Raw genomic sequence first — 57,528 nt, 5'->3', positions numbered from 1 at the left:
AGCTCCTCTTGAAAGGGGTTGCGGCCGTCTGGCGACCCCGGTCGCTTACCGGATCGGCCCGCGTCGGCGGGTCCAGTCCTCTTCAACGGGTCCCAACGTCGGAGGCCGGTGTGGCATTCCGTCGCGTGGCCGCTGTGTTCGTGCTGGCACCCCGGCCGCACGGTGCACGTGTGGCTCAGGCGACGCACGGGTGTGCTCGTACCTCCAAGGGTAATTTGTCCGGGCCGAGGATGCCATCTCCGGACGGCCCCGCCTCACAGGCCCGGGGCGCCGTAGACCGGGAACCAGCGGGAGCGGTCCTTCTCCATCGGCAGGTCGTCCCCCACAGACGCCTCCACCTGGAGCTCCAGCGCGTTGTCGCGGCGCTGACCGCCCTCGGGGGCGAAGGGGTAGAAGGTGCCCCGCTTGTACAGGTAGACCAGGCCCACGGAACGGCCCCGCGTGTCGGTGAAGCCGACCAGCGAACACAGCAGGGAGGGTCCGTAGCCGTTGGCCTCCAGCGTCGAGTTGACCGCGTGCAGGTCGGTGACCAGGCCGGTGATGTCGGTGTCCACGAGCTCCCCGCCCGAGGGCTCGCCGCCGGTGGTGGCCCCCTGCGCGGCGCCCGGGCGCAGGACCAGCCAGGTGTAGCCGTAGTCGTCGGTGCTCTGCTCCACCGACGGCCCCTCCCCCGCGTTGAGCAGCTCGGTGACGTCGCGTTCGATGTCGGCGAAGGCGGCGCCCTCGGCGGCGCGGAAGGCCACCGACCCCGAACCCGTGGGGGTCAGGCCCACCCCGGCCCGCAGGGTGAACGCGGCCGAGGGCAGGCCGAAGAGCGCGTCCAGGTCGGGCTTGGCCGGTTCCGAGCGGCCGAGCAGGGTGCGCCAGAAGCTCATGGTGGTGGGTTCCCCTCGTGGGTGGTTCGGTGGGGTCAGGCTCCGCGACCGAGCTGGCGGGAGATGTCGCCGAGCTGGGCCAGGCGCTGCTCGACCGGGGGGTGGGTGGCGATGAGCTGGTTCATGCTGAAGCCCTTCTTCGCGAAGGCCGGGGCGAAGAAGAACGCGTTGAACGGCTCGGCCTGGCGCAGGTCCCGGGTGGGGATCCGGGCCATGTCGCCGGTGATCTTGGACAGGGCGCTGCCCAGTACGGACGGCCGACCGGTCAGGTAGGCGGCGGCGCGGTCCGCGGCGAGCTCACGGTAGCGGGACAGTGCGCGGGTGAGCAGGAAGCTCAGGACCCAGGCGATGGCGCTGACCAGGACGACCAGGAGCGCGACGACCGCCGGGGCGGGGCCGTTGTTGTTGCCGCGTCCGCCGCCCGCTCCGGCGAACATGGCGAAGCGCAGACCGGCCTGGGTGAGGAATCCGGCGACGATGCCGAGAAACCCGGCGATCGTCATCACCATCACGTCGCGGTGGGCGATGTGCGAGAGCTCGTGGGCGACCACCGCCTCCAGCTCCGGGCCGTCCAGGCGGCGCGTCAGCCCGGTGGTGACGCAGATGACGGCCGACTTCTCGTTGTGGCCGGTGGCGAAGGCGTTGGGCACGTCGGTGTCGGCGATGCCCACGCGCGGCTTGGTCATGTCGGCCATGGCGCACAGGCGGTCGACGATGGCGTGCAGGTCGGGGGCTTGCTCGGGGGTGACCTCCTTGGCGCCCATCGCGAACATCGCGATCCTGTCGGAGGAGAAGTAGGAGAACAGGGCGAACGCCGCGACGAGGACCAGCACCAGCCAGACGTTGAGCCCAGCGAGGACCAACCCCACCACGAAGGCGACGTAGACCAGGAACAGCAGAACCATGGTCATGACCATCCGGGCCGTCAGCCCCCGGTCCGGACGGAACTTCGAACCAGCCACGCCGACTCCCTCCCCTGCGGATGTGTCGGAGTGTAGTTCGGGCAGGTGAGAAACGGGTTAAAGCGGGGCACCGCGTGTCCCCACAGCCGCATGACCCCGGACACACTCCGGCCGCCGTGACGAATCACAGCGGCCGGGGTGGAAGAACGCGCACGCGGGAACCGAGACGGGGAGGTCCCTAGCCCGGGATGAGCCCGTCGTCCTGGAGCATCTCCCGTACCTCGTCCATGCTGGCGTCGGCGGGGGGAAGGATGAACTGCGAGGGCTCCAGGGAGTCGGGAGGCAGCGGCTTGCTGTCCTCCCTGACCTTCGCCAGGAGGTCGTGCAGGGCCTTGCGGAACGTGGCCTCGTCACCGGACTCGATCGCTGCCTCCAGGGCGGCGTCGAAGTCGTTGAGCAGGCCCAGGTCTGCGTCGGTGAGGTCGAGCTGACCCTCACCCATGATGCGAACGATCACGAGCCCTCCCGGTTCCCGGCCCCGTTGCCGCCCTCGATCTGGGGGGTGGCGCCGCCACTGCCGCCGCCGAGTTCGAGCTTCATACGCTCCAGCTCGGCCTCGACACCGGTGGTGCTCGCCATCTGGTCGAGCTCGTACTGGATGTCGTCCTTCGGGCCGCTGCCCGTGACGTCGTCCAGCGCGCCGGAGGCGAGGAGCTCGTCCACCGCGCCCGCACGGGCCTGCATCTCGGCGGTCTTGTCCTCCGCCCGCTGCACGGCCATGCCGACGTCGCCCATCTCCTCGGAGATACCGGAGAAGGCCTCGCTGATCTGCGTCTGGGCCTGGGCGGCGGTGTAGGTCGCCTTGATGGTCTCCTTGCGCGTGCGGAAGGCGTCCACCTTCGCCTGCAGGCGCTGGGCGGCCATCGTGAGCTTCTGCTCTTCGTTCTGGAGGTTGGAGTGCTGCTCGCGCAGGCCCTCCATCTGGCTGGTGAGGCCGGAACGGCGGGTGAGCGCCTCGCGGGCGAGGTCCTCACGGCCCTGGGTCAGAGCGGCGCGGCTCTGGGTCTCCAGCTTGCCGGACTGCTGTTCGAGCTGCTGGATCTGGAGCTCGACCCGCTTGCGGGAGGTCGCGACGTCAGCGACACCGCGACGAACCTTCTGAAGCAGTTCGAGCTGTTTCTGGTACGAGTAGTCGAGGGTTTCCCTTGGGTCCTCGACAGAGTCCAGGGCCTTGTTGGCCTTGGACTTGAAGATCATCGAAAGTCGCTGAAACACGCTCATTGGCGTGGCCGTCCCCTTCTCGGTGCGTACATCGGCTGTTCCCAGCGGGCGCTTTGCCCAACCCTACGCGGTCTGGCCCGCGGTCGCCATAAAGCTATGACCGGCTACCCTGAGGGTGTGTTCCGACGTCGCTCCGCTTCCGCAGCCCCGGATTCGACCTCCGCCGAATCCGCCAGCCCTGAGGCCACTGAGGCCACCCAACCTAAGGGATATACGCCCAAGAAGGGTGTGCCCACCCCTAAGCGCAGGGAATCCGTAGGCACCCCGCGCCGACCGGTGAAGGCCCCTGAGACCCGCAAGGAGGCCTACCGCGCCTACCGGGACCGTCTCGAACGTCAACGCGGCACGACCGCCCGGCGTTCCGGTGCTCCCAAGGGAGACGAGAAGTACTTCCGGCAGCAGGACCTCGGCAAGGCCCGCGCGTACGCCCGGGACTTCATCGACTCGCGCCGCAGCGCGAGCGAGTTCTTCCTGCCGTTCTCGATCCTGATCATCGCGCTGCTGTTCATCAACAACCCGGTCTTCCAGGTGGGCGTCGCCTACGTGCTGTGGCCGCTGATGATGGTGACGATCATCGCCGAGGGCGTCATGATCGGCCGCACGGTCAAGCGCCGCGCCACCGAGTACTTCCCGGAAGACCCGGCGATCAAGGGCATCGGCATGTACGCCGCGATGCGCCAGCTCCAGTTCCGGCGCCTGCGTCTGCCCAAGCCCCGTCTGAAGGTCGGCGACGACCCCACACCGAGCGGCGTCCGCTGAACCACCGGACGTCCCACATCCCCATCCCCGACGACGTGAGCGGGGCCGGTGACCGCACCGGCCCTTCACTTCGCTCCGAGCCCCGTAGCGCCGGCCGAGGCACCGCCAACTAGAGTGCTCGGCATGGAATTTCGGCATCTTGGCAACAGCGGTCTGATCATCAGCGAGATCGCCTACGGGAACTGGATCACCCACGGCTCCCAGGTCGAGGAGGACACGGCGGCCTCCTGCGTCCGCGCGGCGCTCGACGCGGGCATCACCACGTTCGACACCGCGGACGCCTACGCCCAGGGCAGGGCGGAGGAGGTGCTGGGCCGCGCGCTCAAGGGTCAGCGCCGAGACGGCCTGGAGATCTTCTCCAAGGTCTTCTGGCCGGTGGGCGAGGGCAGGAACGACCGGGGGCTGAACCGCAAGCACGTCATCCGTGGCTGCGAGGACTCCCTGCGCCGTCTGGGCACCGACTACCTGGACCTGTTCCAGGCGCACCGTTACGACCACAGCACACCGCTCGAAGAGACCATGCGGGCCTTCGAGGACCTGGTCCGCCAGGGCAAGGCCCTGTACATCGGAGTCTCCGAGTGGCGCGCCGACCAGATCGAGCGGGCGCTGAAGATCGCCGACGAGATGGGCTTCGACCGGATCGTCTCCAGCCAGCCGCAGTACAACATGATCTGGCGGGTCATCGAGTCCGAGGTCGTCCCGCTCTCCGAGCGCGAGGGCATCGGCCAGCTCGTCTGGTCGCCCATCGCGGGCGGTGTCCTCACCGGCAAGTACAAGCCGGGCCAGGAGCTCCCCAGCGGTTCGCGGGCCAGCGACCCCAAGAGCGAGCGCTTCCTGGCCGACAAGGTCGCGGACCAGGCCCTGCTGGAGCGGGTGCAGCGGCTGGAGCCGCTGGCGGCCGAGGCCGGGCTCACCCTGTCGCAGCTGGCCGTGGCCTGGGTCCTCCAGAACCCCAACGTGTCGGCCGCGATCATCGGCGCCTCCCGTCCCGAGCAGGTCGAGAGCAACGTGAAGGCAGCCGGGGTCAGGCTCGACGCCGCGCTGATGGCCCGGATCGACGAGGTCCTGGGCGACAGCGTGGAGCGCGACCCGGAGCTCACCAAGAGCCCGGACAACATCCGCGGCTAGTACCGCGTCACCGAGGGGCCCGGCGGCCGTGCGGACCGCCGGGCCCCTCGGCCGTCCCACGAACCGGACGCGGTCAGGCGGGTTGGCGCCGCGCGCGGCCGACCTACTCGGTGCCGAGGGGCATCGTGTAGACCTCGTGGTCCTCCTCCAGCAGGGCGACACTGGCCACGCCGCCCTCCGCGAGCTCCGCCCAGTTCTCACCGAGCCAGCTCTCGGCGTCGCCACGCGACGTGAACGACTCGGCCGGTAGTTCCTCCGCCCCCGTCCGGTCACCGTCGACCCCGATGTACCGCCACGTCCACGCCATCTTCGACCACCCTTCGTCGCCGTTCCACGGTGGGTTCACCGCGATCCTGGGCCGAGCTTAACCAAGCCTTGGTCCACGATGCTGTTTACTTTTCTGGGTGCGTATCCGATTTCTGGGGACAGCGGGTCACACGGGCTGGCCAGCCCCGCAGTGCACCTGCTCGTCCTGCAACAAGGCCCATGCGGAACGCCGCCTACCGCTGCGGGTGACCGTCGACGACCGCTTCCGCCTACGTGAGGAGGGAGCGGTCGGACCGGTCCCGCCCGACTACACGGTGACGACCACACCGGACGGAGCCCTGGTGGAGGGAGCGGACGGCGGCCGTCTGCTGTTCGCCCGCTCCGGACCGGGTCCACTGCCGGGTGGACCGCCCGGCGACGGCCGTCCCTCGGGTTCGTCCGCGTACTCGTCGGCGCCGGCCCAACAGGTGGACATGGTGATCGTGGACGCCGCGCTGCGTCCGGAGGTCGTCGGTGAGCTGCGCCGGTCCGGGGTGATCGGGGTGACCACCGCCGTCGTGGCGGTCGGTGGCGACCACCGGATCCGGTCCCCCGAGGAGTTCGCCCGGCGGGCCCACCTGTGGGGCGTCATGGCCCCCGGGGACGGCACGGTCATGTCGTGTCCGCCCGCGGTCTGGCCGGAGTCCCGCCCGCACGGGCCGTACCGGACCCTGGTCACCGGCGGCGCCCGATCGGGCAAGTCCACCGAGGCCGAACTCCGTCTGCTGACCGAACCCCGGGTGGTCTACGCGGCCACGGGCCCCGTCCCCGACGAAGGGGACCCGGAGTGGGCCGAGCGGGTCGAGCGACACGCGCGTCGGCGCCCCTGGTGGTGGCGGACCGAGGAGACCACCGACCTCGCGTTGCTGCTCAGGCAGGCCAGGGGCGCGGTGCTGATCGACTGCCTCGGGACCTGGCTGACCTGGGTGATGGGCGAGTGCGGGCTCTGGGAGGACCAGCCGCCCGAGGACGCCGAGGAGCGACTGGAGACCGCGATCCACGAGCTGTTGGAGGCCTGGCGTTCGACGCGGGCCTACGTGGTGGCGGTGACCAACGAGGTGGGCTCGGGTGTGGTTCCGCCGACCCGCTCGGGCCGGATCTTCCGCGACCGGCTGGGCCTGTTGAACCAGTGGGTGGGCGCCGAGTCCGAAGCCGTGGTGCTGGCGACGGCGGGGCGCGTGGTGGAGCTCGGGTGAGCGGGGCCGACGCACTGGCCGGGGCGCGGATGGCCGTGGGCACCTTCACGGTGTGGCCGGTGCGTGTGGCGCGTGTGGACCGCGTGGTGGCCGGGTGGGCGATGGTCTGGGCACCCCTGTTGGGAGGGCTGCTCGGCGGGGTCGTCGGCGTCGTCGCGGTGGCGGGCGCGTTGTGGGGCTGGTCCGGGCCGTTGGCGGCGCTGCTCGCGGTGGGGCTGGGGGCACTGCTCACGCGGGGCCTGCACCTGGACGGGCTGGCCGACCTCGCCGACGGCCTGGGCAGCGGGCGCCCGGCGGAGGGCGCGCTGGAGGTGATGCGCCGTTCCGACATCGGCCCGTTCGGGGTGATCACCCTGCTGGTGGCGGTGGGCGCACAGGTCCTGGCGCTCGCGCAGCTGGTCGGGGCCTCGCCCTGGGCGGCCGTGGCCGGGGCCGTGGTCGCGGGCGCGACCGGACGGTTGGCGGTGACCCTGGCGTGCACGAGGACGCCCTCCGCGCGTCCCGACGGGCTGGGTGCGCTCGTGGCCGGGACGGTGCGTCCCCTGGGCGCGTCGGTGTGCGCGGCCGGGGTGCTGGCCGCGTGCCTGCTCGGGCTGGCGCACTCCCCCGGGTTCGCCGTGGCCTGCGCGGTGGGCGCGGTGGCCGGATTGGCGGCCGCCGGGGCTCTTCTGTTCCGGGCCGTCCGCCGGTTGGGCGGGGTGACCGGGGACGTCCTGGGCGCCCTGGTGGAGTCGGCCGTGACGGTGGTCCTGCTGGTGACGGCGGCGGCCGCGCGGGGCTGAGCCCTCGGTCAGAGTCCGCGCTGGCGGCGGTTCCACCGTTCCAGGCGGTCGCGCGCCTGTTCCGTGCGGTGGGCGGACGGAGAGGACGCCGTCGATGTCGTCCGCGCGTTGGTGGTCCTCCTTGAGCCGCTCGTACTCCCTCAGGTGGGTCTCGAACTCCGCCACGGGGTCGGTGACGGGCGCCTCGGCTTGGTGGTGACGCTCCCCGTGGCGGCGCGTTCCTCGGTGGCCACCACGTACAGGCCGGGTTCGCCGACGTCCAGCGCGGGTGTGCACGGCCCGCGGGGGCCACGCCTTCGAGGAGGGCGGCCGGGGCCGGGGTCGTGACGGAGACGGCGAACAGGGCCAACTCGACGGTGGCCAGACGGAAGGTCGAAGCGGCGGCGGGACGGAGGCGCCGGAATCCGGCATGTGTTCCTCCCGTGCAGGTCAAGGGCGAGTGAGGGCTCGCGGAAGCGGTCCTGGGACGGCACGGTCCCGCAGCGGCGGCCGGGGTGTCGGGCACTGGGTGGAGGGGCGGCGGCGCACCACTGTGAAGGGGCATGGGCTGCTTCACCTGCCGATTCGCGCGGTCTGGTAGTTTTCCGCGACGGCCGGATGTCGCCATCATCACATTTTTTCACACCGGGTTTCACGCGGTCAGGGCCGGGGAGAGCGCGTTCGGGCGCCGCCGACCGCGTGCGACACCTCCCACGAGGGACCAGAGCCCCCACATGGCGCGGACGGAGGCGCACCCACCCGGGGCCACCGGCGACACCGCGCGACGGCGGGGAGCGCCGCGTCAGGACCCCTGGGGCGTGGGACGCCGCGTCACCGTCGGGGGCGCGGGAGGACTAGCATCGAGGACGTGAGCACGACGTTGTCAGTAAACACGGAGTCCCCCAGTTCGCTCGACGCCGACGCGGTTGTCGTCGGTTACCACTCCGGAGGCGACGCCCCGGAGCCCGCATCGGGCGCTCATAGCGTCGAAGCCGCCTTCTCCGGCGGCCTCGGCTCGACCCTGTCGCTCCTGGGAGCGAGCGGCGCCCCTGAGGAGGTGCACACCATTGCCTCCCTCGGAGCCGTCAGCGCCCCGGTCGTCGTCGCGGTCGGGCTCGGCCCGGCGCCCGCCGACGGTGCCGTCGACCCCGACGTCCTCTCCCGCTCCGCCGGTGCCGCGCTGCGTGCGCTGAGCGCGCGCCCCGAGGGTGCGGGCCGCGTCGTCCTGGCCCTGCCCGCGACCACCGCCGAGCAGGCGGGTGCCGTCGCCCTGGGCGCCGAACTCGGCTGCTACAGCTTCGACCGCTACCGCACCGGCGAGAAGGCGCAGAAGAAGGCCGCGCGCGGCGCCGCCACCCTCACCGTGGTCAGCGAGGCCGACGGTGCCGCCGACGCCGTCGAGCGCGCCGCCGTCCTGGCCGAGGCCGTCTCCTTCACCCGCGACCTCGTCAACACCGCCCCCGCCGACCTCGTCCCCGAGGACCTGGCGTCGGCGGCCCAGGAGATCGCCCAGCAGGCCGAGCTGGAGATCGAGGTCCTGGACGAGCGCGCCCTGTCCGAGGGCGGCTACGGCGGCCTGACCGGCGTCGGTCAGGGCTCGGCCAACCCGCCCCGCCTGGTCCGTCTGGCCTACAGCCACCCCGAGGCCACCAGGAAGGTCGCCTTCGTCGGCAAGGGCATCACGTTCGACTCCGGCGGCCTCTCCCTCAAGCCCGCGGGCTCGATGGACTGGATGAAGTCCGACATGAGCGGCGCCGCCTCCGTGCTCGCCGCCATGCGCGCCATCTCCACCCTGGGCCTGAAGGTCAACGCGGTCGCCTACCTGACCGTGGCCGAGAACATGCCCAGCGGAACGGCCCAGCGCCCCTCCGACGTCCTGAGCATCTACGGCGGCCGGACCGTCGAGGTCCTCAACACCGACGCCGAGGGCCGCCTGGTCATGGCCGACGGCCTGGTCCGCGCCCACGAGGACGAGCCCGACCTCATCGTGGACATCGCCACGCTGACCGGCGCCCAGCTGGTCGCGCTCGGCACCCGCGTGTTCGCGGTCATGTCCAACGACGACGCCGTGCGTGACGAGATCGTCGCCGCCGCCACCGCCGAGGGCGAGGCCTCCTGGCCGATGCCGCTCCCGGCGGAGCTGCGCGCTGGGCTCGACTCCTCGGTGGCCGACATCGCCAACGTGGCGAGCGAGCGCTGGGGCGGCATGCTCTCCGCGGGCGTCTTCCTCCAGGAGTTCATCGAGGAGGGCACTAAGTGGGCCCACCTCGACATCGCCGGGCCCTCCTTCAACCAGGGCGGCCCGCACGGATACACCCCCAAGGGCGGCACGGGTGCGGGTACCCGCACCCTCGTCCGCATCGCCGAGGACTACGCCCGCAAGCAGTAGTCCGGAAGGGCGGGGTGGCGCTCCCGAGCCGGAGCGCCCCCGTCCCCGGCAGCCGGGGGTCCCCGATCGACACACCGCCAGCGGCGGCGGTGGGCCCACGGTCTTCCACCACCCATCACCAGCCACCACAACTAGGAGTTCGTTCCCGTGAGTGAGAGCGGCGGCACCTTCGACCTCGTCGTCCTTGGCGGCGGCAGCGGCGGCTACGCGGCGGCACTGCGCGCCGCGGAGCTGGACATGAGCGTCGTCCTGATCGAGAAGGACAAGCTCGGCGGCACCTGCCTGCACCGCGGCTGCATCCCCACCAAGGCCCTCCTGCACTCGGCCGAGGTGGCCGACACCGCCAAGGAGAGCGAGAACTTCGGTGTCCAGGCCACGTTCGAGGGCATCGACATCGACGCGGTGCACAAGTACAAGGACAAGGTGATCAACGGCCTGCACAAGGGCCTGAGCGGGCTGATCAAGTCCCGCAAGATCACCGTCGTCGAGGGTGAGGGCAAGCTCACCGGCAAGGACGAGGTCACGGTCGACGGCAAGGTCTACAAGGGGAAGAACATCCTCCTGGCGACCGGCTCCAAGCCCAAGACCCTGGGCCTGGAGATCGACGGCGACAAGGTCATGACCAGCGACCAGGCCCTGGGTCTGAACCGCGTCCCCGAGTCCGTCATCGTCCTGGGCGGCGGCGTGATCGGCGTGGAGTTCGCCAGCGTGTGGCGTTCCTACGGCGCCGACGTCACCATCGTCGAGGCCCTCAAGAACCTGGTCCCCGTCGAGGAGGAGTCCAGCTCCAAGCTGCTGGAGCGCGCCTTCCGCAAGCGGAAGATCAAGTCCGAGCTGGGCACCCCGTTCGAGTCGGTCAAGACCACCGACTCCGGCGTGGTCGTCACCCTCCAGGGCGGCAAGACCCTCGAGGCCGAGGTCCTGCTGGTCGCCATCGGCCGCGGCCCGGTCTCCGAGGGCCTGGGCTACGAGGAGCAGGGCGTCACCCTGGACCGCGGCTTCGTCAAGGTCGACGAGAACCTGCACACCGGCGTGGGCAACGTCTACGCGGTGGGCGACCTCATCCCGACCCTCCAGCTCGCGCACGTCGGGTTCGCCGAGGGCATCTTCGTCGCCGAGCACATCGCCGGGCAGAACCCGCCCGCGATCGACTACGACGGTGTTCCCCGTGTCACGTACTGTGAGCCTGAGGTCGCCTCCGTGGGTCTGACCACCAAGGTGGCCAAGGAGCGCGGTCACGACGTCGTCGAGATGAACTACAACCTGGCGGGCAACGGCAAGAGCCAGATCCTCCAGACCCAGGGCGCGGTCAAGGTCATCGCCGAGAAGGACGGCCCCGTGCTGGGCGTCCACATGGTCGGCAGCCGCGTCGGCGAGCTCATCGCCGAGGGCCAGCTGATCTACAACTGGGAGGCCCTGCCCTCCGAGGTGGCGCAGCTGATCCACCCGCACCCGAGCCAGTCGGAGGCGCTGGGCGAGGCGCACCTCGCGCTGGCGGGCAAGCCGCTGCACGTCCACGACTGACCGCTTCACCCCCGGGGGCGGGCCCTCACCGGCCCGCCCCCGCACACATCCGCGCTGCCCATCAAGGCCTGGGCAGGTACCGCGTCCAGATCCAACGAGGAATCCATGCCGACTTCCGTTTCCATGCCCGCCCTGGGTGAGAGCGTCACCGAGGGGACCGTCACCCAGTGGCTGAAGAACGTGGGCGACACCGTCGAGGTAGACGAGCCGCTCCTTGAGGTCTCCACCGACAAGGTGGACACCGAGATCCCGTCCCCGGTGGCCGGAGTGCTCACCAAGATCCTCGTCGACGAGGACGAGACCGTGGAGATCGGCGCGGAGATCGCGATCATCGGCGGCGACGGTGACGGCGCCGACGACGCGGCACCCGCGCCCGAGGCCGCTCAGCCCGAGGCCACCGAGCCCGAGCCTGAGCCCGAGCCCGCCGCCGAGGAGCCCGCCCCGGCTCCCGCCGCCGAGCCCGAGCCCGCCGCGCCGGCCGCCGACTCCGACGGCCCCGGCACCCCCGTGACCATCCCCGCCCTGGGTGAGAGCGTCACCGAGGGCACCATCACCCAGTGGCTGAAGAGCGTCGGCGACACCGTCGAGGAGGACGAGCCGCTCCTCGAGGTCTCCACCGACAAGGTGGACACCGAGATCCCGTCCCCGGTGGCCGGAGTGCTCACCAAGATCCTCGTCGACGAGGACGAGACGGTCGAGATCGGCACGGAGATCGCGATCATCGGCGGCGGCTCCGGTGCCGCCCCCGCTGCCGCCGCCCCGGCCGAGCCCGAGCCCGCCCCCAAGAGCGAGCCCGCCCCCGCCCCGGCCGCCCAGTCCGCGCCTGCTCCCGCCGCACGTGAGCAGGACGCTGGCAGCCCGTCGGTGGACGTCGAGACGCTCAGCGGAACCGGTCAGGCCTCCGGTACCGACGCCGTGGCCGAGGGCTACGTGACCCCGCTGGTCCGCAAGCTCGCCAGCGAGCACCGCGTCGACCTGGCCCGGGTCACCGGCACCGGTGTGGGCGGTCGCATCCGCAAGCAGGACGTCCTCAAGGCTGCCGAGACCCAGCGTTCGGCCGCCGCCGCACCCGCCGCCGCTCGCAAGGTCACCTCGGACACCTCGGTGCGCGGTCGCACGGAGAAGCTGAGCCGTCTGCGCAAGTCCATCGCCGACCGCATGGTCGAGTCGCTGCGCGTCTCCGCCACGACCACCCAGGTCATCGAGGTCGACGTCAGCAAGATCGCGCGCCTGCGCGACCACTCCTCCGCCGACTTCGCCAAGCGCGAGGGCGTGGAGCTGGGCTTCTTCCCCTTCATCGCGCTGGCCGCCGTGGAGGCCCTCAGGGCCCACCCGAAGGTCAACGCGGTGATCAACGCCGCCGACCAGACGGTGACCTACCACGACGTCGAGAACCTGGCCGTCTCCGTGGACACCGAGCGCGGTCTGCTCGCCCCGGTGGTCAAGGACGCCGGTTCGCTGAACCTCGGTGGTCTGGCCCGCGGCCTCACCGACCTGACCGAGCGCGCCCACACCGGCAAGCTCGGCCCGGACGAGCTGGGTGGCGGCACGTTCTCGATCTCCGAGACCGGCCACACCGGTGCGCTCTTCGGCACCCCGATCATCAACCAGCCGCAGGTCGCGATCCTGGAGACCGGCGCGGTCGTCAAGCGTCCCGTGGTCGTCGAGGACGAGGCCATGGGCGGCGAGGTCATCGCGGTCCGCTCGATGGTCTACCTGTCGATGGCGCACGACCACCGCCTGATCGACAGCGCCGACGCCGGACGCTTCCTCCAGACCGTGAAGGAGCGCCTGGAGGAGGGCGCCTTCGAGGGCGACCTCGGTCTGTCCTGAGCCACGCCTCCCCGCTCGGGGAGGCCGCTCCCGGCCCGGGCCGGGCACCCAGCGCGGGTGTCCGGCCCGGGCCTTTCGTGCGTCGGCGACACCTCCCACCACCCCCGACTTGACCTCAACCTGACTTGACGTCCTATCGTGGTCGCGCCTCCCCGAACCCCCTCCCCAGGCCCAGTCGAAGACGAGGAACCCCATGCAACAGCCGGACCTGCGGATCGCCGTCATCCTGGGTGGAAACCTCAACGGCCGTACCGGCACCGTGGTCTCCGGATGGTTCCTGGACCGGGCCGCGTCCCGGGAGGGCGTCACCCTCGACGTCCTGGACGTGGCCGAGCTGGACCTCGGCGACGGCCACGGGGCCGCCCTGGAGGCGTTCTCGCCCCGCGTCGACGCCGCGGACGGCTTCGTGGTGGTCACCCCGGAGTACAACCACGGCTACCCCGGCCCTCTGAAGAGCGCCATCGACTCCGCGCGCAAGGAGTGGTTCGCCAAACCGGTCGCCTTCGTCTCCTACGGCGGCATGTCCGGTGGCCTGCGCGCCGTGGAGCAGCTGCGCGCGGTCTTCGCCGAGTTGCACGTCACGTCGGTGCGCACCTCCGTGAGCCTGCACAACGCACAGCGCACGTTCGGCGCCCAGGGAGGCCCCGTCGCGGAGCTGAGGGGCGCGGAGGACGCCGTGGAGGAGATGCTGGACCAGCTGGTGTGGTGGGCGCTGTCGCTGCGTGAGGCCCGCGCACGGCGCCCCTTCCCGGGCTGAGGGACCGCGCGGGTGAAAAGGTGGACGGGGCGGCGCCTGAACGGCACCGCCCCGTCTTTCTACCCCACCAATCACCATCCCCTGATGATCCCCATCATCAAAGGTCTGCGGGTTCAGCGAGCGCATGCCAGCCCGACAGCGCGTCGCCCACGGTAGCCCCGCGCTGACGCGGAGTTCCATGTCCCACTCACAACCTAGAAGACACAGCAGCCGCCCGCAGTCCTTTCGCGGAAAAACCCCGAGAAAGTTCGGCGGGAACGCGCGGACGGGTTCCCCTATTCCCCCGGACCGCCCGGCGACAGTAGTGCGCTATCCGACATCCTGCCCTGACCCGCCCCTCTCGCCGGGGCGTAAGGTGGAGGTGTGAGTGATCTCGTTTACGCATGGCTGGGCGACACCCCCGTCCCGTTCCACCAGGGCTGGGATCTCCAGAGACGGCTCCACCAGAGCCGCGTCGCCGATGAGGTGGCCGACACGGTCCTGTTCCTGGAACACGAGCCCGTCTACACGGCGGGCAAGCGCACTGGGAGGTCGGATCGTCCCATGACCGACCCCGGCGCTCCCGTGGTGGACATCGACCGGGGTGGGAAGATCACCTGGCACGGGCCGGGCCAGCTGACGGTGTACCCGATCGTCAGGCTGTCGGACCCGATCGACGTGATCGCCTACGTCCGCATGCTGGAGGAGGCCATCATCCGCACCCTCGCCGACTACGGCCTCACGGGTCTGCGGGTCGAGGGCCGTACCGGGGTCTGGCTGGACGCCGACCCCGAGCGCGGACTGATCGAACGCAAGGTCGCCGCGATCGGCTGTCGAATCGCCCGCGGGGTCGGGATGCACGGTCTGGCGTTGAACTGCGACAATGACATGTCGTGGTTCGACCGGATCGTCCCCTGCGGGATCACCGACGCGGGGGTCACCTCGCTCACCAACGAACTGGGGCGCTCCGTCACCGTCGCCGACGCGCGACCGCGCCTCGAACGGCACCTGGCCGACGTCCTCGGCGCGGCGGAGTACAGCCACACCGACGGCTCCGGAATGCTCTCCGGCGCCACCGCCCGCGGATGACTGACCACAGCCCCCACGAGGGGCGCGAGGGTCCCCGTCAAGGGGTACAGAAGGGAACGGGTTCGCGTTGACCATCGCTCCTGAGGGCCGCAAGCTGCTGCGCGTGGAGGCGCGCAACAGCGAGACCCCGATCGAGAGAAAGCCGCCGTGGATCAAGATCAAGGCGCACATGGGGCCGGAGTACACCGAGCTCCAGTCCCTGGTCAAGGGCGAGGGCCTGCACACCGTCTGTCAGGAGGCGGGCTGCCCCAACATCTACGAGTGCTGGGAGGACCGGGAGGCCACGTTCCTCATCGGTGGTGACCAGTGCACCCGCCGCTGCGACTTCTGCCAGATCGCCACCGGCAAGCCGTCGGCGCTGGACAGGATGGAGCCGACCAAGGTCGCCACCTCCGTCAAGAAGATGGAGCTGCGCTACGCCACCGTCACCGGTGTGGCCCGCGACGACCTGGAGGACGGCGGCGCCTGGCTCTACGCCGAGACGGTGCGCAAGATCCACGAGCTCAACCCGGACACCGGCGTCGAGCTGCTCATCCCGGACTTCAACGCGGACCCCGACCAGCTGGCCGAGGTCTTCGGCTCGCGCCCCGAGGTCCTGGCGCACAACGTGGAGACCGTGCCGCGGATCTTCAAGCGCATCCGCCCGGGCTTCCGCTACGAGCGTTCGCTGAGGGTCATCACCGAGGCGCGCGAGGACGGTCTGGTCACCAAGTCCAACCTGATCCTGGGCATGGGCGAGACCCGCGAGGAGATCAGCGAGGCCATGCGCGACCTCCGCGAGGCCGGATGCGACCTGCTGACCATCACCCAGTACCTGCGTCCCTCCAAGCTGCACCACCCGATCGACCGCTGGGTGAAGCCGCAGGAGTTCGTGGAACTGGGCAAGGAGGCCGAGGAGATCGGTTTCGCCGGAGTCATGTCCGGTCCGCTCGTGCGTTCGTCGTACCGCGCCGGAACCCTGTACAAGCAGGCCCGCGAGAAGCGTGACGCCGAGGCCACCACGGCCACGAGCAACGCATAACGGCTGATACACCCGAGTCGTGACCAAGCTGGAACGGTGGCCCACGGGCCACCGTTCCGCATCTCGGGAGCCGGACACATATCCTGGTGTTCCAAGGCGCCCAGCTGGCGGCGCCGGAAGGCGCCGCACCATAGGTCGACCGCGAAGAGGAGGCAAGGCAGCACAGGGATCTCCTTCCCCACCGACGAGGTCGGTGTGCGCTGCCTGAAGCACGATGGCGAAGAAGTCCGAGAAAACGACCGCCGGTCAGGGTGGCGAGAAGCAGCCGGGCCGGTTGAAGCAGATCGGCATGGTCGCCAAGGTCGTGCACAAGCAGAGCCCGCGGACGATCCCGATCGCGATCGCCGTCGCGGTCGTGATCCTCGCGGTCTTCGTCGGCATCGGCATCTGGACCGGCTCCTGGATCATCTGGCCGCTGACCGGTCTGCCGATCGCCTTCCTGGTCGGGTTCATCATGTTCACCCGCTCCGCCCAGCGGGTGCAGTACCAGATGCTGGACGGCCGCCTGGGCGCGGGCATGGCGATCCTGGAGAACATGCGCGGCAACTGGGTGGTCGAGCCCGGAGTGGCCGCGAACAAGCAGATGGACGTCGTCCACCGCGTGGTCGGCCGCCCCGGTGTGGTCCTGGTCGGCGAGGGCGACCCCGGTCGGCTCAAGGGTCTGATCGCCGGTGAGAAGAAGCGCGTCGCCCGCGTGGCCCACGACACGCCCATCTACGACTTCAAGGTCGGCAACGGCGAGGACCAGGTCCCGGTCTCCAAGCTCCAGCGCGCGCTGGTCAAGCTGCCGCGCAACCTGGACAAGGGCGACACCGCCGAGCTGAACTACCGCCTCAAGGCGCTGCCGCCCGCGATGCGGATGCCCAAGGGCCCCATGCCCAAGGGCGCGAAGCTGCCCAAGGGCATGCGCGGCAACACGGCCGGGGGCTGATCCGCTCCCTCCCGAGCACACGAGAACGGGGCCCGTCACACCTGGTGTGACGGGCCCCGTTCTCGTTCGGTGGGCGTGGGTTCGGCTGCTAGGAGCAGCTCACCTCGTCCTCGGCGGCGGAGGTGGTCTCGATGCCGTCGGTGGCGGATCCGCCGCCCGACCCCCCGCTGGCGGCCAGGCCGTCCCAGTCTGCCGAGCCCATGACCAGTTCCAGGTCGTCGCCGAGCGTGGGCTCCTCGACCACCTCGGCGACCGACAGGGAGGAGGCCAGGAGCTCGGCATGCTCGGCCCGGTCCGGCCCGTGGTAGACCGTGGTCGTGTCGGGCGCGCGGAGGTCGGGGTTGGTGGACTCGGTGACCACGAAGCCCTCGGCCTCCAGCAGCCCCTGGACCTGGCTGCCCAGACCGTCGATGCCGGTGTTGTTGAGCACCCGAAGGGACACGTCGGAGGGAGCGGCCCCGCCGGAGTCCTCCGCGTCTCCCGCGTCGTCCCCGGAGTCCTCGCCCTCGGCCAGCTCACCCGAGGCCGCCGCCGCGAACAGCTCCTGGGCGGCGGGCTCCTCCAGCGCGACCTTGTTGGGGTCGACGGGGTAGTCGGTGACGGGGGCGGTGACCATGTTCATCCGGCCCAGGTCGACCTCGCGCATGGCGACGGCGAGCTCGGTCATCTTGTCCGTGCTGAAGCCGTCGTCCGTGGTGAGGCTGTCGGTGATGGAGTCGAGGAATCCGTAGAGGGTACTGGGGCTGGACAGGATCTCACCCTCGGTGACCTCGCGCAGGATGGCGCCGATCATCCGTTGCTGGTTGTCGATCCGGCCGAGGTCGCTGCCGTTCTCGGCGCTGTCGCGGGAGCGCGCCAGGCCCAGGGCCTGCTCACCGTCGAGCCGCTGGAGTCCGGCGTCCAGCACCAGGTGCGCCTTGGGGTCGTCGATCGGTTCGGGGACGCACATCTCGATGCCGCCGATCGAGTCCACGATGTTCTCGAACCCGGCGAAGTCCACCAGGACCATGTGGTCGAGGTGGATGCCGGTGATGGTCTCCACCGTGTTGCCCTGGCAGTCCATGCCGCCGTAGGTCATGGCGTGGTTGAGCTGGTCGACGCCGCCGTTCCAGCCCTGGCCGTCCTCGCCCGCGTCGCACGGCGGGATCTCGACCATCGTGTCGCGGGGCATGTTGACCATGGTCACCCCGCCGTTGTCGGTGTCGATGCTGACGACCACCAGGACGTCGGGGCGGATGCCGTTGAGCTCGTTGTAGCTGGCGTCGTCCCCCGCGCGCTCGTCCGTGCCCAGGAGCAGAATGTTGTGCACCCCGTCCACCTGCGCGGGCCGGTCCCCCCAGCCGTCGGGGTCGATCTCGGCGGTGTCGATGGCGAGGACGTCCTGGTAGACGCCGTAGCCAGTCAGACTCCCGGCGATGACCACCCCGGTCATCCCGCACGCCAACCACTTGCCGGGCGTCATCCCGGCAGCGGCCTTCGACACGTTTCTTGGGGCCAAGAGGGCACCTGCGATCCGATCTGGGACATGAGAGGAGAAATCGCCCGAAGAGGGAAACCAGTCACGGAGGTCCCCATGACTACTCGGACGTAACCCCCCGGATGGTACCGGAACGGTCTCGTTGTGTCAGACCCCGCGCACGGAAACGGGGGCGCCCCCGATGAGGCACCCCCGTAGGACTGCCACCTAGCAGGCGCTCTCCTGCTTCTCGGCGGTGACGCCGCCGAGGTCGTCGGTGATGGACAGGTCGGACTCGGAGGAGGAACCCCCGAAGCCCTCCCAGTCGGACCCCGCGACCAGTTCGAGGGTCTGCTCCAGGCCCTCGGCCTCCTCCGTCTGGGCGTTGGTGAGACTGTCCGCGAGCAGCTTGGCCGCGGCCTCGTCGCCCGGCCCGTGGTAGACGGTGGTGAGCTCGGGCGCGCGGACCTCGGGGTTGCCGACGCCGGTGACCACGAAACCCTCCTGGACCAGCACTGCCTGGATCTCCAGGGCCAGTCCCCCGATCCCGGTGTTGTTCACCACCTCGACGGCGACGTCCCCGGGCTCCACCGAGACGTCCTCGGACGTGTCGTCGCTGTCGCTGTCGCCGTCGTCGCCGCCACCCAGGTCCTCGCCGTTGTTGATCGCCTCGAACAGGGCCGGGGCGGCGTCGCTCATGATGATGCGGTTCTCGTCGGCCGGGTGGGCGCCGTTGGGAACCGTGACGAACTGGACCCGGTCCAGGTCGACCTCGCGCATGGAGATCGCGATGTCGGCCATGGTGTCGACCGTCAGCTCCTCGTCGGTGGTGATGGACTCGGTGACGGCTCCGAGGAAGCGGGTGATGGTGACGGGGCTGGTCATCACCTCGCTGCTGAGGACCTCGCGGAGCATGGCGCCCATGAACTCCTGCTGGCGGTCGATCCGCGACAGGTCGCTGCCGTCGCCCTGCGAGTAGCGGGAGCGCACGAAGCCGAGCGAGTCCTCGCCGTCCAGGCTCTGGAGTCCGGCGTCCAGCACCAGGTGCGCCTTGGGGTCGTCGATCGGTTCGGGGATGCACATCTCCACCCCGCCGATGGCGTCGACCATGTCCTTGAAGCCGACGAAGTCCATCATCAGGAAGTGGTCCAGGTGCACGCCGGTGACCTGCTCGACCGCGTTCCACTGGCAGCCCACCCCGCCGAAGGTCATGGCCGAGTTGATCATGCCCTGCTGGGGCTGCATGCCCTCGTAGCCCTCAACGGCCTCGCAGCCGGGCAGGTCGACCATGAGGTCGCGGGGCAGGTTGACCAGGGTGGCGGCGCCGTTGTCCACGTTGATGCTCGCGATGAGCATCGTGTCCGGCCGCGCGCCCTCGACCTCGCCGTACTCGGCGTTCTCGCCGGAGCGCACGTCCGAGCCGATGATGAGGATGTTCATGACACCCTCGACGCTCGTGGGCCGGTCCCACTCGTCGGTGTCGACCTGGGCGGTCGTGATGTTGCCGATCAGGCCCTGGTACCAGCCGTAACTTCCGAGGCTGGCGATGATCGCCAGCGCGGTCACGACGCACGCGACCCACTGTGCGGCGGACAGCCGGGAGGTGCCCAGGGCACCGGAGCTGCGAGGGGCGGAGCGTCTTCCAGCCATGCGAACCTTCGAGGGTGCGAGGAGACCTAGAGGGGGGCGGGGTCAGGGCAGCCAGGGCGTGTCCGGGCGGCGCGCCCGCCGGAGCGGCGGGCGTCGAGAGGCGGTACACGGCCCGAGGTCGCGGGGGTCCCTGCGGAAACGCCGTGAACGGATGCTAACAGCAGCTCGGCACGGGTGCGCACGCGCGTGCGCACAGCGCGCGCAGGGGTGCGTACGGCCCGTGTTCGCTCAGTAGCGGGTCGCGACGGTTCCGGCGGCGCGGTCGTGCAGGCCCCGCGTGTCGCGGTCGTACACCACGGCCGGGATCACCAGGCACAACAGCAGGGTGCGCACCGCCATGGAGGCGAACCAGGGCCAGGAGCGCTCGCCGGTTCCACTGATGCCGACCCCGACGAGTCGTCGCCCGATCGTGGTACCGAACAGCGTGAGCAGGACGAGGTTCATCGCCGCGAACACCACCAGAGTGGACAGGGTGGTGAAGTTGGTCAGGGCGATGGCCTCGGGGTCTCCCCCGGCGGCAGCGGCGGCGGCCAGCTCCTGGCCGACCAGCCCGAGGCTGATGGCGACCCACACCAGCATCGCGGAGATGCCCCAGTCCAGGGCGAGGCCGACCAGGCGGCGCATGACGCCGGGCACCGAACCGCTCCCGCTCTCGGGCAGACCCAACCGGTTGCCGCGGTAACGGAAGTCGTCTTCGGAGACCGTGGGGGCGCCGCTCCGGCTCTTGTCGCTCATGTTTTTCACGTTATCCGCCCCACGTCACCCTCCGCGCGCGGGCCCGCGCGAGCGCTGTGACGTGCCACGGGAGAGGGTGTGTCCCCGGTCACTCCGAAAGATTCGGGTGTCCAGGTTTCGCCCTGAAACAGGCGGAATCACCGTTACGGGACCACTGGCCAATGCGCGCGACCGGCTCCGTAACATGCAGGAAACAATCGAGACACGGCGTGGAAATCACGCGCTCCTAGCTTCGATGACGAGGCCGGGAGACGGCGCGTGGTTCGACATGGCCGCGATGGTGCGGCCCGCGAACCCGCCGTCTCAGCTATCTGCACGGAGGTTCCGTTTTGTTCAGCAGCGTCGAAGAGGTTCTCGCCTACATCCGAGACGAGGACGTCAGGTTCCTCGATGTCCGGTTCACGGACCTGTTCGGAGGCGTGAACCACGTTACCCTCCCGGTCGAGAACGTTGACGAGTCCACGTTCACCGACGGCCAGATGTTCGACGGTTCCTCGATCCGCGGCTTCCAGGCCATCCACGAGTCCGACATGCTGCTCCTGCCCGACCTGAGCACCGGCGTCCTGGACCCGTTCCGCAAGCACAAGACGCTGAACATGACGTTCTTCGTCCACGACCCGCTCACGCTGGAGTCGTACAGCCGCGACCCGCGCAACGTCGCCCGCAAGGCCGAGGCCTACCTCAAGGGCTCGGGCGTGGCCGACACCGCCTTCTTCGGCCCCGAGGCCGAGTTCTACATCTTCGACGACGTCAAGTTCGAGACGCGCGCGAACACCGGTTACTACGAGATCGACTCGATCGAGGGCGCCTGGAACACCGGCTCCGCGATCGAGGGCGGCAACCGGGGCTACCGTCCGCGCTTCAAGGGCGGCTACTTCCCCGTCGAGCCCGTCGACCACTACAGCGACCTGCGCTCCGACATGGTGCGGACCCTGATCGACTCCGGTATCGAGGTCGAACTCCAGCACCACGAGGTCGGCACCGCCGGGCAGGCCGAGATCGGCATCAGGTTCGGCACGCTGCTCGAGCAGGCCGACAAGGTCCAGCTGTACAAGTACATCGTGAAGAACGTCGCGAACGAGGCCGGCAAGACCGCCACGTTCATGCCCAAGCCGCTCTTCGGCGACAACGGTTCGGGCATGCACTGCCACCAGAGCCTGTGGAAGGACGGCGCCCCGCTGTTCTTCGACGAGGCCGGCTACGGTCAGCTCTCGGACACGGCCCGCTACTACATCGGCGGTCTGCTCAAGCACGCCTCGGCGCTGCTGGCCTTCACCAACCCGACGGTGAACTCCTTCCACCGCCTGGTGCCGGGCTACGAGGCCCCGATCAACCTGGTCTACAGCCAGCGGAACCGCTCGGCCTGCATCCGCCTGCCGCTCACCGGGTCCAACCCGAAGGCCAAGCGCATCGAGTTCCGGGTGCCGGACCCCTCGGCCAACCCGTACCTGGCCTTCTCGGCCATGCTGATGGCGGGCATGGACGGAATCCGGAACAAGATCGAGCCGCCGGAGCCGGTCGACAAGGACCTGTACGAGCTGCCCCCGGCCGAGGCCGCCGCGATCGAGACCGTCCCGGCGTCCCTCGACGCCGCTCTGGAGGCCCTGGAGGCCGACCACGAGTTCCTCCTGGAGGGCGGGGTCTTCACCAAGGACCTGATCGAGACCTACATCGACTTCAAGCGCACCGAGGAGATCGACTCCCTGCGCCTGCGTCCGCACCCGCGCGAGTTCGAGTTGTACTACGACATCTAGCGACACCCTTCGGGGCCGGTATCCAGTTCGGGTACCGGCCCCGACCCGGTTCCGGGGCATGGTTCCCCGATGCGGCTACCGTTGACGCGTGGCAAGGGACGGAAGAACCAACATGACAGCGGGCGCGCTCGCTCGACGCGGTTTCAGTGACAGCACCCGGGCCGTGCGGCTGGTGGAGGAGGCGGGGCTGGACACCCTGGCCGACACCGAGGTGATCGGCGCCCTCGCGGCCGCGGCCGACCCGGACCAGGCGCTGCTGGGGTTGCTCCGACTGCTGGAGGCCGCCCCGGACCCGGAGGAGGTGCGCGCGGCCCTGCGGGAGGAGCGGGACCTGCGCACCCGCCTGTGCGGTGTCCTCGGGGTCAGCCCGGCGCTCACCGACCACCTGGTGCGCCACCCCGGCGACTGGCGTGAGCTGCGCGGGGCCGACGCCGCCCGGACCCCGGACCGGGAGGAGCTGCGCCGGGGGCTGATGCACACCGTCGGCGCGCGGCCCGACGATCCCTCCCCGGTGGCCGACCTCTCCTTGGGGCTGGGCGGGGACGACGAACCCTCGGCGGTGCTGCGGCACACGCTGCGTGTGGCCTACCGGCGCCGTGTGCTGCGGCTGGCCGGGCGCGACCTGACCGGGGTGAACACCGTGGACGAGGTCGCCGCCGAGCTGGCCGACCTCGCGGCGGCGACCCTGGACGCGGCGCTGGCGGTGGCCCGTGCGGAGTCCCCCGAGGACGCAGCGCTGTGCCGTCTGAGCGTGATCGGCATGGGCAAGTGCGGCGGGCGCGAACTGAACTACGTCAGCGACGTGGACGTGGTGTTCGTGGCCGAACCCGCCCTGGACGAGGACGGCGTGCCCGCCGACGAGCAGGAGGCCCAGAGGGCCGCCACGCGGCTGGCCACGGCGATGATGCGCGTCCCGTCGGAGACCGACGCGGAGGGCACCCTGTGGGAGGTGGACCCGGCGCTGCGTCCGGAGGGCCGCAACGGTCCGCTGGTTCGGCCGTTGGCCGGACACCTGGCGTACTACGACCGCTGGGCCAAGACCTGGGAGTTCCAGGCGCTGCTCAAGGCCCGGCCGATCGCCGGGGACGAGGGGCTGGGCCGCCAGTACGCAGAGGCGATCGCGCCGCTGGTGTGGGAGGCCTCCGGGCGCAAGGACTTCGTGGAGGACGTGCAGGCCATGCGCCGCCGGGTGGTGGCGCACATCCCCGCGGGCCAGGCCGAGCACGAACTGAAGCTGGGCCCGGGAGGCCTGCGCGACATCGAGTTCTCCGTGCAGCTGCTCCAGCTGGTGCACGGGCGTTCGGACGAGCGCCTGCGGTCGGGCAACACCCTCCAGGCGCTGGCGGCGCTGTCGGAGTACGGATACGTGGGGCGGCGGGACGCGGCGGGACTTTCCGACGCCTACCGGTTCCTGCGTCGGGTGGAGCACCTGCTGCAGTTGGAGCGGCTGCGCCGGACCCACCTGATGCCCGACCCCCAGGCCCCGGACGGCCCATCGCGGCTGCGGCAGCTGGGTCGGGCCCTGGGGTTCACCGCCGATTCGGTACGGGAGCTGACCGGCGCCCGCAAGCGGGTGTCAGCGGAGGTGCGCCGCCTGCACGAGAAGCTCTTCTACCGTCCGCTGCTGAACGCGGTGGCCGCCCTGCCCGAGGACGAGATCCGGCTCTCCGCCGACCAGGCCGTGGAGCGGTTGGGAGCGCTGGGGTTCGTGGATCCGCGCGGGGCGCTGCGCCACCTGGAGTCGTTGACGTCGGGGCTGTCCCGTCGGGCGGCCATCCAGCGCACGCTGTTGCCGGTGATGCTGGGGTGGTTCGCGGACTCCCCCGACCCGGACGCCGGGCTGCTCGGGTTCCGGCAGGTCAGCGACGCCCTGGGCACCACTCCCTGGTACCTGCGGCTGCTGCGGGACGACGTCCGGGTGGCCGAGCGGATGGCGTGGCTGCTGGGCACGAGCCGGTACGTGACCGAGCTGTTGCTGCGCGCCCCCGAGGCGGTGGCCATGCTGGGCGACGACGCCGACCTCCGGCGCAGGGAGACGCGGTCGCTGATGGCCGAGGCCGACGCGGCCCTGCGCCGCTACGACACCCCGGAGGAGAAGGTGTCCGCGGTGCGGGCGCTGCGCCGCCGGGAACTGCTGCGCACGGCCGCCGCCGACCTGCTGGGGGTGTGCTCGGTCGAGGAGGTGGGCCGGGCCCTCACGGGGATCGCGGCGGTCACCATCGACGCCGCACTGCGCGCGGCCTACACCAAGGTGGTGGCCGAGTCCGGCGGCGAGGAGCTCACCCGGGTCTGCGTCGTGGCGATGGGTCGGTTCGGCGGCGGGGAGCTGACCTACGCCAGCGACGCCGACGTGATGTACGTGCACGACCCGATGCCGGGCGCCGACAAGGGCGCCGCCACCAAGCAGGCCATGGCGATCGTGCGGGAGCTGGCCCGACTGCTGGAGATGCCGCAGGCCGAGCCCCCGCTGAAGATCGACACGGACCTGCGCCCCGAGGGCAGGAGCGGGCCCGTGGTGCGCACCCTGGACTCCTACGCCGCCTACTACGGGCGCTGGTCCCAGGTGTGGGAGAGCCAGGCGCTGCTGCGGGCACGGCCGATCGCCGGGGACGAGGGGCTGCGTTCGGCGTTCGTCGCGCTGATCGATCCGATCCGCTACCCGGAGGGTGGCGTGTCCCGCGCCTCCGTGCTGGAGATCCGCAAGCTCAAGGCGCGGATGGAGGCTGAGCGGCTGCCGCGCGGGGCGGATCCGACCCTGCACACGAAGCTGGGCCGGGGCGGGTTGTCCGACGTGGAGTGGGTGGCGCAGCTGGTGCAGCTGCGGCACGCGCACGAGTACCCGGACCTACGTACCCCGCAGACCCTGCCCGCCCTGGCGGTGGCGGTGGCGCACGGGTTCCTGGCCGCCGACGACGGCGTGGTGCTGGAGCGGTCGTGGCGGCTCGCCTCGCGGGTGCGCGGCATGGTGATGCTGGTGCGCGGCCGGGGCGGCGACTCGATCCCGCACGACCTGCGGGTACGTGCGGCGCTGGCCCAGGCCATGGGGTTCGGCGACGAGGACGGGGCCGACGCGGACGGCGAGAGTGCCGAGGAGGACGACACGGTGGCGGAGGGTCCCGAGCCGGAGGGCCCGGCGGAACAGCTGACCGAGGCCTACCTGCGGACCACGCGCCGGGCTCGCGCGGTGATGGAACGGGCCTTCTACGACGACTGACGGGCGTCGCGGGCGGGGAGGGTGACCGTGACGGTGAGCCCTCCCCCCTGGTCGGCCCCACGTGGGAGCAGGTCCAGGGTGCCGCCGTGCACGCGCACGACCCGCGCCACCAGGGCCAGGCCCAGGCCGTGTCCCGGTCCGGACCCGATGCGTCCCGCGCCACGGAGGAAGGGTTCGTGCAGGCGGGACGCGGTCTCCGGTGTGTACACGGGCCCGGTGTTCTCCACCCTCAGGACGGTGTCACCGGTGCTCTGGTCGCGGCCGGTGGTGACCCGGGCGGTGGTTGTGGTCCCCTCCACCGGGGTGTTGTGGCACAGGGCGTTGCGCACCAGGTTCTCGGTGAGCTGGGTGAGCAGCGCGGTGTCGCCGACCGTCGGGGCCGGGGTGAGCCCGTGCTCCAACCGGACGCCGCGACGCCGTGCCTCCTCCTCGCCCTCGACCAGGACCCCGCGTGCGATCTCGGCGAGGTCGGCGGGTTCGGACACCGCGGTGACGGCGTTGGCGTCGGCCAGCCGCAGCAGCGCCTCGGTGAGGCCGATGGCCCGGGCGTTGGTGAGGTCGAGCCGTTCGAGCAGGCGCGGGTAGTGCTGCCCCTCCGGGTCGCGCCGGGCCACGTCCAGGAGGGTCGCGTTGACCGCCAGCGGGGTGCGGAGTTCGTGCGAGGCGTTGGCGGCGAACCGCTCCTGGGCCTCGAAGGCGTCCTGGAGGCGGTCCAGCATGTGGTCGAAGGCGTCGGCGAGCTGCCGGAACTCGTCGTTGCGGCCGGAGAGGGCGACCCGGTGACCCAGTCTGCCGGTCGCGGCGATCAGGACGGCGTCGTTGATCCGGTTCAGGGGGCGCAGGACCCACCCGGCCAGGATCCAGCCGCCGACCAGCCCGATCACCGCCAGCACCAGCAGGACGCCCGCGGACATCCGGACGACGGCCTCCAGGATCTGCCCGCGAGCCGCGATGGGTTGCCCCAGGTCGCCGGGGTTGGCGGCGGTGAGCGGATAGTCGGGCACGTACCGCAGGACCGCGTACACCCCGACCAGTACCGCCAGACCCGCCACGACAAGGAACCCGGCGTAGCCCAGGGTCAGGCGCAGGCGGGCGCTGACCCGCACCCCGCCGTCGCTCACTTCCCCTCCCCGGTGTCGACCAGGCGGTAACCCACTCCGGGCACGGTCACAATGGGGTCCGGCTCCCCCAGGGCGCGGCGCAGCTGGGACACCGTGACCCGGGGCGCGCTGGTGAAGGGGTCGGCGTATTCGTCCCAGACCTTCTCCAGGAGGGTCTCCGCGCTCACCACTCCCCCGTCCGCCCGCATGAGCAGTTCGAGGACGGCGAACTGCTTGCGGGGCAGCCGGACGTAACGGCCGCTACGGTGGGCCTCCTGGCGGTAGGGGTCCAGGCGCAGGTCGGCCCGTTCCAGCACCGGCTGGACCGTGGCCGCTGGTCTGCGGGCCAGCGCGCGCAGGCGCATGACCAGCTCCTCGACCGCGAACGGTTTGGTGAGGTAGTCGTCGGCGCCCAGGGAGAAGCCGTCCACCTTGTCCCGCAGTCGGGCGGCGGCGGTGAGCATGAGGACCCGGGTGCCGGGGTGGTCGCGGGCGATGACGGCACACACCTCGTCCCCGTGGGTGCCCGGGAGGTCCCGGTCCAGGACGACCGCGTCGTAGTCGTTGACCCCGATCCGTTCCAGCGCGGCGTCGCCGTCCAGGGCGACGTCGGCGGCGATGGCCTCCTGGCGCAGCCCCGCTTGGAGGGCCTCGGCCATGAAGACCTCGTCCTCGACCACCAGCACGCGCATGCGGTTCCCCCGTCCCTAGGTCGGCGACCCAGTCTAGGCAGGCGGGGTGTTGCGAAAGTGTTGGCCCGGCGGCACACATCCGCGCAACACCCGCCCTGGTGACCTGGGCTCTTCGGTGCCGAGCACGGGGTTCGGCCCACGGAGGAGGGACGTGCCATGCGCTTTCGAACGACCGTTCTGACGACCGCGGCCGCCCTGGCGGTGGTGGCCCTGGCGGGTTGCGCGGCCTCCGGTGCGAACGGGGCGGGCCCCGGGAAGTCGTGGGCGCGGGACCTGCCGGTGACACGGCTGACCCCGCTGGGCCACGAGGACGGATTCGTTCCCGAGGGCGGCGGCCTGGATCCCACTGACGACGTGCCCGCGCTGTCCGAGCTGGAGCCCGACCTGCTGGCGGCGGTGCGCGCGGCCGCCGAAGCGGCGCTGGAGGAGGCCGGGATCGAGGTGTTGGTGACCAGCGGGTGGCGCAGCGAGCGCTACCAGCGGTACCTGCTGGAGTCCGCGGTGCAGGTGTACGGGACCGAGGAGGAGGCGGCCCGGTGGGTGGCCTCCCCCGAGGACTCCTCGCACGTGACGGGGTCGGCGGTGGACGTGGGGCGCACGGACGCGGCGTACTGGTTCGTCGAGCACGGTGCGAGGTTCGGGCTCTGCCAGACCTACGCCAACGAGGTGTGGCACTACGAACTCACGGTGGAGCCCGGCGGGACCTGCCCAGCGCCGCTGGAGGACGCGTCGGCGGGCTGAACCGGGCCGGGCACCCCCGCGAGCACGGGGGTGCCCGGTGGTCTCAGCGCTGACCCCAGGTGACGGCGGCGGCCGGGCCGACCCGGTTGTCACCGGGCTCCCAGTCCGCGCCGCCGCCCGGGGAGACCCGGACCAGCTTCCACTCCGTGTCGGGACCGATGGTGACGCTCCCGGACCACTGCGGGTAGGTGGACGCGTCGGTGCTCAGCGGAGCGCCGTTCGCCGGGTTCCAGGAACCGAGCTCGGGGGTGGAGCCGACCACGTACACCTCCTGGCCGAACTGGGTCTCGACGGTCGCGGTCAGGGTGTCGGGGGAACCGGGCTCGCCCGGATCGCCCGGATCGCCGCCGCCGCAGTCCTGCTCGCACTCGCCGCCCACGTGCAGCGCCAGGGCGCCGTCAGCGGGGACCGTCGCGGTGACCTGGCCCCCGGACACCGTGGCGGTTCCGGAGCCGGAGGCGTTCTCGTACTCGCCGTCCGGAAGCGAGGTCGGAGCCGTCAGCGACCAGGACCCGCCCGAGGCGTTGAAGGCGGCGAACCCGGCCGCACCGCGGTCGAAGGCCACGCGGGAGGAGCCCTCCCGGGCCCGTTCGGTCAGGCCGGCGCCGTCCACAGCCGCGCGGAAGGCCACCATGCCGCTGACGGCCTCGTTCCGGTGTTCGCAGACCCACGCGGAGTCGGAGCAGTCGCTGTCATCGGTGATCCACCCGGCGGGGTTGCCGTCCTGCTCGCCCACGCTGGGCGGGCCCTCGGTCACGTTGCCCTCGAAGTCGTAGCTGGACATCACCACGGGGGTGCCGTAGGGGTGCGCCAGCATGAAGGCGGTGGCGAGGTGATAGCGGTCGCCGTCCACGTACGTGAGGGTGGGCTCGTAGCGCTGGGTGTCGTGGTTGTCGACGAAGACCACGGCCTCCTCGGAGGTGAGGCCGCCGTGGTCGGGCATGTCGGTGAGCCCGGCGATGTCGCCGTTGGCGAAGGCCGAGGCGACGGAGCGCTTGTAGTCGAAGTTGGTGACCTGCCCGTAGGGCGTGTAGGCGGTGTAGGGGACCGTCTGGTCCCCGTAGACCTCGTGGAACACCCGGGGGGCGCCGCCGAATCCGGGGACCTCGTCCAGGGCTCCGACGATGGCGCCCATGTCGTCCTCGGGGACGTGCTTGGAGGCGTCCACCCGGAAGCCGCCGACTCCCATGGCGACGAGGCCGTTCAGGTACCGGACGATCTGGTCACGGACGTGCGGGGAGCCGGTGTCCAGGTCGGCCAGGTCGAGGAGCTGGCAGTTCTGCACCTCGTCCTTGTCGTTCCAGTTCTCGATGGTGTCGTAGCAGGGGCCGAAGTCGTCGTAGGAGTAGGCGGCGGTGCCGTCCCCGAACAGGTCGGGGTACTCGTAGCGCTGCCACTCCGTCCCGGCGCTGCCGGTGCTGGTGCCCTCGGCCGGGCCGGTCATGTGGTTGATGACGGCGTCCACGTAGATCCGGACGCCGTTGTCGGCACAGGTGGAGACCATCTCCTGGAAGTCCTCGGCGGTGCCGCGCCGGGTGTTGTCGATCCGGTAGGAGACCGGCTGGTAGTCCTGCCACCAGGGGTGGTTGCCGCCCTCGGAGAAGGGGACGACCACGTGTTCCTGGGGCGGGGAGACCTGGACGCCGCTGTATCCGGCGGGGCCGAGGAAGTCGGCGCACTCGGCGGCGACGGAGTCCCAGTTCCACTGGAAGAGGTGGACGATGGTGTCCCCGTTGCCGTTCTGGGCGGGGTTCTGCGCGGAGACGGGCTCGGCGTCCTGGGTGGCGGCCGGGCTGGGGACCGCCAGCAGGGCGGCTCCCAGCAGGGCCGCTCCGGCGAGGGCGCCGACGCGGGGTGTTCTCATGTGCGCTCCTTGGGGGAGGTGCTGCATTCTCTTGCAGTTTCCGCAAGAGTTTGCATTGAGGTGACGAAGGTAACAGACCATCCCCGGCCTGTGAACACCGCGTGAACGGTGGGTCACACGCACACATGGCGAAAACGCGGCTCTGATCTGGACGAAAGGAGCTGCAAGATTTTCCAGACGAAAAAAGCCGGTGGCGGTCCGGAGCACTCCGGACCGCCACCGGCGGCAGACCCGTGCGGGCGGGTCGGGCGGGCGTCTACCAGAAGACCGCCACACCGATGTTGACGATGGCCAGGACCCCGGCGATGATCGCCAGGTTCTTCGCGGGCTTGCGCAGGTTGAGCACACCGACGACCACCACGGCCAGGGCGATCACGAGCTTCACGCCGATCTTGACGTGGTTGAGCTCGCCGATGTCGGCCATCTCGGCCACGCCGACGAGCAGCAGGCCCGTGACGAACTGGAGCAGGGCGCTGTGCAGCAGCACCTTGGTGGCCTTGACGTTGTCGGTCATCAGCTGCATGAGGAAACCGGCGATGATCCCGGCCAGGCCGATCATGTGCAGGAACACGAGCGCGGAGTAAAGGATGTCCATACCCGCACACTACTACGCGTTGTAGTTGAAGCTCCCGTCTTTCTGACGCCATGACGTAACAAATCAGACACCCACCCGGTCAGCTTCGGCGTGAGGCGCCCCACTGCCGCCACAGCAGCCAGACCAGCAGCATCAGCACCCCCACGCCCACCGCGCGGACCATTCCGTCCCGGTCCACCAGATCCCCCACCCGTGAGAGCACCGTGGGATCACCGACCAGGAGGGTGTCGCTCGCACAGGCCGCGGGTTCGGCGTCCCGGTCCAGCAGCAGGCAGGCCGTACTCACCACCCGCTCCCCCGCCTCGGCGTCCTCAGCCACGCGGACCCGGACGGTGTACACACCCTCGCCCTCCTCCGGCAGGTCCACCCGCCAGTTGGCGACGCCCTCCTCGACGATCCCGCCCTCGCCCACCTCCTGGACCGTCAGGGGTTCGGGCACGTGCTGCGCGAGCAGGCCCTTCTCCACCTCCAGCCCCGCGCCGTTGACCACGGTGGCCCGGTAGACGACCTCCTCGCCGGGAAGCGGCGACTCGGCCACCCCGGACAGGGACAGCCGCACGGCGTCGGCGTCCCCGAACCCACCGCTGTCCGCGACGGCGGGGGCCGAGCACAGCACCGCCGCGAGCAGCCCCGCGCCGATCCCTCCGGCCCTTCGCCCGAACGCGCCCCGTCGGTCGGTCCCGCAAGCGACCCGAGTCATCCCACGCCCTCCTGAGATTCGCCATTGGGGCCGGTCAGGCAGCCCCCCGCGGGAGACGACCGGCCACCTCACACACTTGTCCGGCTCAGGGCCCCGGAGTCAAGGAAGTGCCGGGGCGTTTGGCGAATCGGCCGTGCTCGCGCGGCGCTTAGGGCGGTTCTCACCCGTCTTAGGACGCCATCCCCCGGGCCGGGCGGGGAACCGCTGATTCCTACCGATGCGCCCGGTCCGTTCTTAGCCGGATCGTGGAGGTCATCGGGGCGGGACACGGGTTCGGCCCCACAGCAGGAGGGAACGCCGTGTTCTTCGAGCCCATCCAGGACAGCCGCCGCCTGTCCGAACAGGCCGTCCGCCTCAGCGAGCAGGGCAGCGCGGTCCGACGGGCCCGGGCGCAGGCCCGCGCCCGGCTCCGCGAGGAGCGCGCCCAACGGCTCCCGCGCACCCGCTGACCCAGAGGAAGAGGAACCACCACCATGACCTTCGAGGACCTGCGCGCCGCCACCGCCCGGGCGCTCAGCGACGAACGCCTGCGCCAGGCCGAGCTCAGCCGCCGCGCCCGCCTCCAGAAGGCCGAAGCGCGGAACGAACCCAGGGAAAACCAGGAGCGCCCGCGTCCACGGCGAGCATAATGAGCGCTATGCCCCTGTTCTCCGAAACCAGTCCCCTCTTCGTCGGCCGCCGGGACCACCTCCGTCTCCTGGCAGACCAGGCCCAACGCGTGCGCACCGGGTCGCCGGAGACACTGCTGGTCGGCGGGGACGCGGGGGTCGGCAAGAGCCGCCTGGTCTCCGAGTTCGCCGCCACCCGGCCCGCCGGGACGGTGTTCGTCGGCGCCTGCCTGCAGTTGGGCGTGGACGGCCTGTCCTACGCCCCCTTCACCGCCGTGCTCCGCCAGATCCTGCGCGAACGCGGGCGTCCCCCCTTCGACGCGGCCGCACCGGGCGGGACCGGTGAGTTCGCCCGGCTCCTCCCCGAGCTCGGCGAGCCCTCCGCCGACCACCGGGAGAACCGGGGCATCCTCTTCGAGCAGGTGCTGCGCCTGTTCGAGCAGGTGGCCGGCGAGGCGGGGGTCACCGTCGTCCTGGAGGACCTGCACTGGGCGGACGGCGCCACCCGGGACCTGTTGGTCTTCCTCGCCCGCAACCTCTCCCGGCCCGGGATCCAGGTCATCGCGACCTACCGCAGTGACGACCTGTACCGCACGCACCCGTTGCGGCGGCTCCTGCCGCAGCTCGAACGCCTTCCGTGCGTGGGCCGGATCGTGCTGGAGCCGTTCACCCGGGAGGAGGTGGGCGCCCAGGCCACGGCGATCCGGGGCGAGGAACTGGACCAGGACGCCCTGGACACGCTCTTCCGACGCAGCGAGGGCGTCCCCTTGTTCGTGGAGGCGCTGGCCACCGCCGAGACCTGCCCCTCCGACGACGACCCCGACCTGCCCGACCACTTCCGCGACCTCTTGCTGGAACCGGTGCGCCGCTTCGACGAGACCACGCTGTCGGTCCTGCGCGTGGCGGCGGTGGGGGCCGTGGCCGACGGTATCGAGCACGAGGTGCTCCACCACGCGGTCGACCTGCCCGAGCGTGAGTTGGAGGCCGCCCTGCACACCCTGGTCGACTCCAACGTGCTGCGGCCCAATCGCACCGGCTACCGGTTCCGGCACGCGCTGCTGCGCGACGCCGTGCACCACGAGATCCTGCCCGGGCCGCACTCCCGACTGCACCTGCGCTACGCGCAGCTCATCGACGAGTACCCGGACGCGGTCCCCAAGGACCGCCGCGCCGCCGAGCAGGCCCACCACTACCACGCCGCGCAGGACCTGCCCCGGGCCATGGAGGCCGCCTGGCGGGCGGCCGTCCAGGCCAGCAAGACGCTCGCCTTCGGCGAACGCCTGGGCATGCTGGACCGCGTCCTGGCCCTGTGGGACCGGGTACCCGACCCCAGCGACCGGGTGGAGGGGCACAGCTGGGCCGAGGTCGTGAGCCAGGCCGCGAGCGCGGCGATCTCGGCCGACCGCCACCGGCGCGCGCTGGAGCTGGTCGACGAGGCGCTGGCGACCCTGCCCGAGGACGCCGACGACGACGTGACCCTAGCGACACGGGCGATCCTGCTGCGCAAGCGCGGGCAGGCCCGCTCCACCAACATGCGCGGCGGCGGCTTGGACGACCTGGTGCGGGCCCTGGAACTGCACCCGCCGCACATGCCGGAGTACAGCCAGCTCCTGGCCATCCTCGCCCGGGAGAGCGCCATGCTCCGCGAGGACCGGGAGCCGACCCCCGCGCGGCGGATCCTCCAGGAACTGAACGACACCGGGCGCGGCTCCAGCACGTTGGCCGAACTGGCGATCGAGGCGGCCGACGGCGGCAGCCGCTCCGACCGGTGCGCGGCGGCCGACGCCCGGATCACGTTGGGCGGGGTCCGCATGCGCGACGGTGACGTCGAACACGGGCGCCCTCTGGTGGAACGGGGCATGGCGGAGGCCATGGAGCTGCGTGAGCCCTACATGGAGGCGCGCGGAGCAGGGAACCTGGGCCACTTCCTGCGTGAACTCGGTCACCACGAAGAGGGCCTGCGCGTGTTGGAGGAGTCCCTCGCCCGGCACGAGGCACTGAGCTGGGCGCCCTTCCACCGGTCCTTCAACCACCAGAACCGGGCCGAGATCCTCTTCGAGACAGGAGAACTCCGCCAGAGCCGGGAGGTCTACCGCCACTACCTGAGCAGGAATCTGGGCGACCGCAAACACCAGCACTACATGCAGGCGGTGGAGGCGCGGGCGGCGGCCGCCATGGGAGACGTGGTCGCGGCGCGGGCCGAGGCGGGGCCCAGTGGCGACCGCTCCATGCTGGACGCGCACCGGATGGACATCGTTCAGCTGCGCACCACGGGGTTGCTGGACGCCGCACTGGCCGAGGGTGACCTGGCCGAGGCGCTGTCCCTCTCCCGGGACGTCCTGGAGCAGGCGGCCCTGGAGCGTTCTCCGGGGTACTCGTGGCCGCTGCTGGAACAGATGGCCGAGGCCGCCCGGCTGGGCGCGGAGCGGGCCCGCGCAGGGGCGGAGTACGGGGAGACGGCCCGGCTGGTGGGCGGGCTGGTCGGCACCGTCGCGGGGAAGCTCCCGCTCAACGGTCTGGTCCGACCGGCGTACGCGGCGACCGTGCGGTTCCTGCTGGCCGAGGCCGGGGGGACCGAGGCCCCGGCCCTGGCCGCGTCGTGGGCCGCCGCGGTGACCGCCTGGGACGCCACCCCCATGCGGCTGCACCGGGCACGGGCCCGGTTGCGCGAGGCCGAGGCCCGGATCGCCGCCGGGGAACGGTCGCGTGCCGTGGAGCTGACCCGCATGGTCCACGAGACGGCCGCCGCGTGTGGTGCGTCACCCTTGGCCCGCGCGGCCGAGGACCTGGCGCGCAGGCTCGGGACGGGCCTGTCCGGCGGGTCCGTGCCACCGCCCGCGCCCGCCGGGCTCACCGCCCGGGAGACCGAGGTGCTGCGGCTTCTGGCCTCGGGCGCGACCAACGCGGCCATCGCCGAGGCGCTGTTCATCAGCCCGAAGACGGCGAGCGTGCACGTGTCCAACATCCTGGGCAAGCTCGGTGTGCCCAACCGCGCGACGGCCGGGGCGCGTGCGCGCGAACTCGGACTGGCCCAGCTCGTCCCGAACCTCCCGGTTCAGCGGTCATAATGCCTGTGCGGGGGAGGTCCGGGCAGGCTGGCTGGCGTGTGCGGAAATGCCCCGGAAATATCCGCACGGCAGACTGGCCCCGGGAGATCGTTCCCGGCACGGCTCACGTGCGCGGACCGGGCCGGGACCGACCGGCATCGAGGAGGTTTGATCGTGAATCGACAGCAGGAATTCGTGCTCCGCACGTTGGAGGAGCGCGACATCCGGTTCGTGAGGCTGTGGTTCACCGACGTGCTCGGGTACCTCAAGTCCGTGGCGGTCGCACCCGCCGAACTGGAGGCCGCCTTCTCTGAGGGCATCGGGTTCGACGGCTCCGCCATCGAGGGCTTCGCCCGGGTCTACGAGGCCGACATGCTCGCCCAGCCCGACCCGTCCACGTTCCAGGTGCTGCCATGGCGCAACGAGCCGCACGGCACCGCGCGCATGTACTGCGACATCCTCATGCCCGACGGCTCGCCGTCACCGGCGGACCCCCGGCACGTGCTCAAGCGCCAGCTCGGCAAGGCCTCCGACCTCGGGTTCACCTTCTACACGCACCCCGAGATCGAGTTCTACCTGCTCAAGAAGTTCCCCGAGCACGGGGAGTTCCCCGAGCCCAACGACTCGGGCGGCTACTTCGACCACACGCCGCACAACAGCGCCCACGACTTCCGGCGCAACGCGATCAACATGCTGGAGGCCATGGGCATCTCGGTGGAGTTCAGCCACCACGAGGGCGGCCCCGGCCAGCAGGAGATCGACCTGCGCTACGCGGACGCTCTCACCACCGCCGACAACATCATGACCTTCCGGCTCGTGATGAAGGAGGTGGCGATGGAGCAGGGCGTGTACGCCACCTTCATGCCGAAGCCGTTCACGCAGTACCCGGGTTCGGGCATGCACACCCACCTGTCGCTGTTCGAAGGTGACCGCAACGCCTTCTACGAGCCGGGCGCGGAGTACCAGCTCTCGAAGGTCGGGCGCGGGTTCATCGCGGGACTGCTGCGACACGCGGACGAGATCGCGGCCGTCACCAACCAGTGGGTGAACTCCTACAAGCGCATCTGGGACGACCCGGCCGCCTCGGCGGGCATGGGCGGTGAGGCCCCGGCCTACATCTGCTGGGGGCACAACAACCGCTCGGCCCTGGTGCGCGTTCCGATGTACAAGCCCGGCAAGTCGAACTCCAGCCGGATCGAGATCCGCTCGCTGGACAGTTCCGCCAACCCCTACCTGGCCTACGCGGTGATCCTCGCCGCCGGGCTGAAGGGGATCGAGGAGGGCTACGAGCTGCCGCCGGGCGCCGAGGACGACGTCTGGGCCCTCACCGACTCCGAGCGCCGCGCGCTGGGCATCAAGCCGCTGCCGCAGAGCCTGGACGAGGCGCTGCGCCTGATGGAGAACAGCGAGCTCGTCGCCGAGACGCTGGGCGAGCACGTCTTCGACTTCTTCCTGCGCAACAAGAAGTCGGAGTGGAACTCCTACCGCCGACAGGTGACCCCGTACGAACTCCAGAGGTACCTGCCCACGCTCTGACCAGGCGCCGAACTCCGTGGCGGGGGGTATTCCCGGAATGGGTGGCAAGCACGTCACATACCCCGGGGGGTAGAATTCCTACCAAAGCTGTCGACTACCCCTTCTCCCCTCCTGGAGTCACACACACATGATCGAGTCCGTCGACGCAGCGACCGTCAGAGCCAGGCTCGACAGCGGGTCGGCCCCGCTCCTGGTGGATGTGCGCACCCCCGCCGAGTTCGAGGGCGCGCACATCCCCGGGGCGGTCAACCTCCCGCTGGGCGAGCTGGACCAACACGCCGGTCGGGTCGCCCGGGACGCCTCCGAGCAGGTCGTCCTGGTGTGCCAGTCCGGGCCCCGCGCCGAACAGGCGCGGCGGCGGCTGGCCGCCGCCGGACTGGACGACGCCGTGGTGCTGACCGGCGGCTTGAACGCCTGGACGGCGGCCGACGGTCCCGCCGTGCACGGCCCGGAACGGTGGGCCCTGGACCGCCAGGTGCGCCTCGTCGCCGGTTCGGTCGTGCTGGTCACGGCGCTGCTGAGCCTGTGGTGGACCCCCGCCGTGTTCGTGGCCGCGTTCGTCGGCGCCGGGCTGGCCTTCGCGGGGATCACCAACACCTGCGCCATGGTCCACCTGCTCTCGAAGCTCCCCTACAACCGGCCGGTCGAACGGGTGGACGTCGAAGCCTCACTGGCACGGATCAGCCGGGCGGGTTCCCGAACCTGACCGGGCTTTCGGGCCGAACGCGGCTGCCCGGGAGATCAGGCCTGGAGCAGGCCGAGCTCCCGGGCACGCGCCACCGCCGCCGTCCGGTTGGCCACCCCCAGCTTTCCCATCGCGTTGCTCAGGTGCACGCTCACCGTCTTGGCCGAGATGAACAGCGTCTCCCCCACCTCCCGGTTACTCAGCCCCTTGGCCACCTCCACCAGGACCTCCGCCTCACGCGGGGTCAGACCGGCGGGCAGGGCCGCGGTGTCGGTCCGGGGCAGGACCGTGCGCATCTCCGCCACGAACTGGCGGGCGAAGTACAGGTCGAGCTCGGTCAGCAGCCCCTCGGAACGGCGCAGCAGCTCCCGGGCGCCCACGGTGTCTCCCGTGTCGTGCGCGGTCCAGAAGGCACCGAACAGACATGCGTACCGGGTCAGTCCCTTGGCCCGGTCGACCAGGGGCAGCGCCCGTTCCCAGTGCGCCAGCGCCACAGCCGGGTCCTCCTCCAGGAAGGCCCTGCTGTTGGATCCGATCAGCTCTCCCACCGGTGAGACCGGCCAGTCCTCCCGGTCGAGCACCGTCAACAGGGCCCCGGCCAGTTCGTCGGCGAGGACGCGGTCCCCGGGGGCGGCCCGGCGCCGCAGCCGCCAGGCCACCATCGCCATGGCGGACAGACCACTGGAGCTGAACCGGACCAGGGAGAGCATGCCGATGTCGCGCTCCCCCTCCAGGATCACCCGGGCGGCCTCGGCCCACCGCTCTCCGGGCCCGAACAACAGGAGCAGGACCCGCGCGTAGTAGTGCGGCATGTACTCCACCCAGGTGGCGGTCTCCCGAGGCAGGAGCCGGGTGAACTCGTCCTGGGCGCGCTGGCTGCCCTCCCAGTCCCCCTCCAGCGCGGTGAGCTGCGCGATGATGGCCTGGCGACGCCCGCCCACGAGGTCCTCCCCCGCGGGGGTCGTGAGCAGTTTCGCCCGGGCCTGCTCCACCCTCCCCGAGGCCAGGAGGGCGCTGGCCACCCCGTTGACCAGGCCGACTCCCTGGCTGCGAGCCACCCCCAGTTCCGCGCAGCGGTCCAACGCCTCCTGCGCGCACGCCAGCCACTCCGCGTACTCGAACCGGCTGGCGTGGTTGCTGCCGAGGTTGTTGAGCCCGCGCATCTCCACCTGGACGGCGCCCTGTTCGCGCGCGATCCGGACCCCATCGCGCAGCATCTCCAGGGCCTCCTGCGACCCCGTGTGGTCCAGCAGACTGCCCAGGGTGATCAGCGCGTCGGCCTCGCTCACCCGGTCCCCGCAGTCCCTCGCCTCCTCGATGGCCACGCGGGCGACCCTCTCCGCCTCGGTGTCGCTGCCCCTCAGCATGAGCACCGACGCGGTCGTGGCGCTCACCACGGCCCGCTCCGGATGTCCGCCGGGGACGAGCGCGGCGGCCGCGCGCAGGTCGTCCAGCGCCTCGATGCGCCCCAGTTCCTTGTAGGAGAGACCCCGCGCGACCAGGAAGCGGGCGACCAGTTCGGGATCGACCCGGGGGTCGAGGTCGGACAGGGCCTCACTGGCGTGCTCGACCGACCTGCGCAGGCTGCCCGCGATCTGCGCGGCCCCACACACCCCCAGGAGCAGTTCCCCCTGGGAGAGCCCGAGCAGATCGGCGGCGTCCGGGACCAGCTCCCACAGCTCAAGCACGCGTTCGAGCAACGCCAGGTGCTCGGGGTAGGCGCTGGCGTCCCGCGCCCGCTGGGCCGCCTCCCACGAGGCGGCCAGGGCCCTCGGGTGGTCGTGCGCGGCGTAGGCGTGGTGCGCCAACTGGGCGACTGTCTCCGTGCGGGCCAGACCCGGGACGCCACCCTCCAACGCCTGCGCGTAGCGGCGGTGGGCACGCACCCGTTGGCCCGGCAGCAGGTCGCCCTGGACCGCCTCGGCCAGCAGTGCGTGCCGGAACAGGTAACCGGTCTCAGTGGCGCTCAGCACCCGGGCGTCCACGGCCTCGCGCAGCGCCTCGTCGAGGTCGTCCTCACCGACCCCGGAGGCCTCGGCGACCCCGGCGAGCAGCCCGTGGTCGACCCGGTCACCGGCGATCGAGGCCAGCCCGAGGACCTTGCGGGTGGTGGGGGCGAGGGGTTCCACCCGGCGCATGAGGAGTTCGCGCGGGCCGTCGGGGACGGCGCCTCCGGGGGCGGCGAGGAAGGACTCCACGAACAGCGGGTTGCCGCCGCTGCGCTCCAGGAGCAGGTCCAGCGCTGCGGGGTCCGGGGCCCGCCCCCGCAAGGCGGCGGCCTGCTCGGCGACGGCCTCCCGGGTGAGGGGGTCGAGGTCGAGCCGCGTCACCCGGGGCAGCCGCTCCAGCTCGGGGAGGACCCTGCGCAGGGGGTGGGTGCGGTGCAGGTCGTCCGAGCGCACCGAGACCACCAGGTGCACGGGTGCGGGGCCGAGGTTGCGCAGCAGGAAGACCAGCAGGTCGCGGGTGGAGGCGTCCGACCAGTGCAGGTCCTCGATCACCAGGCTGAGTCCGTCCGGGTCGGCGTACTCCTCCACGTAGGTGAGCACCGCCTCGAAGAGCCTGGCCCGGGAGTTGTCGTCGGTGCCGGGGCGCGTCTGGGGGCTGTGCCCCGGGCCGGGCAGGAGACGGGTGAGATCGCTGCCTTCGCCGGGTGCCGGGCCGCCCGCCCGGACCAGCTGGCGCAGGAGCGCGGTGAAGGGGGCGAAGGCGATGCCCTCGGCGCCCAGCTCCAGGCATCCGCCCAGGGCCGCGTGCCGCAGGGGCGTGCGCTCCAGATACTCCTCCAGGAGCCGCGACTTGCCGATCCCCGCGTCACCGCAGAGCAGGACCGTGCCGGACCCTTCCGAACGGACCCGCGCGGCGTCGGAGAGAAGGTGGTCGACCTGCCGCTGGCGGCCGACGAAGGCGGAGGGGGACATACGTCCCAGTATGCCCGGGGCTCCGGGTCCCGGGCGGGTCAGAACAGGCCCAGTTCGCGCCCCTTCGCGGCGGCGGCGGTGCGGTTGCGCACCCCGAGTTTGCCCATGAGGTTGGTGACGTGCACGCTCACCGTCTTCGCGGAGATGAACAGCGCCGCCCCCACCTCACGGTTGCTTGATCCCTTGGCCACCTCCGCCAGTACCTCCACCTCACGTGGGGTGAGACCCATCGGGGGCACCTCGCCGCCGGGGGCGGCGGGGAGCGCCGTGCGTTCCGGAGTGGCACCGGTGGCGGTGTACTGGTCGGGGTCGGGCAGACCGTGGCGGGCCCGCAGGGCACGGCTCTCCCGCTCGAAGAGCGCCATGCCGTGCCGCACCGCCATGCCGTGGACCGCGTCCACATGCTCGGTCGCGCGGTCGCGGTGCCCCGCCCGCAGCGCGGCACCGGCCGCCGCCAACTGGTACTCGGCCCGCACCAGGACGTGGCCGCTGGGGGCCACCGCGGCCACCGCAGCCTCGAACAGGGCCAGCGACTCCTCGGGCTCCGGGGCCAGCCAGGCCCTGGCGGCCATCCGAGCCGCAGGGGAGTCGGCGTGTTCGGGGTTCGCGGCCGCCTTCTCGCTGAGCTCGCGGATCTCCTGCGCCAGGCGGCGGGCCTCCTCGCCCGGTTGCTCCGCCAGCCGCGCGACGATCGACGCGTGCCACACCTGGGTGGACCGATAGAGACCGTGGGCGAGGGGGGTCAGAGGCCGCTCGCCCGTCGCACTGGAGAGCAGGTCCCGGGCCATCCGCCCCGCGTCCACCAGGCGGTCCTCGTACACGGCCAGCTGCTGGAGGACGGCGTGGACCGGCAGGTGCTCCACCGGAGAGCTCACCTGTGCGGGAAGCACGCGGTGGAACTCGTCCAGGGTGGCCCGTAGCGCGTCCGGCCGCCAGCGGTACAGCTCCAGGTGCATGCGCAGGGTCAGCGCCCGAGCCCACGTCACCCCTCCGTCCGTGACGCCCGCCAGCAGTTCCTCGCACTCGGAGAAGCGCCCCTGGTAGAAGCGGGTGACCGCCAGCCCGCAGGCGAACGCCCCGCCCTGGGTCCGGGTCAGCCCGAACTCACGGCAGCGGCGCATCCCCTCCAGGCAGACCTGGGCGCTCTCCTCCAGCCTGTCGAGGTTCTTGAAGTACCCGCTGAGGTTGATCAGCCCCCGGATCTCGGCCGGGGCGTCGCCGATCTCCCGGGCCAGCCCGATGCCCTCGGCGAACAGTTCCAGTCCCTCGTCGGAGTCCAGGGGGCCACTGAGGCTGCCGAGGGTGATGAGGGCGTCGGCCTCGCTGCGCGGGTCACCGAGCTCGCGTGCGCGGGCGAGGACCCGGCGGGCTGTGCTGGCGGCCTGCTCGTGGTGACCGCGCATCATGAAGGTGGCGGCCAAGGTCGCGGCCACCCCGGGGGCGTCCGGGTGGTTGAACGTGAGCAGGAGGGAGGCCTCGGCCAGGTCCTCCATCGCCCCGTCGCGGCCCAACTCCTTGAGCGCCCGCCCGCGCGCGTGGCGCAGCCGGGAAACGCGTTCGAAGTTCTCCGGGCGGCCCTTCCGGGGGTCGTGGACGCCGGTGACCCCGAGTTCCTCCAGTCCCTCGGTGGCGTAGCCGACCGCCCTGCGCAGCGGACCGGCGACCAGGGAGACCTCGGAGGCCCGGGCCAGCACCTGGTCGCGGGGCAGGCCGACACGTTCGGCGGCGTCGGGCACCTGGTCCCAGAGTTCGAGGACGCGTTCGATCAGCCCCAGGTGCTCGGGGTAGGCGTGCACGGCGGCGGCGTGCTCGGCGGCCCTCCAGGCGGCTGAGAGGGCGAGCGGCTGGTCGTGCGCGCAGTGCGCGTGGTGGGCGAGTTGGAGGGCCAGTTCGCTCTCGGGCATACGCTCCACGCCCTCCTGGAGCACCTCGGCGTAGCGCCGGTGCGCGCGCACCCGTTCGCCCGGCATGAGGTCGGTGTGCACGGCTTCCGAGAGCAGGGCGTGCCGGAACACGTATCCGTCCGCGGTGGAGCGGAGGATCCGGGCGTCGATGGCCGGGCGCAGGGCTGCCTCCAGGTCCTCCTCGGTGACCCCCGCACGGCGGGCGACGCTGGCGAGCAGGGTGTGCCGGACCCGGGTCCCCGCTGTGGCGACCAGGCCGAGGACGCGCCGGGTCGGTTCGGGGAGGGGCTCGACGGCGGAGAGCAGCAGGTCCCGGGGACCGTCCGGGATGGGTGCTCCGGCGGGGTCGTGGCTGGCGGCCAGGAACGACTCCACGAAGAGCGGGTTGCCTCCGCTGCGCTCGAACAGCAGGTCGAGGTCGGCCGGGTCGAGTTCCCTGCCGCGCAGGGCGGTGGCCTGGGCGCCGACCTCGTCACGGGAGAGCGGTTCCAGGTCGAGGCGACGGACCCCGGGCAGACGTTCGAGTTCGGGGAGCAGGCGGCGCAGCGGGTGCGTGCGGTGCAGGTCGTCGGTGCGCACGCTGACGAGCAGGTGGACGGGTGTGCGACCGAGGTTGCGGAGCAGAAAGACGAGCAGGTCCCGGGTGGAGGTGTCGGCCCAGTGCAGGTCCTCGATCACCAGGGTGAGGCCGTGGGGCGTGGCGCGTTCCTCCAGGAAGGTGAGCACCGCCTCGAACAGCCGGGCGCGCCCCTGGTCGGCGGGCCCTGCGGCCCCGCCCAGTTCGGGAATGAGGCGACCTGTGTCGCCGCTGGGCTCGGCGGCGGATCCGCCCGAGCGCACGAGTTGGCGCAGCAGGGCGGTGAAGGGGGCGAAGGGGACGCCCTCAGCGCCCAGCTCCAGGCATCCGCCCACGGCGGAGGGGGTACCGCTGACCCGCCGCAGGTGCTCGCTGAACAGGCGGGACTTGCCGATCCCGGCTCCGCCGCAGACCAGGACGGTGCGGGCCCCCTCAGGGAGGGTGCGGCGAGCGTCCGCCGCGAGCAGGGACAGGTGGTGGTGGCGACCGACGAAGACGGGGGAGGGTTCGTGGACCTGCATGAGGTCCAGTATGTCCGTCGGATCCCGCCGGGGCGGGGGTCGTTGGTCGGTTGCCAGAGCCACAGGTGCGGGCCGAAGACCTCGTGTCGCACTCACCTCGCGGGGACCCCGGTGTGCTGGACCGGGTGCGGACGTCGCGCGGGAAGGAGGGCCGCCCGGGGACACGTCGGCGCCCTCGGGGAGCACGAGCCGGAGCCACCGTCCCGGTCCGGGAGCCCGGGGCGGTGCCCGGCCGCTCTCGTACCAGGTGTGTGCGGTGGCACCGGGGACAGCCGAGACCGGTTCCGCGGCCTCCTCGCGGTGCGCCCCTGCTAGGAGGTGCCCGCGGTCCGATCGTTCGACTCGTGGGTGGGCGGTTCCCGGGGCATCCACTTCCACACCACCGCGAGTCCCAGCAGGCCGAAGCACAGCGAGACCAGCGCCGCGGCGTGCAGGCCCGAGACGAAGGCCTCCTTGGCCGGGGCGACCAGCGCCTCACCCGCCCCACCCAACTGCTGGGCGAGGACCATGGTGGCCTCGATGGACTCACCCGCCGCCCGCACCTGCGCCGGGTCCACGTCGGGGGCCCGTTCCGTCACCGAGTCCAGCGTGGGCTCGATCCCCGCCCGGTAGCGGAAGGAGATCACCGCCCCCAGCACCGCCACCCCCATGGCGGTGGCGATCTGGCGCGCCGTGTTCTGCACCGCCGACGCCGCCCCGGCCTTGGCCGGCGGAACCGAGGACATGATCGCGTTGGTGGCCGGGGTGAGCACCACCGCCATGGCGGAGGTCTGGAGGAAGAAGAACGCGATGATCAGGTACAGCGGGGTGTCCACCCGGATCTGGGTGTAGAAGGCGAAGCTGCAACAGACGGTCGCCACACCCGCCAGGGCGAGGGCGCGCGGGCCCACGTACCGCACCAGGGTGGGACTGAGCGGGGCGAAGATCATCTGGCCCAGAGCGGCGGGAAGCACCAGGAGCCCCGCGACGAACGGAGGGAACTCGCGCACGCTCTGCCAGTAGAAGCTGAGGAAGAAGATGATCCCGGCCATGCTGAAGAACAGCACCATGACCGTGGCGACGGAGACGCTGAACCGGGGGTCCCGGAAGAAGCGCACGTCCAGAGAGGGGTCGGTGGTGCGCGACTCGTGGAACACGAACAACACCAGCACCCCCACTCCCAGCAACAGCGAGCCGTACACGTCCCAGTCCGTGAGTGAGGCCCGCTCCCCCGCCGTGATGATGCCGTAGACGATCAACACCAGACCGGGGATGGACAGCAGTACACCCAGCACGTCCGGGCGTCCGGCGTTCTCGTTCCTGGACTCGGGGATGAGCACGTACATCAGCGACAGCCCGAGGATCACGAAGGGCACGTTGACCAGGAAGATCGAACCCCACCAGAAGTTCTCCAGGAGCAGACCGCCCGCCGAGGGGCCGATCGCCATCGCCAGGCCGACGGCGCCCGCCCACAGGCCGATCGCGCGCGCCCGCTCCTCAGGTGGGAACACGTTGGTGATCACGGACAGGGTCTGCGGCATCACCATGGAGGCGCCGAACCCCATCGCGGCGCGCGCCGCGATGAGTTGCTCGGGGCTCTGCGAGTAGGCCGTCAGCGCCGAGGCGGTGCCGAACACCGCCAGCCCGGCCACCAGCAGTCGCCGCCTCCCCCAGCGGTCGCCGAGCACACCGAAGGTGAACAGCAGCCCGGCGAAGACCAGGGTGTAGGCGTTGATCGCCCACGCCAGCTGGGACTGGCTGGCGCCCACGCCGCGCTGCGGGTCGGAGAGGGTCTTCAGCGCGACGTTGAGGATCGTGTTGTCGGCCACGATCACCAGCAGGCAGATGATGAGCACCGCCAGCCCGCCCCACCTGCGCCGGTGCGCTGTCTGCTGGTCCACGAACACCCTTTCCGCCGTCCACCCGGTGCCGCTGACATGCTAACCAGCCGTCCCCTCGCGGCGCCCCGCACCGCACCGGGGTCGCCGAACGGGTCCGAAAACGGCCGCCTCCCCGGGGAGGACGGCGCGGCCCGTCCCGTGCGATGATGCTTGCGTGCCACCCCCGCACACCCGTTCTCCCCGCACCGGCGCCGCCGGGTGGGCAGGGAACCGGTGGACGGGAGACGGGGAACATCCCCCTCCGGCACGCCGTTCCTCCCGAGGAACCCCTCCCTTCGGGGAACCGCGCGCGAGCGCACGACAACAGTTTTCGTCCACAGGTCCGGGGACACCCCCCAGCGGGTGCTTCGAGACAACGGAGGAAGAACCATCATGAGCACCACACCCAAGACCCCCTCCGCCGGGAACGCCCTGTACGGCGGGGTCACCAATCGGCGTGTCACCATCCGTGACCTGGCCCTGGCCAAGCAGCGCGGCGAGCGCTGGCCGATGCTGACCGCCTACGACGCCCTCACCTCGCGGATCTTCGACGAGGCGGGCATCCCCGTCCTCCTCGTCGGCGACTCCGCCGCCAACGTGGTCTACGGCTACGACTCCACCGTCCCGGTGACGGTGGACGAGCTGGTCCCGCTCACCGCCGCCGTGGCCCGCTCCACCCAGCGGTCCCTGGTCGTGGCGGACCTGCCCTTCGGCTCCTACCAGGCCTCCCCCCAGCAGGCGCTGGAGACCGCCTCCCGGTTCATGAAGGAGGGCAACGCCCAGGCGGTGAAGCTGGAGGGCGGCCACGCGGTCGCCCCCCAGGTGGAGCTGCTGACCTCGGCGGGCATCCCGGTCATGGGCCACATCGGCCTGACCCCGCAGTCGGTCAACACCCTGGGCGGCTACCGCGTGCAGGGCCGGGGCGAGGCCGCCGCCGGTCTGCTCAAGGACGCCAAGGAGCTGGAGCGCGCGGGCGCCTTCTCCGTCGTGCTGGAGGCGGTCCCGGCCGATCTGGCCGCCGAGGTCACCGAGCAGCTGGCGGTCCCGACCATCGGGATCGGCGCCGGTCCGTCCACCGACGCCCAGGTGCTGGTGTGGCAGGACATGGCCGGGCTGAGCCCCCGGGTGGCGAAGTTCGTCAAGACCTACGCCAACCTGGCGGAGACGCTGCGCGAGGCCGCCTCGGACTACGCGTCCGAGGTCGTCGCCGGGAGCTTCCCCGCCAAGGAGCACACCTACGCCAGCTGATCCGGCCGCTGGGCGGCCTCCGGTGAGTCCGGGGGCCGTTCCAGCCCCCGCGCGGCCCGACCGAAGGCGGGCAGGCACACTGCCGCCAGGTACAGCGCGGCCCCGGCGGCCAGGACCGGGGAGACCCCGAACAGGCCGATCGCCACCCCGACGCCCGGCGCCGCGACCGGCGCTCCGATCCGGGCGAGCGCCCCCACCATGGACATCCCCCGGCCGACCATGCGCGCGGGCAGGCGTTCGAAGATCACCGCGCTCAGTATCGGGTTGATCAGCCCTCCCCCGAGTCCCCAGGACTCCTTGGGTGGGAGGTGTCGGGCACGAAGGTCGGAAGGGCCCTAAAACCGAACGGGACTCGGTAGTACAGTGTCGGCACACCGAGCACCGACGCGGGCCGGGGTCCGGCCCACGGGAGGACAGCACATGCGCATCTCGATGCCGCTCCAGTACGCGGGCGAGCCCAAGGACGCCGTCGATCAGGTCGTCGAACTGGAGAAGGCCGGGCTGGACACCGTGTGGGTCGCCGAGGCCTACGGCTACGACAGCCCCACCCTCATGGGCTACCTCGCCGCCCGCACCGAACGGGTGACCATCGGCTCCGCGATCCTGCCGATGTACAGCCGCACACCCACGCTCGTCGCGATGACCGCCGCGGGGCTCGACTACCTCTCCGACGGGCGCGCCGTCCTCGGCCTCGGGGCCAGCGGCCCGCAGGTGATCGAGGGCTTCCACGGCGTCCCCTACACCAAACCGCTCGCCCGCACCCGGGAGACCATCGAGATCTGCCGCAAGGTCTGGGCCCGCGAGGAGCGCCTCACCCACGACGGCAAGGTGTTCCAGCTGCCGCTGCCGCCCGAGCAGGGCACCGGTCTGGGCAGGCCGCTCAAGATCATCAACCACCCGGTGCGTTCACGGATCCCGATCCACGTGGCCTCCCTCGGCGAGAAGAACGTCGAGATGACCGCCGAGATCGCCGACGGCTGGCTGCCGCACCTGTTCATCCCGGAGAAGGCCGAGAGCGTGTGGGGCGGGTTCCTCGCCAAGGGAAGGGCCAAGCGCGATCCCGGGCTCGGCGCGCTGGAGATCTCCGCGGGCGGGCTGCTCGCCATCGGTGAGGGCGAGGAGACCAAACGGATCGCGGACCTCACCCGCCCGGTCATCGCCCTCTACGTGGGCGGCATGGGCGCCAAGGGCAGGAACTTCTACAACACGGTGGCCCAGCGCTACGGCTACGAGGAGGCCGCGGAGAGGATCCAGGACCTCTACCTCGACGGGAAGAAGGATGAGGCCGCCGCCGCGGTGCCGGACGAGTTCGTCGAGCTGACCAACCTGGTCGGCCCCGAGTCCTACGTGCGCGAACGCGTGGAGGCCTTCCGAGCCGCCGGGGTCACCCAGCTCAACGTGACCCCGGTCGGCGAGAACCCCGCCCGGCTCATCGAGAAGGCCAGGGAGTGGGCCGCCTAGATACCGGTGATCCGAAGACCCGCGTGCGTCTTGTAGCGGCGGTTGACCGCGATGAGGTTGGCCGTGAGGGCCTCGACCTGGTGGGCGTTGCGCAGCCGCCCGCCGAACACTCCGCGCACCCCGGGGATCCGGTCCGCCAGGGCGCGCACGGTGTCCGTGGCCTCGCGGTCCTCCCCCAGCACCAGGACGTCCAGCTCGATCCGGTCGACCCCGGGGTCCAGGAGGAGCACGGCGGAGACGTGGTGGAAGGCGGCGGTGACCCGGCTGCCCGGCAGGACCTCGGCGGCCTGCTGGGCGGCGCTGCCCTCGGGGACGTCCAGGGCGAAGGGGCCCTTCTTGTCGAAGCCGAGCGGGTTCACGCAGTCCACCACGATCTTGCCCGCGAGCCGGTCGGCCAGTGACACCAGCAGCTCACGGTGGCCGTCCCACGGAACGGCGACGATCACGATGTCACTCCGCTCCGCGGCGTCGGCGTTGGCCAGTCCCCGGACCTCGATCGGCGTGGACTCGGCCGCCACGAGGGCGTCCGCTGCCTGCACCGCGCGCTCGGCGCTGCGGGAGCCCAGGAGGACCGGGAGTCCGGCCAGCGCGAAGCGGCGGGCCAGCCCGCGCCCCTGGTCGCCGGTCCCGCCCAGGACAGCGATGGTCAGCCCGGTGATGTCCGCGCCCTGCTGTGCGTCGTGTTCGCTCATGGGCCGATCCTGTCAGAACGGGCCCGGCGGGGGAACGCGCAGGGCCGGTGCTCCCCCGGTCCGGAACCGCGCTCCGTCAGCTGTTGCCCTCGTTCTCGTCCTGCTCGTCCCAGGCCTCGTTGCGCTCCGCCGCGATGCGCAGCGCGCGCGCCGCCGTGGCCTCGTCCTCGTAGGGGCCGAGCCGTTGGGAGTCGGGGCATCCCGCGCCGTGTTCGACCCTGCCGTGACGGAGGCAGTACCACCAGCCGTCGTCCTGTGCGTCGCTCACTGCCGACCCCTCTCGTCGTTGCGGGTACGTGTGGCACCTACCCTCCGCCGGGCGCTCCTGACCGCGCCCACGAACTACAATCAGTGTCCATGACTACTCCGCTGGTTCCTGGGCGCATCTCGCCCCAACGTTCGGTCCCCTCGCACATCGTCCGGCCGGAGTACGTGGGTCAGAAGCGTCCCGTGGAGGGTGTCCTGGGCGACGTCCAGACCCCGGAGACGATCGAGCGGATCCGTGAGGCGGGGCGCATCGCGGCCCGCGCTCTCGAGGAGGTCGGCAAGAACGTCCAGCCCGGGGTGACCACGGACGAGCTGGACCGGATCGGCCACGAGTTCCTGCTGGACCACGACGCCTACCCGAGCACCCTCGGCTACAAGGGCTACCCGAAGTCGCTGTGCTCCTCCCTCAACGAGGTCATCTGCCACGGCATCCCGGACGACACCGTGGTCCGCGACGGCGACATCGTGAACATCGACATCACCGCGTACAAGGACGGCGTGCACGGCGACACCAACGCCACGTTCCTCTCCGGTGACGTCTCCGATGAGAACCGCCTCCTCGTCGAGCGCACCCGTGAGGCCACGATGCGCGCCATCAAGGCCTGCCGCCCCGGTCGGCAGATCAACGTGATCGGCCGCGTCATCGAGTCGTACGCCAAGCGCTTCGGCTACGGGGTGGTGCGCGACTTCACCGGCCACGGCGTGGGCCCCGAGTTCCACTCGGGCCTGGTGGTCCCGCACTACGACGACCCGCGCGCCACCACGGTGATGGAGCCGGGCATGACCTTCACGATCGAGCCCATGATCACCCTGGGCGGCGTGGAGTACGACATGTGGGACGACGGCTGGACCGCCGTCACCGCCGACCGCAGGTGGACCGCGCAGTTCGAGCACACGCTGGTCATCACTGACTCCGGCGCGGAGATCCTCACCCTGCCGTAGATCCCCGAGCCCCGGCCGCCCCCGGCGCCGGGGCTCCCCTGTGCCCACCGACCGGAACCCAGGGTGATTCTGCGAGAGCGGAGCGTGCCAGCCGCGAGCGGGGAACTCCAGGGCCGTCCGACCCTCGCGCGCCCCACTTTCCGCTGGGACCCTGGTGGACAGTGTGTCGGAACGCGGTCGCTCGCTCACGGAGCGGCATCCTATGCTGTGCGGGATACGAACGACCGCGAACCCGGGTACCTCCCCTTCGGCAACCCCGAGCGGGCCGCGTCACCCCCGGACCGACCGGTCGACCGCCCCGACGCTCCCATCCCCCAGGCCCTGGCTGCCCGACGGGCACCGGGGTCCCCGCGCGTGCGGACGACATGGAGCGGGCTCTGAACGGGCGGGGGAAAAGCCCCGCACCGGGCGCACTGTCGCGGATCGACTGACCCCCGACACCGTCAACCCACCGTCACGACCCATCAACACACAGGAACCAACCATGGCGATGTTCGTCCACCTGACACCCCGCGCCAACATATCCGGCATACGAAGGTCCGGCCTGGGCACCGCCATCGGGCCCGGAGGCCTGCGCGGGGTGTTCTGCTTCCCCGTGCTGCCGTCGTACACGGTGACCCACCAGTGGCTGCGTGAGCTGACCGGACACCACGGACCCCGTGGCCTGATAGGCGTGTACCTGACCCTGGCCGACGACGAACCGGTCACCGTGGGCCACTTCGACGACAGCGACGGTCCCCGGAGGGTCGGCGCCGCCGAGGCGGTGCGCGTCGTCGCCGGACTCCGCGAACCCCGCGGCTGGGAGGTGTTCGTACCCCGCCGGGTCGACCGCGAGGAGGTCCACCGCATCCGTGAGGTCCGCCGACTCGCCGAGACCCGGCCTCACCCCCGGAGCGGGCCGCTCCCGATGGAACTGGTCGCCGACGCCTGCGACCGGGCCGACACTGTGGCCCTGCGTGAGGCCCTGTCCCTGCTCGGCCAGCGCCGCCGGGGCCCCATCGACCGTGTCGCGTCCCTGTGCGGCCATCCCGAACCCCTGGTCCGCGCCACTCTGGCCGAGTCCATCGTCCCCTGGGCCGTCCCCGGCGTGGACCACCTGCTGACCCGCCTGTCCGGGGACCCCGACCACAAGGTCCGCGAGGCCGCCGTCCAGGCCCTGGAGACCCGCGCCGCCGGACCGATCCCCCGGCCCCGCGGCATCCGGTCCGCCCCCGCGAGCGTGCCCGAAGGGACGCTCCCGCACCCCAGAGGCGCCCTGTTCCACCCCCGAACCCGTCACTGAACGGGCCGGGCGCGCGACACGGGTGTCCCGGCGAGCCGTGCCGCGTCCGCGACGTGTGGCGGTCGTACGGTGGGACCGTCACCGAGGAGGGCTTCCCGTGCGCAGAGTGACCTGTTCGATGGGCGTATCGCTCGACGGCTACATCGTCGGACCGGACGGCGGCTTCGACTGGACCGACCCCGACGACGGCCTCTTCCGCTTCGTCACCGACGAGACCCGGCGGATCGACGTCTACCTGCTGGGCCGACGCCTCTACGAGACGATGCTGTACTGGGAGACCATCGGCGAGGATCCCTCCCTCGACGAGGCGACGCTGGAGTGGGCCGCGCTCTGGAACTCGCTCCCCAAGGTGGTGTTCTCCACGACGCTGTCGACGGTGCGCGGCAACGCCCGGCTGCTCTCCGGCGGCCTGAAGGAGGAGATCGCGCGCCTGCGGGCCGAGCCGGGGGACGGCGACATCGCGATCGGCGGCGCCACCCTCGCGGCCGCGGCCGCGGCGGCGGACCTGATCGACGAGTACCGGATCAGGGTCCACCCCGTGCTGGTGGGCGGCGGTGTCCCGTTCTTCCCTCGCAAGGAGCGCCGGGTGGACCTCGAGTTCGTCGAGTCCCGCACCTTCGGTTCGGGGGTCGTCCACCTCCGCCACCGCGTGGTGCGCTGATCGGCGGGCGGGATGACCTGTGCGAAGCGACGTGAACCGCCGACGGACGCCACCACCGGGCCGCGAGGCTCGGGGACGGCGGCCGCTACGGGACTGGTGACCGGTTCCGGCTCCGGGCTAGGGTCTGCTGGATGAAGATCCTCATCTCCGCGGACATGGAGGGCGCCACCGGCGTCACCTGGCCCGCCGACTGCGAGCCCGGGACCGAGCAGTGGCAGCGCTGCCGGTCGATGTTCACCAGCGACGTCAACGCCGCCATCGGCGGGTTGTTCGAGGGCGGCGCCACCGAGGTGCTGGTCAACGAGGCCCACTCGACGATGCGCAACCTGTTACTGGAGGAGCTGGACGAACGGGCCACGATGATCACCGGCCGCCACAAGGAACTCTCCATGGTGGAGGGCGTCCAGGCGGGGGACGTCGACGGGATCGTCTTCCTCGGGTACCACTGCGCGGCGGGCGAGGACGGCGTGCTGGCGCACACGTACCTGCCCAACGCGATCACCGGGGTGTGGCTGGACGGCCACACGGCGAGTGAGGGCTACCTGAACGCGGCGGTGGTGGCGGAGTACGGAACCCCGGTGATCCTGGTGACCGGGGACGACCGCGCGTGCGAGGACGCGGGCTCCTACGCTCCGTCTGCGGGCACGGTGGCGGTCAAGGACCACGTGAGCCGGTACGCGGCCCGCTGCCGACCACCGGCGCGGACGGCCGCGGACATCCGTGCGGCGGCCCAGCGCGCGATGGCGCTGGCCGGGCGGACGGAGCCGGTGGAGCGCTCTCCGAAGACGATGGAGGTCGAGGTCGACTCCGCGCAGCTGGCCCAGGCCGCGGCGATCGTTCCAGGGGTGACCCGGACGGACGCTCGGCGTGTCCGTTACACGTCGCCGGACGCCTACGAGATGATCCGGACGTTCAAGGCGGTCTGCACCCTGATTTCGAACGCCATGGAGAAGGACTACGGGTGACTTCCTCGTGCGCGAGGTGATGTGCGCATCACGAGGACAGCGCCCCGTGGGAAACGATAGAACTGTGGCGGGGAGAACCACACGTGGGAAACGTGTGTCTGACGTGAGCAAGAACCCCGAAGCCTGCTGAGAGAGGCCGAGACCGTGGGCCACACCAACACCTCCCTGACGGACAGCGCGCGAGACGCGGAACTGGCCGAGGCGGGGGAGGACGCCGTCCGCCTGACCCGAGAGCTGATCAGGCGGGACTCCACCAACCACGGCAGGGGCGAGGGCGACGAACGCGCCGCCGCCGAGTTCGCCGCCGAGGCGCTCGGGGAGGCCGGGCTGTCCCCGGTGGTCCTGGAGTCCGCCGACCGGCGCGCGAACGTGGTGGTGCGCATCCCCGGAACCGATCCGGACGCGGACGCCCTGCTGGTCCACGGTCACCTGGACGTGGTGCCGGCGGACGCCCACGACTGGACGTTCCCGCCCTTCGCCGGGGAGATCGCGGACTGCCCGGTGACCGGCGCCCCCTCACTGTGGGGGCGCGGCGCGGTGGACATGAAGAACACCGTGGGCATGGTCACCGCCGTGGTCCGGTACTGGTCGCGGCTGGGTCTGCGTCCCCGGCGCGACATCGTGCTGGCGTTCGTGGCCGACGAGGAGGACAGCGCCGCCTACGGCGCCGACTACCTGGTGCGCGGCCACGCCGACCTCTTCGAGGGCTGCACCGTGGCGATCGGCGAGGGCGGCGGGCACACCGTGCACGCCCGGACCTCCTCGGGGGCGGCGGCCCGGCTGTACCCGATCGGGGCCGCCGAACGGGGCAGCGCCTGGCTGACACTGCGCTCGCACGGGACGGCCGGGCACGGTTCGCGGCCGCCGAGGGACAACGCCGTGGGCGCGCTGGCCGCCGCGGTGGCCCGGATCGACGAGCACCGCTGGCCGCTGCACCTGACCCCGGTCACCCGTGCCGCGATCGACGCGATCGCCCGTGCGCTGGAGGTCGAGCGCGTGGCCGGTGACACCGGCTCCAACGAGGCCGTGGACGACCTCGTGAGGAAGTTCGGCACCGCCGCCTCTCTGGTCTCCGCGACGGTGCGCAACAGCGCCGCCCCGACGATGCTCTCGGCCGGGTACAAGGTGAACGTGGTGCCGGGCGAGGCGGCCGCTGGTGTCGACGGCCGCGTGCTGCCGGGGGGCCGAGGCGACTTCGAGTCGACCATGGACGCGCTGACCGGGGACCGCGTGGACTGGGAGTACGCGCACGGGTCTCCGCCGGTCGAGGCTCCGGTGGACTCGACCACCTTCGACGCGCTGCGCTCGGCCATCCTGGCCCACGACCCGGAGGGCCTGGTGGTCCCGGTGTGCCTGGGCGGCGGGACGGACGCGAAGGTCTTCGCGCGGCTGGGGATCGACTGCTACGGCTTCTCCCCCATGCGCCTGCCCGGCGGCATCGACTACCCGGACCTGCTGCACGGGGTGGACGAGCGGGTGCCGCTGGACGGACTCCGGTTCGGCGTGCGGGTGCTGGACAGCTTCCTGCGCGCCTGAGGCGGTGGGCACCAACAACAGGGATGGGGACCAACGTGGGTGAGTCGGTGACCGAGGTTCGCGAAGGGGGCCCCGTGGCGGATCCCCGCAGAGCGAGGGCGCTGACCCGTCCGCCGAGACTGCGGGAGGGCGACCGGGTGCGTCTGGTCGCCCCGTGCAGTCCGGTTCCGGACCAGCAGCTGGACGCGGCGGTGGAGGCGCTGCGGGGGTGGGGCCTGGAGGTCGAGCTGGCCGCCCACGTGCGTGACCGCCATCCGGTGCTGCCGTACCTGGCCGGGGCGGACCGGGACCGGGCCCGCGACCTCCAGGAGGCGTGGTGCGATCCCGACGTGCGCGCGGTGTTCTGCGCGCGGGGCGGTGACGGCGCCCACCGCATGCTGGACCTGCTGGACTTCGACGCGATGCGCCAGGCCGCTCCCAAGGCGCTGATCGGGTTCAGCGACATCACCGCGTTGCACGAGGCGTTCGCGGTGGAGCTGGGGATGGCGACCGTGCACGGTCCGGTGGTGGGGACCCGCTACTTCGTGGGTGACGACGTGGCCCAGCGGGAGCTGCACACCACGCTGTTCACCCCCGAGAGGCGTATGCTCCTGACCTCGCCGGGTGCCCGGGCCCTGGTCCCGGGCCGGGTCGCGGGGGTCACCTTCGGCGGGAACCTGAGTCTGCTCAACGACGGGCTGGCCACCCCGCACAGTCGACTCTCGGCGGCGGGCGGCCTCCTGATCCTGGAGGACGTCAACGAGGACGCCGCGCGGCTCGACCGCATGCTCACCCATCTGTTGCGCACGGGGTGGATGGACGGAGTGGCCGGGGTCGCCCTGGGCACGTGGACGGACTGCCCGCCCGACCCCGGGGTCGTCTCCGAGCTGATGCGGGAACGCCTGGAGCCGTTGGGGGTGCCGGTGCTGTGGGGCCTGGACTTCGGGCACTGCCCCGCGCAGCTCACCGTGCCGCTGGGTGTTCCGGCGGTGTTGGACGCCGACGCGGGCACCCTCGCTCTGGGCGTACCGGGACTGGAGTAGCCGGAACAGCGGCCCCCGGGGTCCCCGCCCACCCGCTCGTGCGGGTGGGCGGGGACCCCTGACCCGTCGGGCCGGACCGCGTCAGGGCCGAGCCGCGTCAGGGCCGGACGGCGTCAGGGCAGGGTGAGCACCACCGGGCCGTCCTCGGTGACGGCGACCGTGTGCTCGCAGTGGGCGGCACGGGTGCCGTCGTCGCTGAGCACCGTCCACCCGTCGTCGCCGTGGGCGTAGCCGTCGGAACCGCCGCGCACCAGCATGGGCTCGATGGCGATGACCAACCCCGGGACGAGCCTGAAGCCCCGGCCGGGACGGCCGTCGTTGAGCACGTCGGGGGCCTCGTGCATCGTGCGGCCGATACCGTGACCGCCGTGGTCGGCGGTGAGCCCGTACCCGGCCGCGCGGGCCTCGGTCGCGATGGCGTGGCCGATGTCGCCCACGCGGTCACCGGGGCGCGCGGCGGCGATCCCCCGGGCCAGCGCGGCCTCGGTGTCGGCGATCAGGGTGAGGTCGGCGGGGTCGGCCTCCCCCACCACGAAGCTGATCGCGGAGTCGGCGGACCAGCCGCGCAGGCGCGCGCCGCAGTCGAGACTGACCAGGTCTCCTTCGGCCAGCACCCGCTCTCCGGGGACGCCGTGGACGATCTCGTCGTTGACGCTCACGCAGGCCACCCCGGGGAAGGGCATGGGTGCCCAGCCCGGTTGGTAGCCCTGGAAGAGCGGCTCGGCGCCCGCGTCGGAGATGACCTTGGCGGCGGCGCGGTCGAGGTCGGCGGTGGTGCGGCCGGGCTCGGCGGCCCGGCGTCCGGCGGCGAGCGCGTTGGCGACGACCCGTCCGGCCTCGCGCATGAGTGCGATCTCCGCGGGGGTCTTGATCTCGACCATGGGGAACCCTTTCCGAATGAGGTGAGGATAACTATACCGGTATTAATATACGGCCTCTCGCGCCCGGGATAGACTCACGCCATGGTTCGAGAACCGCTGACCGAAGACCAGATCGAACGCGGCCGTGCCCTGGGGACCCTCCTGCGGGAGGCCCGGGCCGACCGCACGATGGTGGACGTCGCCCGCTGCTCGGGTATCTCCGTGGAGACCCTCCGCAAGATCGAGGGCGGCCGCGTCCCCACCCCGGCCTTCTTCACCGTGGCGGCCGTCGCCGCCACCCTGGGCCTGTCCCTGGACACCCTGCTCGCCCGGGTCGACCCCGCGTCCGACCCCGCACCCGTCCCCCTGCACGGCATCGCCGTCTGACCCGACCCCGACCCCCTCCGCGCCACCCCCTACGTTGGGACTCACACACCCGTGACCCGGGCGTGTACACGGCCGCCCTCCGGCGCGGAGTGGTAACAGGTGAAGGTCGCGTCAACGACGACCACAGGGGGAGCACATGAGCGAACAGGCTCTGTTGAAGCTGGACGAGGCCGAGCTGCGCGGGCTGCTCGACGGGCGTTGGGCCCACGTGCGCGAACGCGCGCGTGACGTGATCCGGGGCGAGGAGTTCGCCCCGGTGTACGGCCTGTCCGTGGAGGAGCACCGCGCCCGCACTCTCAAGCAGCTCATGGCCCTGGCGGGGACCGGCGTGCCCGCCTACGGCTTCCCCGAGTCCGTGGGCGGAACCGACGACATCGGCGCCTCCGTGGTGGCCTTCGAGATGCTCGTCGCGGACATGTCCCTCATGGTCAAGATGGGCGTGCAGTTCGGGCTGTTCGGCGGGGCCATCCGGGCTCTGGGCACCGACGAGCACCACCGGAGGTACCTGCCCGGCGTCATGACCGTGGACCTGCCGGGCTGCTTCGCGATGACCGAGACCGGCCACGGCTCGGACGTGCAGCGCCTGCGCACCACGGCCACCTTCGACCCGGGCACCGGGGAGTTCGTGGTCCACAGCCCCGACGAGTCCGCGCGCAAGGACTACATCGGCAACGCCGCCCGCGACGGACGCATGGCGGTGGTCTTCGCCCAGCTGCGCACGCCGGACGGCGACGGCGGCCTGATCGAGCACGGCGTGCACGCGGTCATGGTGCCCATCCGCGACGCCGAGGGCACGCCCCTGCCCGGGGTGACCGTCGAGGACTGCGGCCCCAAGGCCGGGCTGAACGGGGTGGACAACGGCCGCCTGTGGTTCGACGGCGTGCGGGTGCCCCGCACCAACCTGCTCAACCGGTACGGCGACGTGGCCGCCGACGGCACCTACTCCAGCCCCATCGAGAACCCCAACCGCCGGTTCTTCACCATGCTGGGCACCCTGATCCGGGGCCGCATCAGCGTGGCCGGGGGCGCGGGCACCGCCACCAAGGCGTCGCTGGCCATCGCGATCCGCTACGCCGACACCCGCCGCCAGTTCACCCGCCCGGCCACGGACACCCAGCCGGAGCGGGAGGTACGCGTCCTGGACTACCTCGCCCACCAGCGCAAGCTGTTGCCCGCGCTGGCCCGCACCTACGGCCTGCACTTCGCCCAGGAGGAGCTGGTCACCCGTCTGCACGAGCTGTCCCGGGCCAGCGAGCGCGACGAGCACGCCCAGAGGGAGTTGGAGTCGCGCGCGGCCGGGCTCAAGGCCGTCGCC

General features: G+C 71.6%; 49 protein-coding genes (1 of these 49 cut by a window edge). 29 read left to right on the top strand and 20 right to left on the bottom strand.

The features are described from left to right. Nucleotides 1–254: 254 nt before the first annotated feature. The 4 genes from KBX21_RS15395 to KBX21_RS15380 form a co-directional block, all read right to left on the bottom strand. A complete protein-coding gene (locus KBX21_RS15395) occupies nt 255–875 on the bottom strand; it encodes a hypothetical protein (protein ID WP_210842315.1) in 621 nt (206 codons plus the stop codon). A 35-nt stretch (nt 876–910) separates the two neighbouring features. Beyond that, a complete protein-coding gene (htpX, locus tag KBX21_RS15390) occupies nt 911–1,837 on the bottom strand; it encodes a zinc metalloprotease HtpX (RefSeq protein WP_049565624.1) in 927 nt (308 codons plus the stop codon). A gap of 178 nt (nt 1,838–2,015) precedes the next feature. Beyond that, nucleotides 2,016–2,294, bottom strand: a complete 279-nt coding sequence (locus KBX21_RS15385) for a hypothetical protein (RefSeq protein ID WP_049565627.1) — start codon at nt 2,292–2,294, stop codon at nt 2,016–2,018. Then, nucleotides 2,291–3,058 carry a PspA/IM30 family protein gene (locus KBX21_RS15380; protein ID WP_082206223.1) on the bottom strand — a complete coding sequence of 256 codons (768 nt, stop codon included), beginning with the start codon at nt 3,056–3,058 and terminating at the stop codon, nt 2,291–2,293. The genes KBX21_RS15385 and KBX21_RS15380 overlap by 4 nt, the downstream gene beginning before the upstream one ends. Nucleotides 3,059–3,154: 96 nt before the next feature. On the opposite strand from KBX21_RS15380, the gene KBX21_RS15375 reads away from it, so the two are divergent. Next, on the top strand, nt 3,155–3,817 hold the full coding sequence (locus KBX21_RS15375; RefSeq protein ID WP_210842314.1) for a DUF3043 domain-containing protein: 663 nt from the start codon (nt 3,155–3,157) through the stop codon (nt 3,815–3,817). Nucleotides 3,818–3,940: 123 nt separating this feature from the next. Further along, complete coding sequence (locus KBX21_RS15370) at nt 3,941–4,945, top strand: aldo/keto reductase family protein (RefSeq protein WP_210842313.1); 1,005 nt, start codon at nt 3,941–3,943, stop codon at nt 4,943–4,945. Nucleotides 4,946–5,048: 103 nt separating this feature from the next. Here the strand turns inward: KBX21_RS15370 and KBX21_RS15365 are convergent, their stop codons facing one another. Beyond that, nucleotides 5,049–5,252 carry a hypothetical protein gene (locus KBX21_RS15365; RefSeq protein ID WP_049565640.1) on the bottom strand — a complete coding sequence of 68 codons (204 nt, stop codon included), beginning with the start codon at nt 5,250–5,252 and terminating at the stop codon, nt 5,049–5,051. Nucleotides 5,253–5,457: 205 nt separating this feature from the next. Here KBX21_RS15365 and KBX21_RS15360 point away from each other — a divergent pair, with 205 nt between their 5' ends. The 9 genes from KBX21_RS15360 to KBX21_RS15320 all read left to right on the top strand — a co-directional run bounded on the left by KBX21_RS15360 (nt 5,458) and on the right by KBX21_RS15320 (nt 16,731). Further along, entirely contained in the window at nt 5,458–6,447 is a 990-nt protein-coding gene (locus KBX21_RS15360) for a bifunctional adenosylcobinamide kinase/adenosylcobinamide-phosphate guanylyltransferase (RefSeq protein ID WP_049565643.1), read from the top strand. Then, nucleotides 6,444–7,229 carry an adenosylcobinamide-GDP ribazoletransferase gene (locus tag KBX21_RS15355; RefSeq protein ID WP_210842312.1) on the top strand — a complete coding sequence of 262 codons (786 nt, stop codon included), beginning with the start codon at nt 6,444–6,446 and terminating at the stop codon, nt 7,227–7,229. Before KBX21_RS15360 ends, KBX21_RS15355 begins: the two co-directional genes overlap by 4 nt. Before the next feature lie 847 nt (nt 7,230–8,076). Then, nucleotides 8,077–9,597 (top strand): leucyl aminopeptidase, encoded by a 1,521-nt coding sequence (locus tag KBX21_RS15350; protein ID WP_082206224.1) that lies wholly within the window; start codon nt 8,077–8,079, stop codon nt 9,595–9,597. 147 nt (nt 9,598–9,744) lie between these two features. Continuing rightward, nucleotides 9,745–11,121 (top strand): dihydrolipoyl dehydrogenase, encoded by a 1,377-nt coding sequence (gene lpdA / locus KBX21_RS15345; protein ID WP_049565652.1) that lies wholly within the window; start codon nt 9,745–9,747, stop codon nt 11,119–11,121. Nucleotides 11,122–11,226: 105 nt separating this feature from the next. After that, nucleotides 11,227–12,954 (top strand): 2-oxoglutarate dehydrogenase, E2 component, dihydrolipoamide succinyltransferase, encoded by a 1,728-nt coding sequence (sucB, locus tag KBX21_RS15340; RefSeq protein ID WP_210842311.1) that lies wholly within the window; start codon nt 11,227–11,229, stop codon nt 12,952–12,954. A gap of 193 nt (nt 12,955–13,147) precedes the next feature. Then, nucleotides 13,148–13,711, top strand: coding sequence for an NADPH-dependent FMN reductase (locus tag KBX21_RS15335; protein ID WP_049578821.1), 564 nt, complete (start codon nt 13,148–13,150; stop codon nt 13,709–13,711). A gap of 363 nt (nt 13,712–14,074) precedes the next feature. Then, nucleotides 14,075–14,779 carry a lipoyl(octanoyl) transferase LipB gene (lipB, locus tag KBX21_RS15330; protein ID WP_049578819.1) on the top strand — a complete coding sequence of 235 codons (705 nt, stop codon included), beginning with the start codon at nt 14,075–14,077 and terminating at the stop codon, nt 14,777–14,779. 67 nt (nt 14,780–14,846) lie between these two features. Further along, a complete protein-coding gene (gene lipA / locus KBX21_RS15325) occupies nt 14,847–15,800 on the top strand; it encodes a lipoyl synthase (protein ID WP_210842310.1) in 954 nt (317 codons plus the stop codon). 214 nt (nt 15,801–16,014) lie between these two features. Next, nucleotides 16,015–16,731, top strand: a complete 717-nt coding sequence (locus KBX21_RS15320; RefSeq protein ID WP_017546491.1) for a DUF4191 domain-containing protein — start codon at nt 16,015–16,017, stop codon at nt 16,729–16,731. Nucleotides 16,732–16,819: 88 nt separating this feature from the next. Here the strand turns inward: KBX21_RS15320 and KBX21_RS15315 are convergent, their stop codons facing one another. The 3 genes from KBX21_RS15315 to KBX21_RS15305 form a co-directional block, all read right to left on the bottom strand. Continuing rightward, complete coding sequence (locus KBX21_RS15315) at nt 16,820–18,193, bottom strand: LCP family protein (RefSeq protein ID WP_049578815.1); 1,374 nt, start codon at nt 18,191–18,193, stop codon at nt 16,820–16,822. 222 nt (nt 18,194–18,415) lie between these two features. After that, nucleotides 18,416–19,837, bottom strand: a complete 1,422-nt coding sequence (locus KBX21_RS15310; RefSeq protein ID WP_049578812.1) for an LCP family protein — start codon at nt 19,835–19,837, stop codon at nt 18,416–18,418. Between the two features lie 228 nt (nt 19,838–20,065). Next, on the bottom strand, nt 20,066–20,572 hold the full coding sequence (locus KBX21_RS15305; protein WP_049578810.1) for an RDD family protein: 507 nt from the start codon (nt 20,570–20,572) through the stop codon (nt 20,066–20,068). Between the two features lie 329 nt (nt 20,573–20,901). Between KBX21_RS15305 and glnA the strand changes: the two genes are divergently transcribed. Together glnA and KBX21_RS15295 are read left to right on the top strand one after the other, a co-directional pair. Continuing rightward, entirely contained in the window at nt 20,902–22,326 is a 1,425-nt protein-coding gene (gene glnA / locus KBX21_RS15300; protein WP_049578808.1) for a type I glutamate--ammonia ligase, read from the top strand. Between the two features lie 112 nt (nt 22,327–22,438). Further along, nucleotides 22,439–25,540, top strand: a complete 3,102-nt coding sequence (locus KBX21_RS15295) for a bifunctional [glutamine synthetase] adenylyltransferase/[glutamine synthetase]-adenylyl-L-tyrosine phosphorylase (RefSeq protein WP_210842309.1) — start codon at nt 22,439–22,441, stop codon at nt 25,538–25,540. On the opposite strand, the gene KBX21_RS15290 is transcribed toward KBX21_RS15295, so the two are convergent. After that, entirely contained in the window at nt 25,528–26,661 is a 1,134-nt protein-coding gene (locus KBX21_RS15290; protein WP_210842308.1) for a HAMP domain-containing sensor histidine kinase, read from the bottom strand. The genes KBX21_RS15295 and KBX21_RS15290 overlap by 13 nt on opposite strands. Next, nucleotides 26,658–27,332: a response regulator transcription factor gene (locus tag KBX21_RS15285; protein ID WP_210842307.1), complete on the bottom strand. Its 675-nt coding sequence runs from the start codon at nt 27,330–27,332 to the stop codon at nt 26,658–26,660. The genes KBX21_RS15290 and KBX21_RS15285 overlap by 4 nt, the downstream gene beginning before the upstream one ends. Nucleotides 27,333–27,488: 156 nt before the next feature. Between KBX21_RS15285 and KBX21_RS15280 the strand changes: the two genes are divergently transcribed. Continuing rightward, nucleotides 27,489–28,073, top strand: a complete 585-nt coding sequence (locus KBX21_RS15280) for a M15 family metallopeptidase (protein WP_210842306.1) — start codon at nt 27,489–27,491, stop codon at nt 28,071–28,073. 43 nt (nt 28,074–28,116) lie between these two features. On the opposite strand, the gene KBX21_RS15275 is transcribed toward KBX21_RS15280, so the two are convergent. The 3 genes from KBX21_RS15275 to KBX21_RS15265 all read right to left on the bottom strand — a co-directional run bounded on the left by KBX21_RS15275 (nt 28,117) and on the right by KBX21_RS15265 (nt 31,232). Then, entirely contained in the window at nt 28,117–29,937 is a 1,821-nt protein-coding gene (locus KBX21_RS15275) for a carbohydrate-binding module family 20 domain-containing protein (protein WP_210842305.1), read from the bottom strand. A gap of 256 nt (nt 29,938–30,193) precedes the next feature. Next, nucleotides 30,194–30,532, bottom strand: coding sequence for a hypothetical protein (locus KBX21_RS15270; RefSeq protein ID WP_049577983.1), 339 nt, complete (start codon nt 30,530–30,532; stop codon nt 30,194–30,196). 79 nt (nt 30,533–30,611) lie between these two features. Next, on the bottom strand, nt 30,612–31,232 hold the full coding sequence (locus KBX21_RS15265; protein ID WP_210842304.1) for a hypothetical protein: 621 nt from the start codon (nt 31,230–31,232) through the stop codon (nt 30,612–30,614). Between the two features lie 299 nt (nt 31,233–31,531). Between KBX21_RS15265 and KBX21_RS15260 the strand changes: the two genes are divergently transcribed. The 5 genes from KBX21_RS15260 (at nt 31,532) to KBX21_RS15240 (ending at nt 37,129) form a co-directional block, all read left to right on the top strand. Then, on the top strand, nt 31,532–31,681 hold the full coding sequence (locus tag KBX21_RS15260) for a hypothetical protein (RefSeq protein WP_156208144.1): 150 nt from the start codon (nt 31,532–31,534) through the stop codon (nt 31,679–31,681). Nucleotides 31,682–31,705: 24 nt separating this feature from the next. Beyond that, nucleotides 31,706–31,861 (top strand): hypothetical protein, encoded by a 156-nt coding sequence (locus KBX21_RS15255; RefSeq protein WP_199776652.1) that lies wholly within the window; start codon nt 31,706–31,708, stop codon nt 31,859–31,861. Beyond that, the gene (locus tag KBX21_RS15250) at nt 31,861–34,908 is read left to right on the top strand and encodes a helix-turn-helix transcriptional regulator (RefSeq protein ID WP_210842303.1); all 3,048 of its coding nucleotides are present in this window, start codon (nt 31,861–31,863) and stop codon (nt 34,906–34,908) included. Before KBX21_RS15255 ends, KBX21_RS15250 begins: the two co-directional genes overlap by 1 nt. A gap of 153 nt (nt 34,909–35,061) precedes the next feature. Then, a complete protein-coding gene (locus KBX21_RS15245; RefSeq protein ID WP_026129641.1) occupies nt 35,062–36,423 on the top strand; it encodes a glutamine synthetase family protein in 1,362 nt (453 codons plus the stop codon). Nucleotides 36,424–36,550: 127 nt separating this feature from the next. Beyond that, the gene (locus tag KBX21_RS15240; protein ID WP_210842302.1) at nt 36,551–37,129 is read left to right on the top strand and encodes a rhodanese-like domain-containing protein; all 579 of its coding nucleotides are present in this window, start codon (nt 36,551–36,553) and stop codon (nt 37,127–37,129) included. A gap of 35 nt (nt 37,130–37,164) precedes the next feature. On the opposite strand, the gene KBX21_RS15235 is transcribed toward KBX21_RS15240, so the two are convergent. The 3 genes from KBX21_RS15235 to KBX21_RS15225 all read right to left on the bottom strand — a co-directional run bounded on the left by KBX21_RS15235 (nt 37,165) and on the right by KBX21_RS15225 (nt 44,911). Next, a complete protein-coding gene (locus tag KBX21_RS15235) occupies nt 37,165–40,029 on the bottom strand; it encodes a helix-turn-helix transcriptional regulator (RefSeq protein WP_210842301.1) in 2,865 nt (954 codons plus the stop codon). Between the two features lie 38 nt (nt 40,030–40,067). Further along, on the bottom strand, nt 40,068–43,031 hold the full coding sequence (locus tag KBX21_RS26950; protein ID WP_210842300.1) for a helix-turn-helix transcriptional regulator: 2,964 nt from the start codon (nt 43,029–43,031) through the stop codon (nt 40,068–40,070). Between the two features lie 311 nt (nt 43,032–43,342). Then, nucleotides 43,343–44,911, bottom strand: coding sequence for an MFS transporter (locus KBX21_RS15225; protein ID WP_210842299.1), 1,569 nt, complete (start codon nt 44,909–44,911; stop codon nt 43,343–43,345). A 372-nt stretch (nt 44,912–45,283) separates the two neighbouring features. Here KBX21_RS15225 and panB point away from each other — a divergent pair, with 372 nt between their 5' ends. Further along, nucleotides 45,284–46,138 carry a 3-methyl-2-oxobutanoate hydroxymethyltransferase gene (panB, locus tag KBX21_RS15220; RefSeq protein ID WP_049577962.1) on the top strand — a complete coding sequence of 285 codons (855 nt, stop codon included), beginning with the start codon at nt 45,284–45,286 and terminating at the stop codon, nt 46,136–46,138. On the opposite strand, the gene KBX21_RS15215 is transcribed toward panB, so the two are convergent. Continuing rightward, nucleotides 46,126–46,386 carry a hypothetical protein gene (locus KBX21_RS15215; protein ID WP_049577959.1) on the bottom strand — a complete coding sequence of 87 codons (261 nt, stop codon included), beginning with the start codon at nt 46,384–46,386 and terminating at the stop codon, nt 46,126–46,128. The two genes, panB and KBX21_RS15215, sit on opposite strands and share 13 nt — an antisense overlap. A 172-nt stretch (nt 46,387–46,558) precedes the next feature. Between KBX21_RS15215 and KBX21_RS15210 the strand changes: the two genes are divergently transcribed. Continuing rightward, nucleotides 46,559–47,599, top strand: coding sequence for an LLM class F420-dependent oxidoreductase (locus tag KBX21_RS15210; protein WP_210842298.1), 1,041 nt, complete (start codon nt 46,559–46,561; stop codon nt 47,597–47,599). Here the strand turns inward: KBX21_RS15210 and npdG are convergent. Together npdG and KBX21_RS15200 are read right to left on the bottom strand one after the other, a co-directional pair. After that, nucleotides 47,596–48,291, bottom strand: a complete 696-nt coding sequence (gene npdG / locus KBX21_RS15205; protein WP_210842297.1) for an NADPH-dependent F420 reductase — start codon at nt 48,289–48,291, stop codon at nt 47,596–47,598. The genes KBX21_RS15210 and npdG overlap by 4 nt on opposite strands. A gap of 76 nt (nt 48,292–48,367) precedes the next feature. Beyond that, nucleotides 48,368–48,559: a hypothetical protein gene (locus KBX21_RS15200; protein ID WP_017546726.1), complete on the bottom strand. Its 192-nt coding sequence runs from the start codon at nt 48,557–48,559 to the stop codon at nt 48,368–48,370. 89 nt (nt 48,560–48,648) lie between these two features. On the opposite strand from KBX21_RS15200, the gene map (KBX21_RS15195) reads away from it, so the two are divergent. The 6 genes from map (KBX21_RS15195) (at nt 48,649) to KBX21_RS15170 (ending at nt 54,966) form a co-directional block, all read left to right on the top strand. After that, nucleotides 48,649–49,500 carry a type I methionyl aminopeptidase gene (gene map / locus KBX21_RS15195; protein WP_234004106.1) on the top strand — a complete coding sequence of 284 codons (852 nt, stop codon included), beginning with the start codon at nt 48,649–48,651 and terminating at the stop codon, nt 49,498–49,500. Between the two features lie 484 nt (nt 49,501–49,984). Further along, nucleotides 49,985–50,782: a HEAT repeat domain-containing protein gene (locus KBX21_RS15190; RefSeq protein WP_210842296.1), complete on the top strand. Its 798-nt coding sequence runs from the start codon at nt 49,985–49,987 to the stop codon at nt 50,780–50,782. Between the two features lie 97 nt (nt 50,783–50,879). After that, entirely contained in the window at nt 50,880–51,443 is a 564-nt protein-coding gene (locus KBX21_RS15185) for a dihydrofolate reductase family protein (RefSeq protein WP_210842295.1), read from the top strand. Between the two features lie 131 nt (nt 51,444–51,574). Next, nucleotides 51,575–52,408, top strand: coding sequence for a M55 family metallopeptidase (locus tag KBX21_RS15180; protein WP_210842294.1), 834 nt, complete (start codon nt 51,575–51,577; stop codon nt 52,406–52,408). A 144-nt stretch (nt 52,409–52,552) separates the two neighbouring features. Then, nucleotides 52,553–53,944 carry a M20/M25/M40 family metallo-hydrolase gene (locus tag KBX21_RS15175; protein WP_210842293.1) on the top strand — a complete coding sequence of 464 codons (1,392 nt, stop codon included), beginning with the start codon at nt 52,553–52,555 and terminating at the stop codon, nt 53,942–53,944. 23 nt (nt 53,945–53,967) lie between these two features. Next, nucleotides 53,968–54,966, top strand: coding sequence for an LD-carboxypeptidase (locus KBX21_RS15170; RefSeq protein WP_049577932.1), 999 nt, complete (start codon nt 53,968–53,970; stop codon nt 54,964–54,966). A gap of 113 nt (nt 54,967–55,079) precedes the next feature. Here the strand turns inward: KBX21_RS15170 and map (KBX21_RS15165) are convergent, their stop codons facing one another. After that, nucleotides 55,080–55,847, bottom strand: a complete 768-nt coding sequence (gene map, locus KBX21_RS15165; protein ID WP_049577929.1) for a type I methionyl aminopeptidase — start codon at nt 55,845–55,847, stop codon at nt 55,080–55,082. A gap of 81 nt (nt 55,848–55,928) precedes the next feature. Here map (KBX21_RS15165) and KBX21_RS15160 point away from each other — a divergent pair, with 81 nt between their 5' ends. Then, nucleotides 55,929–56,213 carry a helix-turn-helix domain-containing protein gene (locus KBX21_RS15160; protein ID WP_210842292.1) on the top strand — a complete coding sequence of 95 codons (285 nt, stop codon included), beginning with the start codon at nt 55,929–55,931 and terminating at the stop codon, nt 56,211–56,213. Nucleotides 56,214–56,349: 136 nt separating this feature from the next. Continuing rightward, nucleotides 56,350–57,528, top strand: partial view of an acyl-CoA dehydrogenase gene (locus KBX21_RS15155; RefSeq protein WP_210842291.1) — the 5' portion only. 813 nt of this gene lie beyond the right edge of the window; only the first 1,179 of its 1,992 coding nucleotides appear in the window; it begins with the start codon at nt 56,350–56,352; its stop codon lies beyond the right edge, outside the window.

The sequence above is a fragment of the Nocardiopsis sp. B62 genome (assembly GCF_018070675.1).
Taxonomy (GTDB): domain Bacteria; phylum Actinomycetota; class Actinomycetes; order Streptosporangiales; family Streptosporangiaceae; genus Nocardiopsis; species Nocardiopsis prasina.
The sequence above is the reverse complement of the archived record's forward strand: the minus strand, read 5'-3'. Positions and strand labels throughout refer to the sequence as shown.

Bases quoted from the DNA above. Each gene is read 5' to 3' on its own strand.
- KBX21_RS15395 (WP_210842315.1), bottom strand. From the start codon at position 875: ATGAGCTTCTGGCGCACCCTGCTCGGCCGCTCGGAACCGGCCAAGCCC.
- KBX21_RS15305 (WP_049578810.1), bottom strand. From the start codon at position 20,572: ATGAGCGACAAGAGCCGGAGCGGCGCCCCCACGGTCTCCGAAGACGAC.
- KBX21_RS15380 (WP_082206223.1), bottom strand. From the start codon at position 3,058: ATGAGCGTGTTTCAGCGACTTTCGATGATCTTCAAGTCCAAGGCCAAC.
- KBX21_RS15240 (WP_210842302.1), top strand. From the start codon at position 36,551: ATGATCGAGTCCGTCGACGCAGCGACCGTCAGAGCCAGGCTCGACAGC.
- npdG (WP_210842297.1), bottom strand. From the start codon at position 48,291: ATGAGCGAACACGACGCACAGCAGGGCGCGGACATCACCGGGCTGACC.
- KBX21_RS15210 (WP_210842298.1), top strand. From the start codon at position 46,559: ATGCGCATCTCGATGCCGCTCCAGTACGCGGGCGAGCCCAAGGACGCC.
- KBX21_RS15275 (WP_210842305.1), bottom strand. From the start codon at position 29,937: ATGAGAACACCCCGCGTCGGCGCCCTCGCCGGAGCGGCCCTGCTGGGA.
- KBX21_RS15315 (WP_049578815.1), bottom strand. From the start codon at position 18,193: ATGACGCCCGGCAAGTGGTTGGCGTGCGGGATGACCGGGGTGGTCATC.
- KBX21_RS15370 (WP_210842313.1), top strand. From the start codon at position 3,941: ATGGAATTTCGGCATCTTGGCAACAGCGGTCTGATCATCAGCGAGATC.
- KBX21_RS15265 (WP_210842304.1), bottom strand. From the start codon at position 31,232: ATGACTCGGGTCGCTTGCGGGACCGACCGACGGGGCGCGTTCGGGCGA.
- KBX21_RS15190 (WP_210842296.1), top strand. From the start codon at position 49,985: ATGGCGATGTTCGTCCACCTGACACCCCGCGCCAACATATCCGGCATA.
- KBX21_RS15180 (WP_210842294.1), top strand. From the start codon at position 51,575: ATGAAGATCCTCATCTCCGCGGACATGGAGGGCGCCACCGGCGTCACC.
- panB (WP_049577962.1), top strand. From the start codon at position 45,284: ATGAGCACCACACCCAAGACCCCCTCCGCCGGGAACGCCCTGTACGGC.
- KBX21_RS15320 (WP_017546491.1), top strand. From the start codon at position 16,015: ATGGCGAAGAAGTCCGAGAAAACGACCGCCGGTCAGGGTGGCGAGAAG.
- KBX21_RS15365 (WP_049565640.1), bottom strand. From the start codon at position 5,252: ATGGCGTGGACGTGGCGGTACATCGGGGTCGACGGTGACCGGACGGGG.
- KBX21_RS15160 (WP_210842292.1), top strand. From the start codon at position 55,929: ATGGTTCGAGAACCGCTGACCGAAGACCAGATCGAACGCGGCCGTGCC.
- KBX21_RS15335 (WP_049578821.1), top strand. From the start codon at position 13,148: ATGCAACAGCCGGACCTGCGGATCGCCGTCATCCTGGGTGGAAACCTC.
- KBX21_RS15285 (WP_210842307.1), bottom strand. From the start codon at position 27,332: ATGCGCGTGCTGGTGGTCGAGGACGAGGTCTTCATGGCCGAGGCCCTC.
- KBX21_RS15375 (WP_210842314.1), top strand. From the start codon at position 3,155: ATGACCGGCTACCCTGAGGGTGTGTTCCGACGTCGCTCCGCTTCCGCA.
- KBX21_RS26950 (WP_210842300.1), bottom strand. From the start codon at position 43,031: ATGCAGGTCCACGAACCCTCCCCCGTCTTCGTCGGTCGCCACCACCAC.
- KBX21_RS15310 (WP_049578812.1), bottom strand. From the start codon at position 19,837: ATGGCTGGAAGACGCTCCGCCCCTCGCAGCTCCGGTGCCCTGGGCACC.
- KBX21_RS15250 (WP_210842303.1), top strand. From the start codon at position 31,861: ATGAGCGCTATGCCCCTGTTCTCCGAAACCAGTCCCCTCTTCGTCGGC.
- KBX21_RS15270 (WP_049577983.1), bottom strand. From the start codon at position 30,532: ATGGACATCCTTTACTCCGCGCTCGTGTTCCTGCACATGATCGGCCTG.
- map (WP_049577929.1), bottom strand. From the start codon at position 55,847: ATGGTCGAGATCAAGACCCCCGCGGAGATCGCACTCATGCGCGAGGCC.
- KBX21_RS15280 (WP_210842306.1), top strand. From the start codon at position 27,489: ATGCGCTTTCGAACGACCGTTCTGACGACCGCGGCCGCCCTGGCGGTG.
- KBX21_RS15295 (WP_210842309.1), top strand. From the start codon at position 22,439: ATGACAGCGGGCGCGCTCGCTCGACGCGGTTTCAGTGACAGCACCCGG.
- KBX21_RS15170 (WP_049577932.1), top strand. From the start codon at position 53,968: ATGGGGACCAACGTGGGTGAGTCGGTGACCGAGGTTCGCGAAGGGGGC.
- KBX21_RS15235 (WP_210842301.1), bottom strand. From the start codon at position 40,029: ATGTCCCCCTCCGCCTTCGTCGGCCGCCAGCGGCAGGTCGACCACCTT.
- KBX21_RS15255 (WP_199776652.1), top strand. From the start codon at position 31,706: ATGACCTTCGAGGACCTGCGCGCCGCCACCGCCCGGGCGCTCAGCGAC.
- map (WP_234004106.1), top strand. From the start codon at position 48,649: ATGACTACTCCGCTGGTTCCTGGGCGCATCTCGCCCCAACGTTCGGTC.
- sucB (WP_210842311.1), top strand. From the start codon at position 11,227: ATGCCGACTTCCGTTTCCATGCCCGCCCTGGGTGAGAGCGTCACCGAG.